The sequence below is a fragment of the Tardiphaga sp. 37S4 genome (genome assembly GCF_021044645.1).
GTDB lineage: Bacteria > Pseudomonadota > Alphaproteobacteria > Rhizobiales > Xanthobacteraceae > Tardiphaga > Tardiphaga robiniae.
Genome location: NZ_CP088008.1, coordinates 5,924,684 through 5,982,354, shown reverse-complemented (window position 1 = coordinate 5,982,354; position 57,671 = coordinate 5,924,684). Strand labels below are relative to the sequence as shown.

Annotated in this window: 51 protein-coding genes and 1 tRNA gene (1 of these 52 cut by a window edge); 14 read left to right on the top strand and 38 right to left on the bottom strand. The window is 60.9% G+C overall.

Annotation, left to right across the window (positions count from 1 at the left end; genetic code table 11):
• Window positions 1-27 precede the first annotated feature (27 nt).
• Complete coding sequence (locus LPB73_RS28390) at window positions 28-1,620, top strand: class I adenylate-forming enzyme family protein (RefSeq protein ID WP_231078966.1); 1,593 nt, start codon at window positions 28-30, stop codon at window positions 1,618-1,620.
• Here the strand turns inward: LPB73_RS28390 and LPB73_RS28385 are convergent, their stop codons facing one another.
• From LPB73_RS28385 to LPB73_RS28375, 3 genes are all read right to left on the bottom strand, one after another.
• Window positions 1,621-3,210 carry a gamma-glutamyltransferase family protein gene (locus tag LPB73_RS28385; protein WP_231078965.1) on the bottom strand — a complete coding sequence of 530 codons (1,590 nt, stop codon included), beginning with the start codon at window positions 3,208-3,210 and terminating at the stop codon, window positions 1,621-1,623.
• A 68-nt stretch (window positions 3,211-3,278) separates the two neighbouring features.
• Window positions 3,279-4,487: an amidohydrolase family protein gene (locus LPB73_RS28380; protein WP_231078963.1), complete on the bottom strand. Its 1,209-nt coding sequence runs from the start codon at window positions 4,485-4,487 to the stop codon at window positions 3,279-3,281.
• A gap of 93 nt (window positions 4,488-4,580) precedes the next feature.
• Window positions 4,581-5,051 (bottom strand): MarR family winged helix-turn-helix transcriptional regulator, encoded by a 471-nt coding sequence (locus LPB73_RS28375; RefSeq protein WP_231078961.1) that lies wholly within the window; start codon window positions 5,049-5,051, stop codon window positions 4,581-4,583.
• Between the two features lie 150 nt (window positions 5,052-5,201).
• On the opposite strand from LPB73_RS28375, the gene LPB73_RS28370 reads away from it, so the two are divergent.
• Complete coding sequence (locus LPB73_RS28370; protein WP_231078959.1) at window positions 5,202-5,624, top strand: organic hydroperoxide resistance protein; 423 nt, start codon at window positions 5,202-5,204, stop codon at window positions 5,622-5,624.
• A gap of 95 nt (window positions 5,625-5,719) precedes the next feature.
• Window positions 5,720-7,462: a cytochrome c biogenesis protein DipZ gene (locus LPB73_RS28365; RefSeq protein WP_231078958.1), complete on the top strand. Its 1,743-nt coding sequence runs from the start codon at window positions 5,720-5,722 to the stop codon at window positions 7,460-7,462.
• Window positions 7,463-7,471: 9 nt separating this feature from the next.
• Here the strand turns inward: LPB73_RS28365 and LPB73_RS28360 are convergent, their stop codons facing one another.
• The 6 genes from LPB73_RS28360 to LPB73_RS28320 all read right to left on the bottom strand — a co-directional run bounded on the left by LPB73_RS28360 (window position 7,472) and on the right by LPB73_RS28320 (window position 19,054).
• Window positions 7,472-8,851 (bottom strand): VWA domain-containing protein, encoded by a 1,380-nt coding sequence (locus tag LPB73_RS28360; RefSeq protein ID WP_231078957.1) that lies wholly within the window; start codon window positions 8,849-8,851, stop codon window positions 7,472-7,474.
• 2 nt (window positions 8,852-8,853) lie between these two features.
• On the bottom strand, window positions 8,854-9,801 hold the full coding sequence (locus LPB73_RS28355; protein ID WP_231078956.1) for an AAA family ATPase: 948 nt from the start codon (window positions 9,799-9,801) through the stop codon (window positions 8,854-8,856).
• Between the two features lie 133 nt (window positions 9,802-9,934).
• Window positions 9,935-10,696 carry a thermonuclease family protein gene (locus tag LPB73_RS28350; protein WP_231078955.1) on the bottom strand — a complete coding sequence of 254 codons (762 nt, stop codon included), beginning with the start codon at window positions 10,694-10,696 and terminating at the stop codon, window positions 9,935-9,937.
• 92 nt (window positions 10,697-10,788) lie between these two features.
• Window positions 10,789-11,688 carry an EamA family transporter gene (locus LPB73_RS28345; protein ID WP_231078954.1) on the bottom strand — a complete coding sequence of 300 codons (900 nt, stop codon included), beginning with the start codon at window positions 11,686-11,688 and terminating at the stop codon, window positions 10,789-10,791.
• Between the two features lie 110 nt (window positions 11,689-11,798).
• Window positions 11,799-17,831: an autotransporter-associated beta strand repeat-containing protein gene (locus LPB73_RS29165; RefSeq protein ID WP_305801588.1), complete on the bottom strand. Its 6,033-nt coding sequence runs from the start codon at window positions 17,829-17,831 to the stop codon at window positions 11,799-11,801.
• Window positions 17,832-18,220: 389 nt separating this feature from the next.
• Window positions 18,221-19,054, bottom strand: coding sequence for a LytTR family transcriptional regulator DNA-binding domain-containing protein (locus tag LPB73_RS28320; RefSeq protein ID WP_231078953.1), 834 nt, complete (start codon window positions 19,052-19,054; stop codon window positions 18,221-18,223).
• A gap of 309 nt (window positions 19,055-19,363) precedes the next feature.
• On the opposite strand from LPB73_RS28320, the gene LPB73_RS28315 reads away from it, so the two are divergent.
• Window positions 19,364-20,197: an MBL fold metallo-hydrolase gene (locus LPB73_RS28315; protein ID WP_414716834.1), complete on the top strand. Its 834-nt coding sequence runs from the start codon at window positions 19,364-19,366 to the stop codon at window positions 20,195-20,197.
• A 37-nt stretch (window positions 20,198-20,234) separates the two neighbouring features.
• On the opposite strand, the gene ubiG is transcribed toward LPB73_RS28315, so the two are convergent.
• Both ubiG and LPB73_RS28305 read right to left on the bottom strand, forming a co-directional pair.
• A complete protein-coding gene (gene ubiG, locus LPB73_RS28310; protein ID WP_175368066.1) occupies window positions 20,235-20,993 on the bottom strand; it encodes a bifunctional 2-polyprenyl-6-hydroxyphenol methylase/3-demethylubiquinol 3-O-methyltransferase UbiG in 759 nt (252 codons plus the stop codon).
• Window positions 20,994-21,008: 15 nt separating this feature from the next.
• Entirely contained in the window at window positions 21,009-21,476 is a 468-nt protein-coding gene (locus LPB73_RS28305) for a PH domain-containing protein (RefSeq protein ID WP_120287359.1), read from the bottom strand.
• A gap of 155 nt (window positions 21,477-21,631) precedes the next feature.
• Here LPB73_RS28305 and LPB73_RS28300 point away from each other — a divergent pair, with 155 nt between their 5' ends.
• From LPB73_RS28300 to LPB73_RS28280, 5 genes are all read left to right on the top strand, one after another.
• Entirely contained in the window at window positions 21,632-22,885 is a 1,254-nt protein-coding gene (locus LPB73_RS28300) for an aspartate kinase (protein WP_089267720.1), read from the top strand.
• Window positions 22,886-23,151: 266 nt separating this feature from the next.
• Window positions 23,152-25,419, top strand: coding sequence for a phosphoenolpyruvate--protein phosphotransferase (ptsP, locus tag LPB73_RS28295; protein ID WP_089267721.1), 2,268 nt, complete (start codon window positions 23,152-23,154; stop codon window positions 25,417-25,419).
• A 55-nt stretch (window positions 25,420-25,474) separates the two neighbouring features.
• Window positions 25,475-26,560 carry a peptide chain release factor 1 gene (prfA, locus tag LPB73_RS28290; RefSeq protein WP_068729404.1) on the top strand — a complete coding sequence of 362 codons (1,086 nt, stop codon included), beginning with the start codon at window positions 25,475-25,477 and terminating at the stop codon, window positions 26,558-26,560.
• Window positions 26,561-26,571: 11 nt separating this feature from the next.
• Window positions 26,572-27,447 (top strand): peptide chain release factor N(5)-glutamine methyltransferase, encoded by an 876-nt coding sequence (prmC, locus tag LPB73_RS28285; RefSeq protein ID WP_231081275.1) that lies wholly within the window; start codon window positions 26,572-26,574, stop codon window positions 27,445-27,447.
• A 478-nt stretch (window positions 27,448-27,925) separates the two neighbouring features.
• Window positions 27,926-28,714, top strand: a complete 789-nt coding sequence (locus LPB73_RS28280; RefSeq protein ID WP_231078949.1) for a DUF4167 domain-containing protein — start codon at window positions 27,926-27,928, stop codon at window positions 28,712-28,714.
• 56 nt (window positions 28,715-28,770) lie between these two features.
• Here LPB73_RS28280 and LPB73_RS28275 read toward each other — a convergent pair whose 3' ends face one another.
• From LPB73_RS28275 to LPB73_RS28170, 22 genes are all read right to left on the bottom strand, one after another.
• The gene (locus LPB73_RS28275) at window positions 28,771-29,907 is read right to left on the bottom strand and encodes a D-(-)-3-hydroxybutyrate oligomer hydrolase (protein WP_231081274.1); all 1,137 of its coding nucleotides are present in this window, start codon (window positions 29,905-29,907) and stop codon (window positions 28,771-28,773) included.
• A 242-nt stretch (window positions 29,908-30,149) separates the two neighbouring features.
• A complete protein-coding gene (locus LPB73_RS28270) occupies window positions 30,150-30,779 on the bottom strand; it encodes an NUDIX hydrolase (RefSeq protein ID WP_231078948.1) in 630 nt (209 codons plus the stop codon).
• Between the two features lie 56 nt (window positions 30,780-30,835).
• Window positions 30,836-32,503, bottom strand: a complete 1,668-nt coding sequence (locus tag LPB73_RS28265; protein ID WP_231078947.1) for a methyl-accepting chemotaxis protein — start codon at window positions 32,501-32,503, stop codon at window positions 30,836-30,838.
• Between the two features lie 114 nt (window positions 32,504-32,617).
• Entirely contained in the window at window positions 32,618-33,001 is a 384-nt protein-coding gene (locus tag LPB73_RS28260) for a ribbon-helix-helix domain-containing protein (RefSeq protein ID WP_231078946.1), read from the bottom strand.
• 52 nt (window positions 33,002-33,053) lie between these two features.
• Complete coding sequence (locus LPB73_RS28255) at window positions 33,054-34,712, bottom strand: TadG family pilus assembly protein (protein ID WP_184512189.1); 1,659 nt, start codon at window positions 34,710-34,712, stop codon at window positions 33,054-33,056.
• Between the two features lie 12 nt (window positions 34,713-34,724).
• On the bottom strand, window positions 34,725-35,138 hold the full coding sequence (locus LPB73_RS28250) for a TadE/TadG family type IV pilus assembly protein (RefSeq protein WP_231078945.1): 414 nt from the start codon (window positions 35,136-35,138) through the stop codon (window positions 34,725-34,727).
• Window positions 35,139-35,313: 175 nt separating this feature from the next.
• Window positions 35,314-36,216, bottom strand: coding sequence for a LysR family transcriptional regulator (locus LPB73_RS28245; RefSeq protein ID WP_231078944.1), 903 nt, complete (start codon window positions 36,214-36,216; stop codon window positions 35,314-35,316).
• Window positions 36,217-36,564: 348 nt separating this feature from the next.
• On the bottom strand, window positions 36,565-36,915 hold the full coding sequence (locus LPB73_RS28240; protein ID WP_231078942.1) for a VanZ family protein: 351 nt from the start codon (window positions 36,913-36,915) through the stop codon (window positions 36,565-36,567).
• Between the two features lie 115 nt (window positions 36,916-37,030).
• Window positions 37,031-37,705 carry a flavin reductase family protein gene (locus LPB73_RS28235; protein ID WP_231078939.1) on the bottom strand — a complete coding sequence of 225 codons (675 nt, stop codon included), beginning with the start codon at window positions 37,703-37,705 and terminating at the stop codon, window positions 37,031-37,033.
• Window positions 37,706-37,717: 12 nt separating this feature from the next.
• Window positions 37,718-38,707: an amidohydrolase family protein gene (locus tag LPB73_RS28230; protein WP_231078938.1), complete on the bottom strand. Its 990-nt coding sequence runs from the start codon at window positions 38,705-38,707 to the stop codon at window positions 37,718-37,720.
• 16 nt (window positions 38,708-38,723) lie between these two features.
• Window positions 38,724-40,109 carry an amidase gene (locus LPB73_RS28225; RefSeq protein ID WP_231078937.1) on the bottom strand — a complete coding sequence of 462 codons (1,386 nt, stop codon included), beginning with the start codon at window positions 40,107-40,109 and terminating at the stop codon, window positions 38,724-38,726.
• Window positions 40,109-40,303, bottom strand: a complete 195-nt coding sequence (locus LPB73_RS28220; protein WP_231078936.1) for a hypothetical protein — start codon at window positions 40,301-40,303, stop codon at window positions 40,109-40,111. The genes LPB73_RS28225 and LPB73_RS28220 overlap by 1 nt, the downstream gene beginning before the upstream one ends.
• A gap of 7 nt (window positions 40,304-40,310) precedes the next feature.
• The gene (locus LPB73_RS28215) at window positions 40,311-41,015 is read right to left on the bottom strand and encodes an ABC transporter ATP-binding protein (protein ID WP_231078935.1); all 705 of its coding nucleotides are present in this window, start codon (window positions 41,013-41,015) and stop codon (window positions 40,311-40,313) included.
• Complete coding sequence (locus tag LPB73_RS28210) at window positions 41,008-41,763, bottom strand: ABC transporter ATP-binding protein (protein ID WP_231078934.1); 756 nt, start codon at window positions 41,761-41,763, stop codon at window positions 41,008-41,010. The genes LPB73_RS28215 and LPB73_RS28210 overlap by 8 nt, the downstream gene beginning before the upstream one ends.
• A gap of 62 nt (window positions 41,764-41,825) precedes the next feature.
• A complete protein-coding gene (locus LPB73_RS28205) occupies window positions 41,826-43,085 on the bottom strand; it encodes an ABC transporter substrate-binding protein (protein WP_089267737.1) in 1,260 nt (419 codons plus the stop codon).
• Window positions 43,086-43,130: 45 nt separating this feature from the next.
• Complete coding sequence (locus LPB73_RS28200) at window positions 43,131-44,093, bottom strand: branched-chain amino acid ABC transporter permease (RefSeq protein ID WP_231078933.1); 963 nt, start codon at window positions 44,091-44,093, stop codon at window positions 43,131-43,133.
• Window positions 44,090-44,941 carry a branched-chain amino acid ABC transporter permease gene (locus LPB73_RS28195; RefSeq protein WP_149530020.1) on the bottom strand — a complete coding sequence of 284 codons (852 nt, stop codon included), beginning with the start codon at window positions 44,939-44,941 and terminating at the stop codon, window positions 44,090-44,092. The genes LPB73_RS28200 and LPB73_RS28195 overlap by 4 nt, the downstream gene beginning before the upstream one ends.
• A 19-nt stretch (window positions 44,942-44,960) precedes the next feature.
• Entirely contained in the window at window positions 44,961-45,845 is an 885-nt protein-coding gene (locus LPB73_RS28190; protein ID WP_231078931.1) for a polysaccharide deacetylase family protein, read from the bottom strand.
• A 2-nt stretch (window positions 45,846-45,847) separates the two neighbouring features.
• On the bottom strand, window positions 45,848-46,555 hold the full coding sequence (locus tag LPB73_RS28185) for a fumarylacetoacetate hydrolase family protein (RefSeq protein ID WP_309942401.1): 708 nt from the start codon (window positions 46,553-46,555) through the stop codon (window positions 45,848-45,850).
• Entirely contained in the window at window positions 46,552-47,436 is an 885-nt protein-coding gene (locus LPB73_RS28180) for a polysaccharide deacetylase family protein (RefSeq protein ID WP_231078929.1), read from the bottom strand. The genes LPB73_RS28185 and LPB73_RS28180 overlap by 4 nt, the downstream gene beginning before the upstream one ends.
• A 37-nt stretch (window positions 47,437-47,473) precedes the next feature.
• On the bottom strand, window positions 47,474-48,121 hold the full coding sequence (locus tag LPB73_RS28175; RefSeq protein ID WP_231078928.1) for a cysteine hydrolase: 648 nt from the start codon (window positions 48,119-48,121) through the stop codon (window positions 47,474-47,476).
• 2 nt (window positions 48,122-48,123) lie between these two features.
• Window positions 48,124-49,365 (bottom strand): alpha/beta hydrolase family protein, encoded by a 1,242-nt coding sequence (locus tag LPB73_RS28170; RefSeq protein WP_231078927.1) that lies wholly within the window; start codon window positions 49,363-49,365, stop codon window positions 48,124-48,126.
• Window positions 49,366-49,592: 227 nt separating this feature from the next.
• Between LPB73_RS28170 and LPB73_RS28165 the strand changes: the two genes are divergently transcribed.
• Window positions 49,593-50,342 carry a GntR family transcriptional regulator gene (locus LPB73_RS28165; protein WP_231078926.1) on the top strand — a complete coding sequence of 250 codons (750 nt, stop codon included), beginning with the start codon at window positions 49,593-49,595 and terminating at the stop codon, window positions 50,340-50,342.
• Between the two features lie 106 nt (window positions 50,343-50,448).
• On the top strand, window positions 50,449-53,178 hold the full coding sequence (locus tag LPB73_RS28160; RefSeq protein WP_231078925.1) for a bifunctional diguanylate cyclase/phosphodiesterase: 2,730 nt from the start codon (window positions 50,449-50,451) through the stop codon (window positions 53,176-53,178).
• A gap of 60 nt (window positions 53,179-53,238) precedes the next feature.
• Here LPB73_RS28160 and LPB73_RS28155 read toward each other — a convergent pair.
• Window positions 53,239-53,315 (bottom strand) — tRNA-Arg (locus tag LPB73_RS28155).
• 195 nt (window positions 53,316-53,510) lie between these two features.
• On the opposite strand from LPB73_RS28155, the gene LPB73_RS28150 reads away from it, so the two are divergent.
• Window positions 53,511-53,891, top strand: coding sequence for a hypothetical protein (locus tag LPB73_RS28150; protein ID WP_231078924.1), 381 nt, complete (start codon window positions 53,511-53,513; stop codon window positions 53,889-53,891).
• A 337-nt stretch (window positions 53,892-54,228) separates the two neighbouring features.
• Entirely contained in the window at window positions 54,229-54,954 is a 726-nt protein-coding gene (locus LPB73_RS28145) for a hypothetical protein (protein ID WP_231078923.1), read from the top strand.
• A 21-nt stretch (window positions 54,955-54,975) separates the two neighbouring features.
• Here LPB73_RS28145 and LPB73_RS28140 read toward each other — a convergent pair whose 3' ends face one another.
• The 4 genes from LPB73_RS28140 to LPB73_RS28125 all read right to left on the bottom strand — a co-directional run bounded on the left by LPB73_RS28140 (window position 54,976) and on the right by LPB73_RS28125 (window position 57,500).
• Window positions 54,976-55,440 carry a CAP domain-containing protein gene (locus tag LPB73_RS28140; RefSeq protein WP_231078921.1) on the bottom strand — a complete coding sequence of 155 codons (465 nt, stop codon included), beginning with the start codon at window positions 55,438-55,440 and terminating at the stop codon, window positions 54,976-54,978.
• A 3-nt stretch (window positions 55,441-55,443) separates the two neighbouring features.
• On the bottom strand, window positions 55,444-55,680 hold the full coding sequence (locus LPB73_RS28135; RefSeq protein WP_231078920.1) for a hypothetical protein: 237 nt from the start codon (window positions 55,678-55,680) through the stop codon (window positions 55,444-55,446).
• Window positions 55,681-55,751: 71 nt separating this feature from the next.
• Window positions 55,752-56,009 (bottom strand): hypothetical protein, encoded by a 258-nt coding sequence (locus LPB73_RS28130; RefSeq protein ID WP_231078919.1) that lies wholly within the window; start codon window positions 56,007-56,009, stop codon window positions 55,752-55,754.
• A gap of 474 nt (window positions 56,010-56,483) precedes the next feature.
• The gene (locus LPB73_RS28125) at window positions 56,484-57,500 is read right to left on the bottom strand and encodes a 2-dehydropantoate 2-reductase (RefSeq protein WP_231078918.1); all 1,017 of its coding nucleotides are present in this window, start codon (window positions 57,498-57,500) and stop codon (window positions 56,484-56,486) included.
• 133 nt (window positions 57,501-57,633) lie between these two features.
• On the opposite strand from LPB73_RS28125, the gene LPB73_RS28120 reads away from it, so the two are divergent.
• Window positions 57,634-57,671: the 5' portion of a YidB family protein gene (locus tag LPB73_RS28120; protein ID WP_231078917.1), read on the top strand. The gene runs 592 nt beyond the window's last position; the window shows 38 of its 630 coding nt (coding positions 1-38); the start codon lies at window positions 57,634-57,636; the stop codon falls past the right edge of the window.

The window sequence follows — 57,671 nt, the reverse complement described above, 5'->3', positions numbered from 1 at the left end:
GGCGCGCAAAAAACGTCTGGGACGGACATGCAAGGACAGATCCCGCCGGGAACCTCAACGCCGGCCACCCGCCATGAAGTTCTCTACAGCGACCGCGTCGTCACCTGTTTCTCCGATCGTCCGCCGACCCTCGACGCCATGCTGCGCGCTGCTGTCGCGCGAAAGCCGGAGGGCGTCGCGCTGGTGCTCGGCGAGGAACGAGTCGCCTATGCGGAGCTCGACCGCGTCGCGGAGAATGTCGCCCACAATCTGATCGCCTGCGGCTTCAAGAGGGGCGAGCGCATCGCGGTGCTGCTCGGCAACTGCCTGGAGTTCATCTTCTGCGCGCTCGGCGCCGTCCGCGCGGGGATGATCGTCGTGCCGCTCAACACCCGGCAACGCATGCCGGAGATCGACTATGTGCTGCAGCAGTGCCGGGCCTCGGCGCTGGTCTATGACAGCGACTGCGAGGTGAACCTGCCCGAGCAACGCACCGAATTACGCAAGCTCTGGGTGGTCGGCAGCGGGCGTGCGCCATCCTTTGCGGAGCTGACGAAAGATGCGCCTGCCGCTGCGCTTCCCGAACTCCATCAGGAAGACACCGCGTTTCTGCTCTATACGTCGGGCACCACTGGCAACCCGAAAGGCGCGATGCTTACCCATGCAAGCATCATCCATTCGCTGCTGAACTTCCAGCACGGCTATGGCCTGCACGACGGTGACGTCACCATGCTGGCGGTGCCAGCATCGCATGTCACCGGGCTTGTGGCATTGATCCTTGCGACCATCAATGTCGCCGGAACGACGGTCATCCTGCCGACCTTCAAGGCACCGGAGTTTCTCGCTGTCGCGGCACGCGAGCGCATGACCTACACACTAATGGTGCCCGCGATGTATAATCTCTGCCTGCTGCAGCCGGATTTCGATCGTCACGATCTGTCTTCATGGCGCATCGCCGGCTTCGGCGGCGCGCCGATGCCCGAAGCGACCATCACGCGCCTCGCCGAGGTGCTGCCGAAGCTTAATCTCTGTAATGCCTATGGTTCGACTGAGACTTCATCACCCGCGACGATGTTTCCGCCCGGCTCGCCCGTCAGCAAGATCAATTCGGTCGGACGCCCGGTAACCGGCGCGCATATCGTGGTTGCTGATGATGACGGCCGCGAGGTGCCGGCCGGCCAGGACGGCGAATTGCTGATTGCCGGCGCTATGGTCGTGCCGGGCTATTGGGACAACCCGGATGCGACGCGCACCGGCTTCGTCGGCGGCTATTGGCGCTCCGGCGATATCGGCCGCATGGATGCGGGCGGCTATGTCTATGTGGTCGACCGCAAGAAGGACATGATCAATCGCGCCGGCTTCAAGATCTACTGCACCGAGGTCGAAAACGTGATGTCACATCATCCCGCCATCGTCGAAAGCGCAGTGGTGGGCAAGCCCGATCCAGTGCTGGGCGAACGCGTACACGCCTTCGTCTACAGCCCCGATGGCGGCAATGAGGCCGACATCCGCAAGTACTGCGCGGAGCGACTGTCCGACTACAAGGTGCCGGACACCATCACCTTCCTGAAGGAGCCGCTGCCACGCAACGCCAACGGCAAGATCCTCAAGACCGAGCTACGCAAGATGATGGGGGGTTGATCACCAAGCGGCGACAGCACCATCCGAGCGCGGGTCCGTCGCGCCTTCTAGCACGCCATTGGCGTGCAGCACGATGGCGCCGGCATGGCCCATGGTGCCGGTATAGCTGCCGAGCACCTCGACCACGTGACCGGCATCCCGAAGCTGCTGGATCAATCCGGGATCGAAGCGATCCTCGACCTTCAGCGTGACGCTCTCGTCGCCCCAGGTCTTGCCGAGCAGCCAGCGCGGCGCCGTCACCGCCTGCTGCAGCGGCATGCCGAACATGCCGTAGCGCGAGAACACTGCAGACTGCGTCTGCGGCTGACCTTCGCCGCCCATGTTTCCATAGACCATACGACGGCCGTCATCGAAGATCGCCATCGCGGGATTGAGCGTGTGGAACGGCTTGCGGCCCGGCTTCAGCGCATTCCAGCCGCTCTCGGCAAGCCGGAACGAGGCGCCGCGATTCTGCCAGCAGATGCCGGTTTCCGGCAGCACGACGCCGGAGCCGAATTCGAAATAGACCGACTGGATGAACGACACCGAACGGCCCTGTTCGTCGATGACGCCGAGCCAGATGGTATCGCCGGGCTTGCGCACATGCGGCCATGGCAGCGCAATCTTGCGATCGATATGGCGCGCCAATTCATCAAGCTTCGCGTCCTCAAGGAACGTCGCGGGATCCACCGTCATGTGATCGGGATCGCCGACATGCTCGTCGCGGACGATGAAGGCCTGCTTGGTGGCCTCAACCAGACCGTGAATGTGATCGAAACCTTCGGCCTGGGTGACGCCGAGCCGATCGAACATCGCGAGGATCATCAGCGACGATAGACCCTGCGTCGGCGGCGCCATGTTGAACAGCTGCGCGCCGCGCACCGTGGTCGACAGCGGCGGACGCTCGGTGGCTTGATGGTTCTGCAGATCGGCCCCGGTGATGGGCGATGCGACCCTGGCGAGGTCAGCGGCGATCGTGTCGGCCAGCTTGCCGTTGTAGAAACTCTCGAAGCCCTCGGCGGCCAGACGCTTCAGCGTCGCGCCGAGCGCCGGCAGCTTCATGATATCGCCTTCGGCCGGCGCCTGCCCGTTCGGCATGAAAGTCCCGGCGAAATTCGGCTGGTCCTTCAGCTCCGCGAATTTCTCAGACGTCAGTTCGGATTGGCTGCGCGTAACGACGATGCCATTTTCGGCATAATAGATCGCACTTTCCAGCAGCCGCTCGCGCGCCATCGGCTTCTGCCAATGCTGCGAGATATCCAGCGCTTTCTGCCAGCCGGACACGGTCCCGGCGACGGTGTTCGCAGCGAGCGGTCCGCGGAACGGAATCGCCGAAGCGCCCTTCGACGCATAGTAAGCAAGGTCCACCGCTGCGCCGGCGCGGCCGCAGGCATCCACCGTGATCGGCGCCTTGCCGGGCTCGGCGATCAGCCAGAAGCCGTCGCCGCCGATGCCGGTCATGTGCGGATAGACCACTGCGAGCGCCGCCGCTACGGCGATCGCCGCTTCCACAGCGGTCCCGCCGTCCTTGAGCACATCGAGACCGGCCTGCGACGCCAAGTGATGCGGCGAGGTCACCATGCCCCGTCGCGCGCGCGGTGTTTCAAGCATTCGTCGTCTCCAGAACTCGTGGCATGCCAGCTTTGTTTGGCGCAGTCGTAACGGGTCTGGCCGATGATTCAAGCCTTTCGGACGACCTTGCCGTCCCGCGCGACCAGCCGGCCGTTCTTGTAGACCGCGCGGCGCTTTGGCAGATCGACCACGGCCTGCGGCACGTGCGGTGCATCGATGGCGACGAAGTCGGCCTTGGCGCCGACGCGGAGACCGTGATCTTCCAGCCGCAGCGCTTTCGCACCACCGGCCGTGACGATGTCGAAGGCCAGCATCAGATCTTCGTCGGTGTTGAAGCCCGAGCGATAGCCGATCATCATGGCGCGGCCGAGCATGTCGCCATCGCCATAGGGCCACCACGAGTCTCGGATGTTATCGCAACCGCCGAACACGGTGACGCCGGCCTTGCGCAGCAGCTTCACCGGCGGAAACGGCCGCGCGCCGGGCGCATTGGTCATGATGGCCACGCCGCTCGAAGCCAGTGCCTCCGCCGTGCGCTGAACCACGTCAGCCGCGACATCGCCAAGCGAATAAGCGTGGCTGATGGCGACATGGCCCTGCATGCCCAATGCCCGCGTGCGCGCGCAGATCTGTTCGATCTCGAAAATGCCGAGCATCGAGGGATCATGCAGATGGATGTCGACATCGACGCCGCGGCGCTCGGCGATGCCGAACACCACGTCGAGATGCTTCTCGACATCGCGATCGAATCCGCCGGGGTCGAGGCCACCGATCACGCTCGCGCCGAGATCGAAAGCAGCATCGAGCAGATCCGGCGTGCCCAGGCTGCGCAGGATGCCGCTTTGCGGGAAGGCGACAAGCTGGATGTCGATGAGGTCGCGATGCGCCTCGCGCACGGCGAGGATGGTCTCCAGCGATGTCAGGCCGACCGAACCGTCGACCATCACATGGCTGCGCATGCGCGTGCTGCCGTGGCCGAGGCAAAGCTCAAGCTGGCTCCGCGCGCGCTCGGCCATCGGCGCGGCCTTGGCCATGTTGTCGGCCTGGATGGCGACGCGCTCCTGCACGTTGAAGCCGTTCGAATAGGGCACATGCGGCCGCCAGACGTCGCCGTAGAAACTGGTGTCGAGATGGATGTGACCTTCGACGAAGGACGGGATCACAAGCGTGCCGCCGAGATCGACGGTCTCTGCGGTTGTCGGTGCTGGATCGCTGCCGGATATGATCTCGGTGATCAGACCGCCACTGACGGCAATCGTGTTGAGGCTGCCGTCGGCGAATTTCGCCCGCGTAAAAATTTTGTCGATGTCGCTCACGCCAACCTCTCGGACTGATCTGCTGCCGCGAGGTTACAGGAGGACGACACAGCATGCACCCGCATGCCGGCCACTGCATGGCCGATACGCGGGTCAGCTCTCGCGCGCAGCCTTGATGAGATTGTCGCGCAGCGTGGCGACGCCCTGCTGCATTTTCTTGAACTCGTCCGGCTCGAGACCGGATGCCTTGACGAGATTCATGGTCAGCCCCTTCTCGCGCAACCGCCGTCCTTCGTCGGTCAGGCTGATCACCACCTGCCGCTCGTCCCCGGGATCGCGCTGCCGGCGCAGATAGCCCATCGCTTCGAGCTTCTTCAGGATCGGCGTCAGCGTGTTGGACTCCAGAAACAGCTTTTCGCCGAGGCTGCCCACGGTCTGCCCGTCCTCCTCCCACAGCGCCACGATGGCGATGTACTGGGTGTAAGTCAGACCGAGCTTTTCGAGGATCGGCTTGTAGGCCCGGCCATAGGCCAGATTGGCTGAATAGATCGAAAAGCAAAGGAAATCCGACAGTTTCGGCCCGGCCTGCTCGGATTTGACCGATTTTAGCTTGCTTGATGACATGTCCGCACTCCCGTCAGGACACGAGAACGTGACCTATCGCATCCATATATATCGGATGCGATTAAATCGGAAGAGTTGACAGATGGATCGGAGCCGTTATTTGTATCGCACTCGATTACATCGCGTACGATACAAATAGGAGCTACGACCATGACCTCGACCACCATCGAAAAGGTTCTCTATACCGCCCAGACCCACACCACCGGTGGCCGCGATGGCGCCTCGCGCAGCTCTGACGGCCGGCTCGAGGTCAAGCTGTCGCCTCCCGGCTCGGCCGGCGCCGGCACCAATCCCGAGCAAATGTTCGCGGCCGGCTGGTCCGCCTGCTTCATCGGCGCCATGGGGCGCGCCGCCGGCAATCTGAAGGTCAAGCTGCCGGCCGACGTTGCCGTCGACACCGAAGTCGACCTTGGCACCACCGGCGGCGACTTCTTCCTGCAGGCTCGCCTCAATGTCAGCCTGCCCGGCCTCGCGCCGGACATCGCGCGCCAGGTGGTCGATGCCGCGCATCAGATCTGCCCTTACTCGAAGGCAACGCGCGGCAACATCAATGTCGCGATCAACCTGATCTGACCCTCACCTTCTTCCGCGGACCGTCAACCGGTCCGCGGATCGCGGCGCTCCCCCGAATGGTCGCCGGCTTCACTCGTGTATTTCTGGAGATCACCGTGACGCTCTTCATCCTCGCTTATGCAGCCGGCCTGCTCACCATCGCATCGCCCTGCATCTTCCCGATCCTGCCGATCATTCTCGCCCGCGCGGACCAGCCGTTTCGCCGCAGCGGATTGCCCTTGCTGATCGGCCTCACACTGACTTTCGCGGTGGCCGCCAGTCTCGCCTCTGTCGCCGGCAACTGGGCGATCGAGGCAAATCGCTATGGCAGAACCATCGCCCTCATCGCAATGACGCTATTCGGCCTGGCACTGCTGTTGCCGACTCTGGCCACGCGGCTGATGGCGCCGCTGGTGCTACTCGGTGTGAAGCTGTCCGGCTGGGCCGGCCAGAATGATACAAACGCCAAACGCACACCGGTCGCTTCGCTGCTACTCGGCATAGCGACGGGCCTCGTCTGGGCACCCTGTGCCGGACCGGTGCTGGGCCTGATCCTCACCGGCGCGGCACTGCACGGGCCGGGAATCGATACCGTGTTGCTGTTGCTCGCCTATGGTCTTGGTGCGGCAACGTCACTCGCCGCCGGCATGCTACTGGGCGGACGCTTGCTCGCCAAAGCGCGCGAGCTGATGCCATGGAGCGACGGCGTGCGTCGCGCGCTGGGTGGCGCAGTGGTGCTCGGCGCTATCGCGATCTGGGCCGGACTGGATACGCGCCTGCTGACGCAACTATCTCTGCCGTCGACGACGGCGTTTGAAAGCAAGCTGATCGACACGCTGCAGCCCGCGCCATCCGCGCAGGCCGGAACGTCCATCGGCAATGCCACACCCCATGCGTCACTGTCTGGTCCGCTCGCATCGATCGTGGGCAGCAGGCAATGGCTCAACACGTCGCCGCTGAAGGCTGAAGACCTGCAGGGCAAGGTCGTGCTGGTGAATTTCTGGACCTATTCCTGCATCAACTGCCTGCGCGTGCTGCCGCATGTGCGTGCCTGGGCCGAGAAGTATCGCGATCAGGGTCTCGTCGTGATCGGCGTGCACACGCCGGAATTCGCCTTCGAGAAGAACGTTGGCAATGTCAGCACTGCAACAACGAAGCTTGGCGTCGGCTATCCCGTCGCGATCGACAACGACTTCCGGATCTGGCGCGCCTTCAGCAACAATGCTTGGCCTGCCCTCTACTTCGTCGGTGCCGATGGCCACATTCGTCATCAGGCGATCGGCGAAGGCAATTACGCGCTGTCAGAAAAGCTGATCCAGCAATTGCTCGCCGAGGCCGGCCACGAGCCAACCAACAACGCCGCAACCGTGACAGCCGAAGGCACGCAGGTTGCGGCGGACGAAGTCCAACTCCGGTCGTCGGAAACCTATCTCGGCTATGGACAGGCTACCGGCTTCACCTCACCGGGCGGCGCACGTGAAGACGTGCCGAACCTCTATCGCGGCATCGACATGCTGCCGCTAAACCGCTGGACGCTGGGCGGCACATGGACCATCGGCCGCGAATATGCGCAGCTCGATGAGGCGTCCGGCCGTATCGCCTATCGTTTCCACGCCCGCGACCTGCATCTGGTTCTCGGCCCATCACGGGACGGCAAGCCGGTGCGCTTCCGCGTCACCATCAATGGCGCAGCACCCGGCGCCAGCCATGGCACCGATACCGATGCCGAGGGATATGGCACCGTGACGGATGCGAAGCTGTATCAGCTGGTGCGGCAGGCTGGCGACGTCACCGACCGTACATTCGGAATCGAATTCCTCGATCCGGGCGTGCGGGCCTATGCCTTCACCTTCGGCTGATGACGACGGCTATTGATAGGTCGCCACGATATCCGCGACGGCGCGCTCGAGTTGCTGCGCCGTCGCGCATTGGCGCACGACATTGCAGAAGGTCGCATAGCGCGGCATTTCGGAATCGCCGAAGCCCCAGCCCATCCGTCCTTCCGGATTGAGCCAGACCAGCCGCTTCGAACGCTCGCCGATGCGGCGCAAGATGTCGGCGCGCGGATCGAGATTGTTGCTGCGGGCATCGCCGAGCACAATGACCGTGGTCTGCGCCGTGATCGCGCTCATGAAACCCTTCTCGAAATCGACGAAGGAGCGACCATAGTCGGACGAGCCGTAGCCAACCGACGACATGATCTGCTTCATCGCCTCTTCAGGTTTGTTTTTCTCCAGGACTTCGCTGACTTCGATCAGGTTGCCGGAAAAAGCGAAGGAGCGCACATCGGACACAACTTCATGCAGGCTGTGGATCAGCAGCAGGAAGAAGTCGGAGACCTGCGCAACCGAGCCCGAGACATCGCAAATAGCGACGATCTTCGGTTTGTCACGATGACGGCGCTTCCATGCCGTCATGAACGGCACGCCGCCCCAAGCAGCATTGCGGCGGATGGTGCGGCGGACGTCGAGATGGCCACGGCGCTGCCGTTTGCGCGGCTTGCTGAAGCGTTCGCGCAGCCGCCGCGCGATCTGCCGGATCAGAACGCGCATCTGCGCGATCTGCCGCTGTTCCAGCCGCGCCATCGGCGCATTGCGCAGGATCTCATTGCGCAACGCCTCTTTCTCCTCGCGGCCATAGAGCAGCAGCGCCTGCGCGACCATTTCGCTGACGGTCTCGCGCAGGCTGCGGAGCGCCGTTGCAAGCCGTTCTGCATCTGCTGGATTGCGGGTCGTGAGCGCATCGATGTCGTCGCGCAGTTGCGCGATCCCGAGCTGCTCGAGCACCCGGCTGGCAAACAGCCCCCGCTGGGTGAAGACACGGATGTCGGTCAGGCCGGCGGCATTCGATGCGTTTGAAAGCGCCGCGGCAATGGCGGCGCGGTCCTGCGCCAGCAGCATCTGCGCGAGCGAACCGAGTTCGGCAGGAGCCTGACCGGACGCCGTGCCTTCCGCAGTTTCGGTGCCGCTCTCGCTCGCACCCTCGTCCGCATCCTTCGCGTCGTCGTCATTTGCCGCTGGAGGCTGCTCGAACTCGGGGTGGGTGAAGAAGGTATCAAAACAGGCGCCGAGCGCGGCCTTGTCGTCGCCGGATTTCGCCAGCGTCAGCAGCAGCGCATCGCGCAGGATGCCGCGATCGGAGGGACCGACCTCGGCGACCGCGCGCATCGCATCGATACTTTCGGCGGGCGAGATTTTCACCCCGGCGCCGCGCGCCGCCCGAAAGAAGCGATGCAGCGTGTCGCGCATGGCTAACCGAACACGCCCTGCCGGTCGGCCTTGGCAACGAAGCCCGAGACCTGCGGCAGTGTCGCTTCAATATCGCCTTCGTATTTCAGCAGCACGTTGAGCGTGTCTTTCACCATCTCGTGGCCGAGTTCGGATGCGCCGAGCAGCACCAGCACCTTGGCCCAGTCGATGGTCTCGCTGACCGACGGCAGCTTCTTCAGGTCCAGCGTGCGGACCTGATTGACGAAACCGACAAGCTGCTTGCGCAGTGTCGCGGAAACACCGGGCACGCGAGTCTCGACGATGCGCTCTTCGAGCTTGGGCTCGGGAAAGCCGATATGCAGATGCAGGCAGCGGCGCTTCAGTGCGTCGCCAAGATCGCGCTCGCCGTTCGAGGTCAGGATCACGGTCGGCGGTACGATGGCTACGACGGTGCCGAGCTCGGGGATCGTGACCTGGAAGTCGGACAGGATTTCGAGCAGCAGTGATTCGAATTCGGCGTCGGACTTGTCGATCTCGTCGATCAGAAGCACGCAGCCCATCGGCTGTTCCAGAGCGCGCAGCAACGGACGCGGCTCGACGAACTCCTTGGAGAAGAACACGTCGCCGAAATCGTGCAACTGGTCGAGCGCCTTGTCGAGCGTATCGGCCCCGCCCAGCACTTCGCCGAGCTTGTCTTTCAATATCTGGGTGTAGAGCAGCTGCTTGGCGTATTTCCACTCATACAGCGCTTTGGCCTCGTCGAGGCCCTCATAGCACTGCATGCGGATCATCTCGAGGCCGCGCGAGGCAGCGATCGCCTTGGCAAGTTCGGTCTTGCCCACACCGGCCGGGCCTTCGACCAGAATCGGCTTCTCGATTTTCTCGGCGAGATAGACAGCGGTGGCGATCTGCCGGCTGGCGATATAGCCGGCAGAAGCCAGGCTGCGCTCAACGGCTTCGATCGATGCTGAACTGGTGTTCTCGGCCACGCGCTTCACTCCGGATTTCGCATACTGGAATAAGCCCCTTAAACAGGTTTTGGGCGCACGCGCCCGGCTCATTTCGGCGTCCTGATTTGCTACGTGGTTCAGCCGGCGGCGTCCAGCGCCACCGACTCATCGCTCAGTTGCGCCGACTGGGGGCCTGACAGTTGAGCGCCTTGCGGTAACCCGCGGCGCGGGCGTCGTCCTCGCTGCAGAACCAGCGATCCGGCTTCGGCTGGGTCGCGTAGTTCTGACACTGGGGAATAAGATAAACGCCGACATGGCCGGTAAACTTGGCGCGGCGGACCTGTTTCGCCCGGATATTGCAGCCCGCCGGCATCGCGAGATCGGTGGGAAATAGCGCCGCGCGCAGCTCCTTGTCCTTGTCGCTCCGACAGGCCGAGCCGAGCAATGGGCTGTCACTCGCCTTGCGGCGGAACTCCGCGGGCGTCACGAAGCACCCGCGCCACAGCCCTTGGCGCTTGTCCTTGGCCGCCGTCTCATCGGGCTTGAAGCTGGTCTTGGCGCTTACCTTGTCCGACGGTTCGATACTCACCGCATAGCCCGATTGGATCACCGCCTGATTGAGGCTACCCGTCTCGCCAACGACGCTGCAGAGACCGGCGCGACGGTTCTTGTAGATCTTGTCCTCGCCAAGGTCCTCACAGCGAACCTCGCGCTTGCCGATCAGCTTCACCAGCTGGTCCCTTGCTTCGACGCCGCAGGCCCAGTTGTCGGCGTGTTCGTCGACACAGGGCTGATCCACCTCCGGCGCGTCCAGGCCGGCAAGCTTGTAGGCGACATTGCCGATCTGGATGGTGTCGCCGTCCTTGACGATGGCTTCGACCGCCGAGGCCGGGTTGGCGACAAGCAGCAGGAAGAGCAAGGACAGGATGCGCATCAATCTGGTCTCGGGATCGGCACGGGGAGGGCTGCGATCAGTCCTATCGCAGCAGACGCGCCCACGAAAGAGACATCACGCGCACTGCGCCGTCACACCGCAACCAGCATCGCCACACCGACGACAATCAGCGCGATCCCCGACAATTCGCGCGCCGAAAGGGGCTGCTTGAACGAATAATAGGCGACAGCCTGCGCGAACAGCACCTCGACCAGCGCCAGCGTCCGGACATTGGCGGCGGCCGTAAGTGCAAATGCCAGGAACCAGAATTGCGAGGCGGCTGCGCCCATGAAGCCGGCCAGCATCGATGGCTTCCACAGGCCGAGGATGTCGCTCAGCACCTTGGGTGCACGGGCCAGCAGATAAATGGTCAGGATCAAGGTCTGCACGAACAGTGCCCAGACCAGCGCATAGGATGCCGCCGTGACGAAGCTGACACCGGGCACCGTGATGATGGCACCGCGAAAACCGACGGCCGACAGTGCGAAAGCCGCAGCCGCGACCAGTCCGAGGACGGTCGGCCGGATGCTGGCGATGTTGCGCGTGGCACTGGGCCGCAGCGCCGTGACAACGACTCCGATGGTGGCAATCAGGATTGCCGTGACCTTCAGCACCGTCAGATGATCGCCGAGAAAGACGAAACCGAAAATCGCGGTCTGGATCGCCTCGGTCTTGAGATAGGCCGTGGTGACCACAAAGGAGCGATCATTCATCGCTGCCAGCATGAGCCCTGTGGCAAAGATCTGGCTCAGCGCGCCGAGTAGCAGCCACGGCCAGAATTCGGCTGATGGCCACGGCACCTTGTCGCCCGTCGCCAGGATGATCACCACGAAAAAGACGATCGAAAACGGGAAGCCGAACAGAAAACGGATGTTGGTGGCGCCCCAGGTCCCGAGCGGTCCGGTGAGCGAGCGCTGCATGGCATTGCGCGCCACCTGCCCCAGCGAGGCGATGATAGTGAAGGGGATCCAGAGCGAGGCGATGGTGAACATGAGGCAGGATGGTCCGCGAGCGATGGCGCGGAACCTGACTGCGTCACGCCGCAGGGTCAAGCGGCCTGCGCCCATGCCTGCGATGCGATCGCGACCGCCTCGGACGTGGCTTACCAGACGAAGCGCACGACGCCCTTGCCAGCATGGCTGCGGATGAGGTTGGAGAACTCGCCCTCATACGTCGCTGCGACCGACAGCCCGCTGCCGAGCATGACCTCCGCACTCGCGCTGGTCAGTGCCGCATCGGGCGCCATCGCCGCGCCGTTGACGACGAAGCTCGCGCCAGGCAGCGACTGGAACGAGGCCTGCACGACGCGATCGCGATTGAAGTCATGCGCCCATGCGGCGCGCCCACGCAGCGTGAGCAATGCAGCGTCGAGAGCGAAGGATTTATCGGTGCGGAGGCCAAGTTCGCTACGCGTCGCAGTGACGTTACGTCCGGTGTAACTGAGCGCAAAATCATTGCCGCCGGAGACAAGCGCCTCTGCATAGGCCGGCAGGTCGATATTCGTGACCTGCCCCGCGGCATAGGGCGTCAAACCCACGCCGCCAAGCCACGGCAGCACGCTCCGATGGCCAGCTTCGGCGCGCGCCGAGAAAGCGTGCGCGGTGAAGTTCGCGCGCAGCCGGTCGGCATCGACGATGGTCACCAGCCGTTCCGTAGTGACGTTCTGCCATCCGTAGGCGAGCGCAGCTGTGATATAAGCGGGGCCTTGGTGATGGCGGATGAAACCACCTATCTGGAACAGGTCCGAATGTCCTGAACCGAGATTATCCGACAAGCCGAAGCTGGTGCCGCCGCCAGCCACGGCGAAGCCGGCAAGCGTCTGTGGCGACAGCCAGGTATCGGCACCGACGGCAATGCCGCCGATCCGGCTACTGCTATTGTGCGAACCAACGACCGTATTGCCGTCGGTCGCCTGACCACCACCGAAGCCCGCAGCCCAGACGTTCCAGCGCGCTTCGAAGCTCACCGCCACAGGTGGCGCTTTGGTGATCGCACCGTAGGCGTCGCGCCAGGGCGTCGGTGAACGATCGGCCGCAGCGAAGGCATTCGAAGCTGTGTTCACGGTTGCGAGGCCGCGATTGGCAGCGAAGGGATCGGTCAGCACGCCCATGAACTGCGTCATGGCCTGCACGGTGTTCTGTTGCACGCCGGTCGAGAGTTCGCCCGACGATTGCGTCAGATCTTCCGGCGCCATCGCGCCGAGCGCATAGGGGATGCCCCCATGGCTGCCGAAATAGGCATTCAGCGACGAAGCGATATTGTTCTGATTGATGTTGAGACCGGTCAGCTTCAGATCAACATTGAGATAGACGTTTTGAGCATCGTAGCTCAGCGTCGTGATGAACGAGGGTGGCTCGTCACTGACGATATTTGGGCTGAACCTGCCTGCGATGCCGCCGCCTGGGGCATTCAAAATGGTGTAGCGTTCACGTACATAGGCCGCCGGATCGAAGCTGACGCGAACGCCTGCATTGTTGAGCGACGCGGTGCCTGTGACGTTGGTCCGGTCCGCCGCCGAGCCAGATACCTCGACCATGTAGCTCGAAGCAGCGGCAAACGTCAGATTGCCTTGTACGGACATCAGCCCGACCGAATTTCCGGGCGACAGCATGCCGCCATCCTGGATCTGTGTGGTGCTGACGATGCCGTTGCCGCCGAGCGTCGCGCCGCGTTCGACGCTCACCAGCGACGACGCGGCGATCGAGCCGTTGACGCTGAGCGTTCCTGCCTTGACGTCGGTGGCGCCCGTATAGCTATTGAGTCCGTCGAGGCGCGTGATACCCAAACCGCTCTGCGTGAATGAACCACTGCCCGAGATGGCACCCGCCAATGTCAGCAGCCCGTCGCGCTTCGCGACAAGTTCGCCATTGTTGATGACATTGCCGATGATCGATCCTGTGAAACCACCATCACCGATCTGCAGAATGCCCTGCGTGATCTCCGTGCCACCGCTGTAAGTATTGTCTGCCGTCAGGACCGTCGTGCCGGTGCCGACATGCCGGAACATGCCGATCCCCGTGATCGTGCCACCGAATGTGTAAACATCGGAACGGAAAATCTGGAACGTGCCATTATTGATGACATCGCCAATGATAGAGCCCGCTGTGCTGCCAGTGCCGAGCTGCAGCGTACCGGCAGAGATCAACGTGCCGCCGCTGTAGGTGTTGTCATTGCTAAACGCCGTAAGGCCTGCGCCGACCTGGATGAAAGCGCCAGGACCGGAGATGACGTCATTATAGGAGAAATTATCGGATCGGTTGAATGCCAGAATACCATTATTCGTGACGTTACCGGCCAGTGTGCCGGTGGTGCCGCCATTGCCGATCTGCAGCGTACCGGCATTGATCGTCGTGCCGCCGCTAAAAGAGTTGACGTCTGCCAGGACCAACGTGCCCCAGCCATCCTTGGTCAATGCGCCGGCGCCCGAGACACTTCCTGTGGTCGTGAATGTCGTTCCGAACAGCGTCTCGATTATGCCGTTGCCGGAAAGCACGATACTTCGCGCGGACGTGATATCCGCGAGCGTCAGCAGCGTGCCGCCCGAGAGCGTCAGCGTGCCCGTGCCGAGATTGGCGTCCGCGAGAACAGCAACAGCGCCGCCGGAAACTGTCGTGCCGCCCGTATATGTATTCGTGCCGGATAGCAGCAACGTGCCGTTGCCGGATTTCACGAGGCTGCCGCCCACGCCCGTGATTGTACTTGCGATGACCGTATCGCTCGCCTGATCGAGCGTCAGTTGCGCACTGGCGAGCGCAATCTCGCCACCGAAGCCGATCAGCGAATGCGTCGTGGTGTTGTAACCGTTGAGATCGAGCTTGCCGCTATAGACGATCACGTCACTGCCGTTGGGCAGTGCACCGGAAGCGCCAAGCTGCAGCGTGCCAGCTTCGAGTAGCATGCCGCCAGTCCAGCTGTTGGTATTGGCCAACAACAGAGTGCCGTCGCCGGCCTTGATCAAGCTGCCGGTGCCGGACACCGTACCGGTGAGCACCAGCGCCGTTGCGGCGTCGGCATCGATCTCGCCGATCCCGAGCAGCGAGACGTTCCGTGCTGAGGCAATGTTTGCAGTCGTATGCAAGATGCCGTTGTCGAAGGTGAGACCGCCGGTTGCAGCGCCGAGATTCGCATTCGACGAAATCTGCAGCGTGCCTCCGCTGATGATCGTGCCGCCAGTATAGGTGCTGGTGCCGGCGAGCACGAGCGTGCCGCCACCCGTCTTGTTCACACCACCGGCGCCTACAATCGGAGCCGAAATCGTCGCCGTCTCGCCCGACAGAACACGCAGTTCACCAATGCCGTCCGAACCGGACAACGCGGTTGGCCGCAGTTCGCCAGTGCCTTGAACAAGGTTGTAGAGGCCACCAACAAATTGCAGCCCATAGAATTTCTGCGATCCATCTATCGTGACCGTGCCGCCCGGGCCGTTGAAGACGCCATAAATGGATCCCCACTGGGTATTGGCAACACCGCCCAAATCAAACCAGTTGTTATTAAGCGCATTCCAGGTTCCGCTGCCACCAGCAGTACCGCTCGACGCATCATCCCAACGTTGGAGGATGTCGGTGCCATTGGGCGAAGCAATGAGATCGACCACATGGAGCCGCGAGCTGTCGATCGAATAGGTGACGGGAAACAGTCCCGAGATCGGGGGCGTCGTGCCAATGGTCAATCCGGAGATTGACGAGCCGCCGGTGTAGTTGATCATACGATAGTAACCGACCGCAGGCTCGCCCGTACCACTGATATTGAACGTCACGTCGTGGAGCGAAACATCGCCATTTGCAAAGACGCTCGCTGACGTTGTCGAGGCTGCTCCACTCGAAAAATGGCCGAGATTGAAATCAAAGGCGCTGCCGGTGAGCATCGACAGGTTGCCGTTCACCGTCAGACGACCCGTGCCATCAGGCGCGAGAGTGCCACCATTGAGCACCGTGGTGGCTCCGACGTAGCCATTGCCGGTGAGGCGTCCGCCCGCATCGACATTAACCGTGCCGCCGAGTTGTCCGGTCACGCCAAGCGTTGCGCTCAGGATTTCCGTGGTGCCCGTGAAAGCAGCACTGCGGCCGGACAGGATCGTGGTGCCTGACAGCACATTGATCGCGCCATTGCCGCTGATGAGATTATTGAAGAGATAGTCGCCGCTCGTATGGTTGAAATTGAGCGTGCCGCTTTGTGCGAGTTCAACCGGGCCTGTCACAACACCAGGCGCCAGAGCCGCTGCCCCGGGCTCGGATCCGATACTCAACGCACCACTGACACCAGAGGCGCCTACCTGAATCGTGCGCGCTTTCGCGACGCCCCCATTGCTCACCGTCAGCGCGCCGACGGACGCTGCGCCGATCCTCAGGGTCTGGGCATCGAGCACCGACCCGGTGCCATCGATCCTCACTGTGCCATGCGTGACATAGGACGCATCGTTGCCAATTGAAACGGTAGCTGCAGTTACATGCATGCCATCGGCAATCAGGAGCGAGCCGTTGCCGCGATATCCGACGAACAGATTGGTATTCAGCCAGGATGCGCCTGGGCCAGAGACGGTGACATTGGCATCGGTACCGCTGTCATAGCCAACATAACCATTGGCCGTCGTCAGTCTGGCGCCGCCGGCAAAGGCCAGGCTGCCCGCATTGGCGCGCAAATCGCCGGTGAAGGATGCCGATATCCCCGAAAGCGTCCAGACGGCGTCGCCATTTTTTTCCAGCACCGAGAAGCCCCGATACTTCGTGCCCAATCCGGAGAGATCAAAAGTCGCGTCCTGATTGCCACCCAACGCAAAGATATTGGGATTGCTCGCATCCGGGCCGACGACGACATCGCCTGTAATGTTCGAGCCGGACCATAACTCCAGCCTGTTGCCGCCGCCGGTGAACAGAATCGCCGCAGCGCGCGATCCGTCGACGTTTCGCCCGCCCTCGATCGTTCCGGCCGCAACGACCGTTACGCCAGCACTCTGCCCAAGGATGGCGGCTCCCGCCGCTCCATTCGCGCCGGCGTGACCACTGCTTCCATTGCCGAGCTCCCAGCCGCCGCCGCCCGGGCCGGCTGTCCCGCCCGCTCCGGCATCGCCGCCCTGCACCAGTCCACCATTGTCAACGCGCACAGTGCCGGGGCTCGCCAGCACGACGCCGGTGCCGCCAGCACCGCCGGCGCCGCCATTGCCACCATTGCCGCCGGAAACGCCTTGGCCGCCCGATCCACCCGCCCCGCCGGCGCCGCCGGTCCCGCCGAACACCGAGGCGCCACTTCCAATGACGATCATGCGCGCCTTCTCGACGACAATACCGGCACCGCCATTGCCACCATTGCCCCCACTGCCGCCATCGCCGCCGACGCCGCCGTCGGTCGCGGTGGTGATGCAGGGCGGCTGTCCGCCCGGGCAATAGTTACCGATACTATCCGGCGCGCCCGTGCCTCCATTGCCGCCGGCGCCACCCCAACCGCCCGAACCGCCTTTGATAGCGGGCGCGAGCGTTTCCAGGGTTTGTCCGGATGCGTAGAGTCCTATTCCACCGCCGCCTCCTCCTCCTCCTCCGCCACCGCCTCCGCCGTAGCCGGGGGCCATGAAGGTTCCGTAGTACGCCACAACACCATCGCCACCATCGGCGGCGGCGGCGCCACTGCCACCTGCACCGCCCGCAATGAACTGGTTGCCCGGAACGAACGACCCGCTGAATATCGCGCCGGTGCCGCCACCGCCGCCACCACCGCCGCTGCCACCGTCATGGCCCATTCCGTGAAACCAGTTGCTGCCATCTCCACCTTTGAGCCGCTGGGGACGCTTCCCGGGCGATCCCGCGCCTCCCTGGATTTGGCCGCCCGGGAGTTGCGAGCCGTTGAAGCCCAGGTTTCCACCCTGGCCGCCGTCTCCCCCTCCACTGGCATGTGCACCACTGCCACCCTTGCCGCCATTGCCGATATAAGCGTTCTTCAGCGACTCGTTCTTGGCATTCCTGCCGCCACCGCCGCCGCCTCCGCCTCCATTGGCGGGGTCGATCACACCGCCTATTCCGCCCGCTTTCGGATTGCTGGATGCATGCGCTCCACCATTTCCGCCGACGCCCGAAGCCTGCGCATGAACCGGTTGCGACGAGGCAATCGCCGCAACCACCAGCGCCAGACCGGCAAGCGACAGCATTATGGCTGTCGACGACATCAATGTGTTAGCACGGCGCGCGCCGGTGCCGCTGCTCGTACTTGAGCCGCTGCGGCACGCTGCGCTGACGACTGAAAATACCGGGAGCTTCACGATCCAACTCCAGCTCGCAGATCCACGCGAGCGAAGTTCCATGAGACACGCGATCGCATGACGAGTCGCAATCAAAGATCGACGAATCGACCTATAGGTTCGACGAACGCCCTGCAGTTTTTTCGCGTGTTGAAATGCAGCAACACACAACGCGGAAAATACTCAACACACTGACGTCGCTAACGATTTGTTAAGTCGTGATCAGCAGGCGATTGATAGCAATCGGCACGTGGAATGTGAGTCGCTAACGTGCTCGCATTCATCTCGCTTGGTGTCATTCAAACGCCAAGGTGCGCACGTAGCTCAGCTCGGCCGGCGCGCGACACCGGCCAATGGTCTTCATAATCATGCAAGCGCAATTGCCATGCCCCGCTCGACCGGCGCACGACCTCGCGCACGAACTGATGATTGACGACGGCCGTGCGATGAATACGAACGAACCAGCCCGGCGGGATCAGGCCCAGCCACTGTGTCAGCGGCCTTGGATCGAGCACCATCGCGCCATCTACCAGCCACACCTCGGTATAGTCTTTGGACGAGCGCAGGCCGACGATTTCGGTTAATGGCGTGCCGAGAATGCCATGCGCACGACGTAGGTAGATCAGTGCGGGATACGCAGCCTGCGAATCTTCCACACCAGAGGTGATCGGCGACCGGCCATAGCGCGCCGCCGCGATGAGATCGGCGCAACGAAACAGATCAGCGATTTCATCCGACCACCGGCGCGGCGCCTCGACGGCATCGAAACCGATGCAGGCGACGAGCCTACCGTTATGAAACACCGGCACGCTGAGTACGCTTTTGTTGTTCTGCCTGATAAACTCAGCGCGCAACGCACCGGCGCTGCGCGGCAGTGCCTCGATGTCATTGACCATCACAGCCTGCCCCAGGATTAGCCGTTGATGCAGCCAGCCGATTATTGTGACCGGCACATGCTGCAGATCCTGCACAAAGGATCCGACTCCGCCGCGACTCCACTCATGGGTGTTACGAAAACGCAGATGGTCGGCATCGTATTCGAACATCCATGCGCGATCTGCTTCGGCCTCCACGCCTATGACTTGGAGTATCTCGGCAATCGCCGCATCAAGTGGCCGCGTCAGCAGCAGCATCGCAGTGTCAAACACCCAGCCCGATTGCGACGCCGCAACACGATCATCGCGGCTGACGAACTCCCAGGACTGCGCTGAATTGGATGACAACTGCAATGCTCACGGTAGTGATCACAAGATCTACCCAACCATATTACCTTAGACAACGTGTCAATCCCTGCAGCGTGGCGACTATTCCATCGCGGCACCCGGGCATCCACATCGTGCGATGCGCCGCGATCTTGGGCAGTCTCCGGCGCCACAACCAGCATTGCAGCGTCCGCTTTTGGCGATACATTGAAGCAAAGCGCATTCGGAGACTGCCGGATCATGCTGCGATTTCTGCCTGTTGTCCTCGGCACCCTGACTTGTTGGACAATGAGTTGGGTTGTTACCCCAGCACTCGCGCAAAATGCCCCGCGCGGCAGTGAGTGTCTGGCAATGGCCACACGGCCACCACTCGCAATTCCAGTCAGTTTGCGTCGGACTGCTGCGAAGGCCGATGAAGTCTCCATCACCTATGCCGGGCACTCCACCTATTACATCGACACACCCGGCGGCGTGACCATCGCCACCGACTATAACGGCATCTACAAGCTCGATCGCATCCCGGATGTGGTGACGATGAACCGGGCCCACAGCACCCATTACACGCTGTATCCCGACCCGCGCATCAAGACGGTATTGCATGGGTGGGGCGAGAGTGGACAGCCGGCGCAGATCCATGAGCGCATCGGCGACGTGCTGATCCGCAACGTCACGACGGACATCCGCCGCTACTATGGCGATGACGCCGGCGGCGAGATGGTGAAGGACGGCAATTCGATCTTCATCTTCGAGGTTGCCGGCCTGTGCATCGGCCATCTCGGCCATCTGCATCACAAGCTCGACGAGAGCCACTTCGCCGCGATCGGCCGGCTCGACATCGTGATGGTGCCGATCGATGGCAGCTACACAATGTCCCTCGACGGCGTATCCGAGATCACCAAGCGGTTGCGCGCCTCGGTGGTGCTGCCCATGCATCGCTTCATGACACCGCTCAGCGACTTCATGACAAAGATCGGAAAAGATTTCGAAATCGACCAGCGCAGCGCCCAAACGCTGACAATATCACTCAATGCGCTGCCCAAAGCACCGACGGTGATTATTCTCAACGGGGTTTGACGACCTGTCGAAGCGGGGGTCAGGCAGAACAGAAACGCTAGACCTCTTCCGCGACCACCATATAGTTCACGTCCATATCGGACGACAGCGTCCAGCGGTCACCGAGTGGGTTGTAGACTACGCCTGACTGTTCGGTGATTTCCAGCTTGTTGCGCGACAGGTGATGCGCGAGTTCGTCCGGGGTGACGAACTTGTCCCACTGATGGGTGCCACGGGGCAGCCAGCGCAGCACGTATTCGGCGGCGACGATGCCGAGCGCAAAGCTCTTCCAGTTTCGATTTAGCGTCGAGACCACCATCAGGCCACCGGGCTTCAGCATCGACGCGCAGCGATCGAGGAAAGCACCAACATCGACTACATGCTCGATCACTTCCATCGCCAGCACGATGTCGAAGCGCTCACGCACGTCCATCTCCTCGACGGTGGTGCAACGATAATCGATCGACAGATGCCCTTTGTCGGCGTGCAACTTGGCCGCGGCGATATTGGTGGCGGAGGGATCGATGCCGATCACCTGTGCGCCGAGCCGCGTGAACGGCTCACACAGCAAACCAGCCCCGCAACCGATATCGAGCATGCGCAATCCGCTCAGGCAATTCAGGCTGCGAACATTGCGATCGAACTTGCGGCAGGCGGCATCGCGAATATAGGTCAGGCGCAGCGGGTTGATCTTGTGCAGCGGCGCCATCTTGCCGCGCGGATCCCACCACTCCTCTGACAGCTTCGAGAATTTCGCGACTTCGCTGGCATCGACGGAGGATGCGGAAGCATCGGAATAGCTGGATTGCATGGCCATTGTGGAGCCGTTGTCCTATCGCGCTGTGATGTGGCTGCGAAATGCGAGTGGCGACGCGATCATCTTGATGACTTCTTCATCATCACCCATGTTCTCGATGGCGATGTCACCATAATTCAAGATGCGTCCCAGAATGCTCTGATTGACGCTGACGCTCGCGACCTTGTCGATACTGATCTCGAAAGTCTTGCGCGTGATGAAGCCTTCCTTGTGCACGACCCGCAGCGTGGTGACATCCGTCTCGGTCGTCCAGCGCTGGAACCAGCCCTTCATCGACCAGTACAGCGCCGCGAAGGCCACTACGGCCGAAGATGCCAGGCAGAGCAGAACAAGGGTTTCGTTGATCGCGTAACGCGTCAGGACCAGCAAAGCCGCGGAGACAATCCAGGCCGCGATGGCCGGGACATAGACCACCCAGTGCAAGTTGCTGGAATACAGCACCTTCTCGCCCGGCTGCAGGATATCGTCGATATAGCGCCCCATAAACCGTCCAAAATGCCCTGTCTCGGTGCGTTCTAAGGGACCAGGAGCCCGGGTTGCTTGCCCCCACCCTGGCCGCTATGTATACGCGCGTTTTCGCCCGCGTGCGTAGTGCGCGGTATCTTTACCCACTGTCGTCAGGGAATGCACCACTCGTCATGGGCCGGCTCGTAATGAAATTCGGCGGTACGTCCGTCGCCAACATCGACCGCATCCGCAACGTCGCGCAGCACGTCAAACGCGAGGTCGATGCCGGTCATGAGGTCGCGGTCGTGGTGTCGGCGATGTCGGGCAAAACCAACGAACTGGTGGCCTGGTGCACCGAAGTGTCGCCGATGCATGACGCCCGGGAATACGACGCCATCGTCGCGTCCGGTGAGCTCGTGACCGCCGGCCTGCTGGCGATCGCGCTGCAAACCATCGGCATCCAGGCGCGCTCCTGGCAGGGCTGGCAAATCCCGATCAAGACGTCGGACGCCCATGCCTCGGCCCGAATCGACGAGATCGATGGCGACAAGCTCATCAAGCGCTTCAAGGAGCGCAAGGAAGTGGCCGTCATCGCCGGATTCCAGGGCATCCATGCCGAGACCGGCCGCGTCACCACACTCGGCCGCGGCGGGTCCGATACCTCGGCAGTGGCAATTGCTGCCGCCGTCAAGGCTGACCGCTGCGACATCTATACCGACGTGGACGGCGTCTACACCACCGATCCGCGCGTCGTGCCGAAGGCACAACGCATGAACAAGGTGGCGTTTGAGGAAATGCTGGAACTGGCGTCGCAGGGCGCCAAGGTCCTGCAGGTCCGCTCCGTGGAACTCGGCATGACCCACAATATGCCGATTTTCGTGCGCTCAAGTTTCGACAAACCCGAAGACATCGACCCGCACGGCACCCCGCCGGGCACGCTGATCTGCAGCGAGGAGGAAATCATGGAAAGCCACGTCGTTACCGGAATCGCCTTTTCCAAGGACGAGGCCCAGATTTCCGTCCGCCAGATCGAGGACAAGCCGGGCGTCGCCGCCTCGATCTTCGTGCCGCTGGCCGAAGCCAACATCAATGTGGACATGATCGTCCAGAACGTCTCCGAAGACGGTAAGACCACGGACCTGACCTTCACCGTCCCGGCCACCGACTATGCCCGTGCCAAAGAGACCATCACGGCGGCCAAGGCCAAAATCGGCTATGCCCGCATCGACAGCGCGACCGATGTCGCCAAGGTCTCGGTGATTGGATCGGGCATGCGCAGCCATGCCGGCGTCGCCGCGCAAGCCTTTGCCGCCCTTTCCGAGCGCCAGATCAATATCCGGGCAATCACCACGTCCGAGATCAAGTTCTCCGTCCTGATCGATACAGCCTATACGGAACTGGCGGTTCGCACCCTGCACACGCTGTATGGTCTCGACAAAGCGTAGAAAATTTTTCCTGAAACATCCGTTATTTTGATGTGAACGGTGTGTTTCTTGTCTGGCAGGTGTTTTGCTTGGCAAAACAAGCCTCAATTCGCTATACGGCCTGCATGGGCAGCCGTTGCGGCTGAGGGCGCCGTTTCGGACAATCTGATACGGTTCTGTCGCTGCGCCTCTTGTTGCGCGGCGGTGCAAATTCTATTGTTTTCTGAGGCTTAGCGTCGGCGCACGGCTTTTGTCAGGTGTCGGCCTCGTGGGGAGGGTGTCGGCACATGCGGAGCGCGTCGGGTGGCCCCCGAGTCTTGCTGAGACGGCTCCGCGAAGTGATGGCGGAGCAGGTCAGCGCTCAGGAACGCCTCGACAAGATCGTGGTGCTGATCGCCGCCAATATGGTGGCGGAAGTCTGCTCGACATACGTGCTGCGCGTCGACAATACACTCGAGCTCTACGCCACCGAAGGCCTCAACCGCGACGCCGTCCACCAGACCGTGCTGAGCTCCCATGAAGGCCTGGTCGGTCTGGTCGCCTCCGAAGCCACGCCGCTTAATCTCAACGACGCGCAGAGCCATCCGGCGTTCTCGTTCCGCCCGGAGACCGGCGAAGAGATCTATCACTCGTTCCTCGGCGTGCCGATCCTGCGCGCCGGCAATACGCTCGGCGTGCTGGTGGTGCAGAACCGCGCCAAGCGCACTTATGTCGAGGAAGAAGTCGAGGCACTACAGACAACGGCGATGGTGCTGGCCGAGATGATCGCCTCCGGCGAGCTATCGGCGCTGGCGCAGCCGGGCGCCGAGCCCGCTGCGCGGCATTCCCTGCACAAGACCGGTGCCATCCTCTCCGATGGCATCGCGCTCGGCCATGTGGTTCTGCATGAGCCGCGCGTCGTCATCACCAATTACATTGCCGAAGACCTGCCGAAAGAAATCAAACGGCTGGACACGGCGCTGACCAAGCTGCGGTCGGACCTCGACCGCATGCTGGAACGCGGTGACGTCGCCGACGGCGGCGAGCACCGCGATGTGCTTGAAGCCTATCGCATGTTCGCCAATGACCACGGCTGGTCGCACAAGCTGCACGAAGCGGTCGCCACTGGCCTCACTGCGGAAGCCGCCGTCGAACGCGTGCAGTCGGATACCCGTGCGCGCATGCTGCGTTCCACCGATCCCTATCTGCGCGACCGGTTGCACGATCTTGAAGATCTCGGCCATCGCCTGATGCGGCAGCTGGTCGGCCAAGATCACGCGCCCTCGCGCGAGCAGATGCCGGACAATGCGATCCTGATCGCACGCGCGATGGGCCCAGCCGCCCTCCTCGACTATGATCGCAAGAAGCTGCGTGGCCTGGTGCTGGAGGAAGGTACAGCTAATTCGCATGTCTCGATCGTGGCGCGCGCGCTCGGCATTCCAGCGATCGGCGAAGTCGCAAATGCGCCGGGCATTGCTGATCCAGGCGACGCCGTCATCGTCGATGGCACCTCGGGCTCGATCTATATTCGGCCCTCCGCCGAGATCGAATCCGCTTATGCCGAACGCGTGCGGTTCCGCGCGCGGAGACAGGCGCAGTATTCAGCGTTGCGCGACCTTCCCTGCGTAACCAAGGACGGCCAGAAGGTTGACCTGCTGATCAATGCCGGTCTGATCATCGACCTGCCGCATATCGACGATACCGGCTCGGCGGGCATCGGCCTGTTCCGCACCGAACTGCAATTCATGGTCGGGGAAAGCCTGCCCCGCTCCAGCGATCAGCTGGCGCTGTATCGTGCGGTGCTCGATGCTGCCGGCCCGAAACCGGTGACATTCCGCACCCTCGATATCGGCGGCGACAAGGCGCTCCCTTACATGGAGACCATCGTCGAGGAGAACCCGGCTCTGGGCTGGCGCGCGATCCGTCTTGGCCTCGATCGGCCTGGCCTGCTGCGCGGCCAGATCCGCGCATTGCTGCGCGCCGGCGGCGGGCGTGCGCTGCGCATCATGTTCCCGATGATTTCGGAAGTCGCCGAATTCGATCAGGCCAAGGCGATTATCGAGCGTGAACTGACCTATCTGCGCCAGCATGGCCATGCGCTGCCAGAGCGGATCGATGTTGGCACCATGATCGAGGTGCCTGCGCTGGTCTATCAGCTCGACGAACTCCTGAAAAAGGTCGACTTCGTCTCGGTCGGCTCCAACGACCTGTTCCAGTTCCTGTTCGCTGTCGACCGCGGCAATGCCAAGGTGTCGGAACGCTTCGATACGCTGTCGGCGCCGATCCTGCGCGTACTGCGTGAGATCGTGCAAAAGGGCGACGCCGCCAAACGTCACGTCTCGCTGTGCGGCGAGATGGCCTCGCAGCCGATCGGCGCGCTGGCGCTGATTGGCATGGGCTATCGCTCGCTGTCGCTGTCGGCCACCGCACACGGTCCCGTGAAGGCAATGATTCTCGACCTCGATGCCAAAAAAGCCGAGGCGCTGATGACACAACTGCTCGACGCTCCCTCGGGCAGCGTTTCGATTCGGCAGAAGCTCACCGAATTCGCTGAGGCCGAGGGACTGTCGTTGTAGCGAGGCTCTGCCCGTACGACGCGCTTCCCCTTTCCGCGATCTCCGAGATTCCACGATGTCCCTGCTGCCCGAAACCAAACTCGACGTACTCCTCGCACATCACGCCTCGCTCGAGGCACAACTGATGGGTCAGGTCAGCGCCGAGAATTATGTGAAGATGACGCGCGAGCTGTCCGAGCTCAATCCGCTGATCGACGCGGTGAAGACCTATCGCGGTGCGCTTGCAGAGATCAAAGATATCGATGCGATGATCGCCGATACTTCGACCGATGCGGAGATGCGCGAGATGGCGCAGGCCGAGCGCCCGGCGCTGGAAGAACGCATCGAGGCGCTGGCGCAGGAAATCCGCGTGGCGCTGCTGCCGAAGGATGCGATGGACGAGCGCAACGTGGTGCTGGAAATCCGTGCCGGCACCGGCGGCGACGAGGCTTCACTCTTCGCCGGCGACCTGTATCGGATGTATGAGCGCTTCGCGGCACTGGCCGGCTGGAAGGTCGAGGTGATTTCGGCGTCCGAAGGCACCATGGGCGGCTATAAGGAAATCATCGCCGAGGTGAAGGGCCGCGGTGCTTTCGCCAAGTTGAAATTCGAATCCGGTGTACACCGCGTGCAGCGCGTGCCCGATACAGAGACTCAGGGGCGCATTCACACGTCGGCGGCAACGGTCGCTGTCATGCCCGAAGTCGAAGAAGTGGATATCGACATCAAGCAGGACGACCTGCGCATCGACACGATGCGCGCCCAGGGCGCCGGCGGCCAGCACGTCAACAAGACCGAATCAGCGATCCGCATCACGCATATCCCGACCGGCATCGTGGTGATGATGCAGGACAGCCGCTCGCAACATAAGAACCGCGCTTCGGCGATGAACATCCTGCGCTCGCGCATCTATGACGCCGAGCAGCAGCGTATCGATTCCGCCCGCTCGGCCGAGCGCAAGGAGAAGGTCGGCTCCGGCGACCGCTCGGAGCGCATCCGCACCTATAACTTCCCGCAGGGCCGCGTCACCGACCACCGCATCAATCTCACGCTCTACAAGCTGCCGCAGGTGATTGCCGGCGAAGCACTGGGCGAACTGGTCGATGCGCTGACGACAGAGCATCAGGCTGCACAACTCGCTGCCCAGGGCGACGCGGCGTGAGCGCCGGCGACATGTTCGCCGGACAGAGCGTCGAGAACGCACGACGCTCATTGACCAATCTGCTCCGCACCCACAGCATCGATTCCGCGGAACTCGACGCGCGCTTGCTGACAGGCGACGCGCTCGGACTCGATCTGACCGGGTTGATCTCGGCTGCGAATCGCATCTTGACGTCCAATGAAGCGGCCCAACTTGCCCGCTTCGCACGACGCCGCATCGATGGCGAACCCGTGGCCCGTGTCCTAGGCATGAAAGAATTCTGGGGTCTGCCGCTGCAGCTATCGCCCGACACGCTGGTGCCCCGTCCCGATACCGAAACACTCGTCGAGGCGGCGCTCGAACTTCTCGATGCGACAGGTCCGCGTGACCGTCCGCTTGTGATCGCCGATCTCGGCACAGGCTCCGGCGCAATCCTGCTGGCGCTGCTTTCGGAGTTAACCAACGCCACCGGCATTGCGACCGATATCAATCTCGACGCCCTGCGAACGGCTCGCTCCAACGCTGCGCAACTCGGCTTGATCGAGCGCGCCCATTTCGCTGTCTGCGACTATGCCTCAGCCCTGGCCGGCGGCTTCGACCTGATCGTCTCCAATCCGCCCTATATTCCCTCGGCCGACATTGCCGACCTCGACATCGAGGTGCGCGACCACGACCCGCTCCGCGCCTTGGATGGTGGAAAAGACGGACTAAATGCCTATCGAACCCTCACCCCCGAAGCCGCCCGGTTGCTGGTGCCCGGCGGCCTCCTGGTGGTCGAGGTGGGCCACGACCAAAGCGACGATGTCGCCGGTCTGATGACGGTGTCCGGGTTAACCCTGCCGGGGCCGGCCAAAGCCGATCTAGGCGGCATTCGCAGGGCGGTATCGGGACAAAAAAAGCCCCGATAAAGCCTTCTTGCGACAGAAAAAACCACTTGGAATATCCCCGGGGAGCGACTACCTTCCTGTCACAACATCGGTTCAGGGTTGGCTCGCCCCGTAGATTTGCGGCAGGAAGCCAGAATTCTCGCTAGAGAGCCCGTCCGGGTGAAAGGTTCCAACAGGCAGGTTTGGTTGAGCGCGATGGCTGAGAGAGCTGCGCTGCTCGCGACCGCAAAGCGAACGAAAGCCTGATATTGCGCTTTAAACTTCACGCACAGAAGCCTGACCTTGTTTCGGCAGGTGGGTGATTTGGTCCGGCTGGCATGGTCAGCGGGCGGTTGGGGAACGCGTCTTTGTTGAACGCGAATGACGGCAAGATCGATGCAGCAAAGGTCTGCACGACGATTCGGGCGCTTCACGCGTCCGCATCCCGCAATGTGCTGCGGCAATCATCTCTTTGAAACATAGCTCTGTGACACTCTGGATCGATAACTGAAGGCGACACATGCGAAACGGTCAGAACAACAACAACAAGCGGATGCGGAACAACAACAACCGCAACAACAATAATAATAATAACAATAACAATCGGCGCGGCCAGAACCCGATGACCCGGGTCTTCGAATCGAATGGCCCCGACATCAAGATCCGCGGTACCGCCTCCCACGTCGCAGAGAAGTATGTCCAGCTCGCCCGCGATGCACGCAGCTCCGGCGATCCCGTTGCTGCCGAGAACTACTATCAGCACGCCGAGCACTATTTCCGCCTGATCGCCGCAGCGCAGGAGCAGTTCCGGCAGAATCAGCCGCAACCGCGCACCGAAAACGAGATGCCGCCTGAGGACAACGATGACGAGAGCGAGAGCTACTCGAACTTCGGTGCCGAGCCCGGTTTCGTGCCGGTACAACAGCAGCCCTTTGCGCAGCGCGAGCAGCCTCCGCAGCGTGAGGGTGGTCAGCCCTATCAGCAGCGCGGCGAACAGCCCTATCAGCCCCGCGAGAACAATAATCGCGAACACCGTCAGCAGAATCAGCCGCAGAGCCAGCCGCAATATCAGCCGCAACCGCAGCCGATGATGCCGGTCGGCGATGGTGTCGATCGTCTGCCTTCTTTCATCACGGGTGGTGCGCAGCCTCAGCCGGGTGCTGCTCCAGGCGGCTTCGAACAGAATGCTGGTGGAGAGCGCTTCCCGCCGCGTCGTCGCCGCCGTCCGCACGGTCCTCGCCCCGACGTTGCTGCAGCTGGCGCGCCGGCAGAAGCACCAAGCGACGATTTCAATCCAGGCAACTCATAAGCCCAGCCGCTCTCCGGCGAGAGAGCGCACATCACGAGGCTTAGATTGGCCGTGGCTCAAAAAGCCGCGGCCAATTCTTTTGCGCCTGGCAGATTGCTGTTGCTGTCCATTCGCGCATTGGTAACTGCGAGTAGCTTGGCCACGGTATTGTGGCGGATCGCCACCGGATTGCGCTCATACCCGCCACGCTGGAAGAAGTTCGCCGTCGGCACCTGTTCACGCATCGCCAGCGGCATGGTCACCATATCGAAGCCGTTGCCATCGCCAGTGAGATTCATCATCTCAAGCTCGGCTGCGCTGAGCGGGCGATCAAACCCGCGGGCGCGGGCAAAATTCACTGACGTCAGTAGTTTGTGGACCTGCAATTGCGGGCCGACATCCATGTCCAGCACCAGCGCGTGCATGGCCCAGCCCTGCGGGGTCGTGCCAAGCTTCTCAAGAGCGATCCAGTTTTGCGGAACAGTGCGCACAGTCGCCTGCATGCGCTTGAAGACCGCAATCTTGTGATCCATCGCCTTACGCTGCGGGCCCGAGAGCGCCGATGCCTTCTCGGTCAGAACTTTCAAAATCTGAGGCCCCTGTTCGGCAACGAGCGTCGTCGTATTGGCTGTGAGCAGCTGATTGTAGCCGATAGCGGTGGAGATCGCGCGAGACCCCGGACGTGACGGGTTCAGGCCCGACTGCATGTCATGGCCGCCATTGCCACCGGTCTCGAAGGAATAGACGCGTACCGCAATGTCGCGTGTCAGCCCGGCCTGCAGGGCGGCACGAGCATAAGCGCGCTTGAACTCCATCTCATTGGCAGGCCGCTGCGGCACGAACTGAAATTGCTCCCTTGCCGCCGCGAGGAAATCCGCCACCACCGGAAGATCCTTGCGGACGCGCGGATCGCTATCCTCGGGCTCCGGATTCACCGGACGTTTTGGTCCTTCATAAAGCGGCGCCTGTTCCAGCACGTAGTCATTCAGCGTGATCTGCTGGCGGTCGCGGCGCTTGGCATTGCGGATTTTTCGCTTCTCAGAGATTGCATCCCAATAGGCACCGGCCTCCTGATCGAAGGCCGCGCGCGCTTCCTGATATTCCGCAAGCTTGCGTCGGTATTCTGCGACGGCCTGCGGCGAGGCGCCCTGCGCCATCGCATTGGCAACGCCTGCCGGTAATTGGGCGGAATCCAGCGCATAACCGACCGGCATGAACAAAAATACCGCGAGCGGGACAGTGGCAGTAAAGGTGCGAATCAAATGAGACATGAGACCTGTCGAGATGTCAGCCGGCATAGCCGGCCATGCAGAGGAATGAGGCGGGACGCCGCCCCGCGCCCGTCCCAGGCGGGTCAAACATACCCCGCTTAAAATGACGTTGGATGAGTTTGGTGAACAATGTCTTTCCAAGGCCGGACGCTGCCTGCGCTGACACGTCGCGCCGGGGAGCAGAATCACTTCCAGGCGAAGACCGGCTGCTCCAGCTCGGCCACACGGGTGGTGCGCCCCGCAAGAACTTCGCTGAACTGATAGATCAGCGCGGCGGTTGGCGCGTGAATAAAGTGGCCGAAATGGCTGTAGCGGATCAGGCGCCGGTCGCTCTCGGGAATGGCAACGAAATCGAACGCCTGCGGCCGCGCGATCTGCGACAGCGCAATGCGATGAACCGAGGCGACCTCATCGGGGTTCGGCATCAATTGAACTCTGTCGTGCGCCCACATGACGACAGGCGTGATCAGATAGCCGGAGCGGGTCGGGTAATCGTCGAGGACGCCGATGACATCATCCTGCGTGAGCTGCAGACCGAGCTCCTCACGCAACTCGCGGATTGCCGCCTGCACGGGTGTCTCACCAGGATCGCAGCGACCGCCAGGAGGCGCCCATTGATTACTGTGAGCGCGCAGACCGGACGCGCGTAACGTCAGCAACAGCGAGGTCTCCAATTCGGTCGCCGCTTTAACCATCACAAGGGCCACCGCCGCATGCTTCAGCCCCGAAGCGTACTGGCCCTTGTCGATCCGCGTGAATGCGGCCAGGCGCGTCTCGATCATTGTTCGGGTGGCGGCATTGAACGGCAGGATCATCCGCAATTGATAGCACAATCGCGGATGATCCAACAAAGCCGTACAAATTCAGCGCATCAGGCCAGTTCAGATGCCGCGCGCTGCATGTTGTCCGACATATCACTGGTCACAGTGCTCTGCTCTTCGACGGCCGCCGCCGTCGAGGTCACGAACTCGTTAACATGTTCGATCGCCTGCTTGATCGAGACCAGTGCGCCAACCACGTCACCGGAGATACCGTTCAGGGCCTCGATTTCGCTGCTTATCTTGTCGGTCGCCTGCTTGGCCTGGTTGGCCAAATTCTTGACCTCCGCGGCCACCACCGCAAAGCCCCGCCCCGCCTCACCGGCGCGAGCCGATTCGATGGTCGCATTGAGGGCGAGCAGATTGATCTGGCCGGTGATGTCGCCGATGAGCCCAACGATGCCTCCCATGGCGTGTGCAGCCGAGGTAAGCCGCTGCGCCTGGATGTCCGCCGTCTCCACCTGTTGCACCGCGGATTCTGCCGTCTGCCGGGACTTCACCATCGTCTCGGAGATTTCGCGGATCGATGCATTCATCTCTTCGCTGCCAGCAGCGACTGACTCGATCAAGGAACGAGCGCGCTCCGCTTTCAAGCGTGCCATGGCCTGCGCCGTAATATCGGCAGCGTATTTGACCACCTTAAACGGCTTGCCATTCAGATCGAAAATCGGATTGTAGGATGCCTGGATCCAGATCTCCCGCCCCCCCTTTCCGATGCGCCTGTATTCTGCGGCCTGATAGGTCCCGCGATTGAGGCTCGCCCAGAATTCCACATAGGCCGCGCCAGATCGCTCTATCGGATCGACAAACATGCTGTGATGCCGGTCCCGGATTTCGTCGATCGTGTAACCGACCGTATCAAGGAAATTCTGGTTTGCCGTCAGGATGGTGCCATCCATGCGAAACTCGATGACCGCCTGCGACTTGCGAATAGCCGCCATCTGGCCGTTGCTATCAGCGGCCAGCAACTTTTGTTGGGTCACGTCGGTCGCGAATTTCACAACCTTGAACGGCTTGCCGGCATCATTGAGAATCGGATTATAGGTCGCGAGAATCCAGATTTCCTTGCCACCCTTGCCGACGCGCTTGTATTCGGCTGCCTGATACTCACCCCGGCCGAGCCGCGCCCAGAAGTCCCGGTAGGCTGCGCCATCGCGTTCACCGGCTTCCACGAACATGCTGTGATGCCGCCCCTGTATTTCGGACAGCGCGTAACCAAGCGTGTTCAGGAAATTCTCGTTTGCGGTAATGATAGTTCCGTCAAGATTGAATTCGATGACCGCCTGCGCACGGCTGATCGCAATCACTTTTCCGGAGGCTTCGAGGCTTTCGAGTTTCCGCGCTGTGATATCTGTAGCGAATTTGATGACTTTGAACGGCTTACCACTCTTGTCCATGATCGGGTTATAGGAGGCCTCGATCCAGATCTCCCTGCCGCCTTTGGCGACCCGCTTGAACTGCCCTGCCTGAAATTCGCCCCTGTTAAGGTTACCCCAGAACTCCCGATAAGCGACACTCTCGTGTACGGCAGGCTCCACAAATATACTGTGGTGCTTGCCCTTGATCTCATCGAGCGTGTAGCCGAGCGCCTTGAGAAAATTCTCATTCGCTTTGATGATCGTGCCATCGAGATTGAATTCTATGATGGCCTGGGAGCGACTGATGGCGGTCGCTTGCGCCGACGCATTCTGCAAATCGGTCTTGCTCTGTCGGTTAAACATCTGTCGCTCCGTGGCCAAAACGGCCGTTGTCGTAAAATAGTCGACGAACGACGTCGCGCGGCACTGCGCGTCGTTTTCTCAAATCAAATAAACTGGAAGGTTCGAGCAGCTGACCTAGTCGACCAGCTGCTGATTCTGTGATCCCTCACGCCCCCAATAGGCCGCTACCTTTTCAGCCAGCTGGTTGTGGTTGTCATGCAGCTTGGCATTGCTGCTAGCCGTCGGTTGATCGGCCGTACCGGCTGTCAAGCTGCGTGCAGCAATCTGCTGAAAATACTCGAGCACAGCGATACGCAGGTTGGATGATAGATTTGGTGTTTCGCGCTTGCGCTCAATCTTCTCGATATAGTGCTCGATAGTGGTATTCTCCATGCGAACGATCGCTTGCAGGCTGGCCCAGAAGCTGTCTTCCAGGCTGACGCTAGTGCGTTTTTTCGAGACGACAACCGAGCGCTTGCGATTAACGTTGGGGCGGTTCATTGCGGCTTCGTATCCCATTTTATCAGTCCTCTTCTGTTAAAGCTGGCATTGAAGTTCACGCGTTACTGATTCAGTTCACTAACACTGCGCCGTCACAGCGAATGCCGGATACCCACACATCGGCCTGTCCAATTCCGACGCCGAGACTTGCCAACGTTGCCGCCAGCAATTGATCGATTGAACTGGTTGCCCCGCTGATGATGCTGGTGACGAGTCCACCAAGACCCGGGATCGCCAAACCCAGTCCAAGAACACTGATGTTGAGGTCGCCAAGCAGACTGCCCGTCAGGGACGACGTGAAGTTTGTCGTGTTTACGGTCTTCTTCGTCTGCGACGTGATATCCGAATAGCTGAAATTGACGATGACCGGCGTGGTGTTGCCCATGCCCGCATGGGCCTTTGCCGTCACAATTGGAATACCCAGGAGATTCACAAGCGGTGCCGGCCCTGGATTCGGCTTGGTCGCAACATTGTTGAGGTCGGCTATAGTGACGTTACCTATCCATGCATCGACAATGCCCGGCGTAACGCCAAGCGTGACGCTCGATGTATTGACGTTGGGATAGCCGCAACTGACCTTGTTCAGCGTCGCTGTGCCCGACGCGACCTCTACATAAACCGGTAGATTGACCAATGACGCCGAACCACTTCCGATCAACTGGATGGATAGCAGCACACGTGTCTGAGCTGTATGAACACTGACGCCCTGCGTGCCCACGGCAATCCAGCCGGATCCCTGTGGCCGTGCGCCAATGGTCGCCGTCAGTGACGCGCTGGCAATGCCCGGCAGACCTAAATTGACGGATGTGGCGATCTGGTTGGTGCCGTTAGCGATTCCAGCTGTTGCCTGTAGCAAATCGTAAAGCGAGATGCTCACACCGTCTTTCGGCTTGACGCCCACGATCAGGTTTGCGTAGGGGCCCGCATCGATCAGCTTGCCAGGCGCAATCTTGGTCGTCACGGATGCCGAAGCCTGCGATATCGTCGAGAGTGCGGTGGTCGCGGTGCCGCTGCCATTGGTAGCCTGCTGCGCGCTCAGCGCTGCGGCAAGAACGTCCCCGATCTTGATGTTCGAATTCAGCAGCGTGTCATAAGTGACACCGGTCAGACCGACGCGCGTCGCCAGCGCCGAGAGGAAGGTGAAAGCATCAATGCGCGCGCCAAGAAGCGCATTGTAGTCCATGACTGACAGCGACAGGGTCGTGCCCAGCATTGATCCGAGAACACTATTCAACAAGCCGCCATTTAACGATGCCAATCGCGAACCGATCGAGAACGACGCGATGGCCGTCGTTGTTGCGGTCGCCGTTGTCTTGATGGTGAAATTGTTGCTGCCGGTAAAGAAATGGCTGAAGTAGAGGGGCGTCGCCGTCTGAAGACTGACCCGCGCCGCATTGGCTGTTCCAGTCGCTGGCGTGACAAAGCGGCTTTGCGCAGCGACGGCGGAATTGGTTGTGTAAGTTCCGAGTTCTACACCGACCAGAGCGCTGGCTGGATAGTTATTGCTGGTGACCGCCGCCTTTGCTGCGTTTGTCGCATTGCTTAAGTTGCTGGCCGCAACGATCGCGGCGAGATCCGTGGCAGCCTGCGTCTTGCGACGATCGGCGGCAATGGTCCCGATATCGACACCCAGTGCAGCACAACAAACGGCCAGGATCATGCCGCCCGCAGACATGATGGCAATATTTCCGCGCTGGTCGGTGCGAAACATCTTGAGAAGTGCGCGCATCGGTTCCATCGCTCAAAACCCTCCGTAGGGAATGGCGGCAGATCGCGAGACTTGCGATGGAGGCATCGGCACGAAAGGAAGTGAATAGATGAACATGGTCGACGCGTCGTAGTTGACCGTGACCACGAAGACGTTTGCGTTCGACGACGATGTCGCCGCATTGACGCTCAGCTTTGACGCATTGATCAGCGGATAAGTCGCGGCATTCGACGTGACATAGGTCGATGCGATCGAGCCACGTTCGGTCTCGGTCAGTCCGGCGACAGAGGAACGTGCCGCCTCGGCGGCAAGCTGCTGAACACCGTGAACGACCGCAAAATATGATCCGAAGACGACGATGCCGAAAACGATCGACAGGAAGACGGGAAGCAGCATCGCGAATTCGACTGCGGAAGAACCGCGTCGACACGATAGGAGTTTTTTCATAATGGCATCGAATCTCAACATGCGCTGAGTTTCGCAAGACCGCGTGAAAACTACCTATACAACTTCTGCTACCACTTGGTGGGATCGATCATCTCCAATGCCTGCATTGTGTTGGATGATGGCATTGGATTTGATGAGGTGATCATGTTTTCTGATACGCGCGCTGATGAGAGAACTATATACCGAAGAATTTAACGTGTAGTTCCTCTATTAGAATGCTGTGTTTCTTGCGAATACCCTCGCGCGCGCATAGCACGAGTTTGGGTATCGCCAGCTTTGGAAGATAATACTCATTGGCCGCCAAGAGCGACGCCGGGATCAGTGCCGTTGGCAGCAGGGTCAAACCGATGCCCGCCTTCGCAGCCTCGATCCGTGCATGATAGTCCGGGCTGGAAAATGCGATACGATAGATCATTCCCTTGCGCTCAAGCGCCTGAATCATGACGTTATGCACGATCTGCCCCGGCCAGGTCAGCAACGGAATGGGCGCGCCAGGGCTTAACGTAAAATCCCTGGATCGAACCCAAGTCAATTCATCGTCGCGTTGCGCGATGACATCGATGGCCGCATCCCCGGGCATATCGGAGATACTGAGGAACACGCCGACATCGACGTAGCCGTCGAGCATGCTTTTCGCGATCTCGGCCGAATTATCTGAATAGATGCAGACATTGCTCATCGCCGCCTTGCTCATCCCTTCCATTGCGCGTTGCGAATAGAAATTGGTCAGACCAAGCCGGATGGTCTGATCGTCGGGCGAAGCGCCACGCAGCAAGAGCAACTGGTCGTTCGCCTCCAAAATCTTCCTGGCCTGGATCAGAACGAGCTTTCCGAGTTCTGTCGTCGATGAGCCGTTGGCAGACTTCTGGAAGATACTGCCGCCGACCGCGTGCTCAATGCGCTTGATCTGCGAGCTGATGGCAGGCTGGCTCAGGCCGAGCAGCTTCGCGGCCTTGGTGATACTGCCGGCTTCGGAAATACCGACAACCGATCGCATGATTTCGGTTGGGATGCTCGAATGCTGGTACCGCCGATGCATAATACGTTGTCCTTTGAGATCGACGTCTTCTCCACGCAACGGAATTGTCCGCTTCGAGACCTCGCACCAAAGTCATCGGCCATCTACATCAATCTGGCCGAAACGTTTCTTAGGCTCGTCCAAATTGTAGACGCCACGGCATACACCATCCTTCAAGTTGTATCGGTGTCTTTTTACACATGCCAAGTACTTTCATGTGGAGACATGTGTGATTTCTGCCATTAGCAGTCTCAAGAGGGGGCGCGGGTAGAGCGCTACCGTGATTACACGTATTTTTTTTAAAGCCGCGAGATGTAAAGCATCGGGAGAGCGCTTCACAGGCTGGAACTCACCAAACGCGATTCGCGGAAAAAACTGACGTACCTCAGTGAGTAGTTCAGCTGATTGTCAACCTAAGGTGATAAATCGCTTTAAGGTCTGATGGAGCGCGAGCGATATCCCGATGCCGGTGACGCCACCTGCAAATTTGACCAGCGCATCCCGCGCCTCGCCGTGCCGGTCCGGCGTCAGATGTTGCAGCACCTCCAGCCCGACTGCCGCCCCCCCAACGAGCGTCAGAACAAGCCAGAGATGGCGGGGATAAGCGAGACCGAACAAAAGGCCCACGACTGCGAATGCGCCGAAGCGCTCAAGGCTGACGCCGCCAAAATGCGGCCGCAGCCCGATCGGTGACAGAGTCGCAAAAGCAATCAATGCAAGTGTAGTCCACGCGACAACAATGACGGTTTTCCGATACATCCAGCAGTCATATCCCATGCAAGCGCAGGAGCGACGATTTCTCACCTCTGACGGTTAATCGAACGCGCAGAGAACTACCACCGGCATTCCGACGCACTCCCCGAACAAAACTCCCTCAGCGGGAGCTGCGGAGTTGCCAGGTGTCGAAACTGTCGGGTTTGATCTCGAACCGATCTTGCATCCGTGCATACATGGTTCCCGCGATGCGTGCGACCGGAAGATAGTGATCGTAGTCCGTACGCAAGGTGACGGGGTCGACAACACCATCGCGAACCTGAATGCCCAGGACCTCTCCGACCAGTAGGTCGCGTTCTGCGCCAAAGTTCATCATTGTCACTTTTCGGCATTCCAGTGCCGCAGGCGCCTTCGCCAAATGCGGCACCGGCACATTGATGCCAGCCGTCATTGGAAGCTTCAAAGCGTCCAGTTCGCCGATGTCCGATGGAAAGCTGATCGAACAATCGACCATATCGTTGGCAAGGGCCTCATCCACCATATTGATAACAAACAACCCATTGGCGCGCACATTGCGGGTCGTGTCCTTGACCGACAGATCGGGCCTGGCCTGCAGGCCGACCACCACCAGCGGCGGCTTTTCGGAGAACACATTGAAGAAAGAGAACGGCGCTGCATTGACCACGCCAGCCTCGGAAATGGTTGTGATCAACGCAATCGGTCGCGGGACAACAAGACCACAAAGCAACTTGTAGCGCTCCGGCGCGCTAAGCTTGGCGAAATCAAAGTGGATCGTCATCGCAGGTTTTGCCTCTTGTGCCGCACCTTGCCGCAACGAGGCAGGAGCTTATCCGATCTTGAACAGCCGGCTCGCATTGCCGAACAGGACTTTCTGACGATCAGTGTCCGATAGCTTGGCCTTGTTGACCAGCCCCACCGGGTCGGGGTCCCCCATGTCAAACGGGTAGTCCGAGCCCATCATGACGCGATCCACGCCCACCGTCTTGACGAGATTGTCGATCAGCTCCCCAGAGAACACGCAGGTGTCAAACCAGAGCCGCTTGAGATAGGTCGACGGCGCATCTGCCGTGAGCCGGCGTACTTCCGGACGCACCTTCCAGGCGTGATCCAGTCGGGCTGCGTAGAATGGGTAGAAACCACCGCCATGAGCGATAACCACATCGAGATCCGGATGCCGGTCTAAAATGCCGCCCATGATGAAGTGGGCGATCGCAATGGTCTCCTCGATGGGCTGGCCGACGCTGTTGACCATGAAGAAATCGCCGAGCCGCTGGCCATGGGAGAAACCCAGGGGATGCACAAACAGCGGTATGCGCAGATTGGCAAGCCGCGCATAGAGTGGATCGAAGGCGGCATGGGACAGTTCGAGGTTTTCGACGCGGGTATCGATCTGGAATCCGCGCAGGCCGAGCTGCTCGACTGCATGAACCGCCTCCTCCACCGCACGCCCGGGAAACCGCATCGGCAGCGTACCCATCCCCGCGAAATGTGCAGGATCCTGCGCCACGAGCGCGGCAATGTCTTCGTTCTGCACGCGCGACAGCGCACATTGCAAATCCTCGTCGGCCCAGTAGTTCTGTTGCGCCGGTGCCGGCGCGATCACCTGAAAGTCGACGCCCATCTTCGCCATCATTTCGCGGCGCTTGGCGATGTCGAGCATCAGGCCCGGCAGCAGCTTGCCCTGCTCTGCATCAGTTTCGCGGCTCGCCGGCGACATGTCGCGCCGATAGGGATTGTCCATCGGGTCGTAATGTCCGGCCACCAACGGTTCGACGCGCTTGCTGAGTGCATGGGTGTGCATGTCAATGATGGGCATTCGAAATCTCTTCTTCTTAGTTCAGTTCGGCACTGGCGGGGACACGCTGATGCCAGTCGGTCGCGCCCTGATAGGCGTCAGCGGCGCGCAGGATATCGGCCTCGGCATAGGGGCGGCCGACCAGCTGGAACGCGATCGGCAGACCTGCCGCATCGAAGCCGCACGGCACTGACGCTCCGGGGAGACCGAGATAATTGATGCCGCGGGTGCAATGTGTGAGCTGGCCGATCACAGCAGCGACGTCGGCGGGATTGCCTTCGGTGGTCGCCGCGATGGTCGGTACCGGAATCGAGATCGCCGGCAGCAGCGCGAGATCGGCGGATCCGATGCAGGACGCGATCCATTGCTGGGTGATCTGCGTACGCAGCGACAGCGCTTCCACATAACGGGTCGCCGGATAGAGCAGGCCAGGCTCGATGCGCGAACGCACCTGATCGGCATAATCCTGCGGGCGGTCGATTAGCCAGCGGCGATGGATCGTCGCGGCCTCGACGCTCATGACGATCTGCATCAGCGCGTTGATCAAGGCCATATCCGGCGGTGAGGTCTCGACGACGGTGACGCCGAGCAACCGCAACGTCTTCACGGCTTCGTCGAGCGCAGTCGCCACATCCGGATGCAGGAGCTCGCGGTAGTACCCACCGGGAATTGCGATGCGCATCCCGGTCACACCCCTGTCGAGCGTCGCTTCATAGTCGCGATCCGCGATCACCGACAGCAGTCGCGCGGCATCCCGTGCGGTACGAGCCAGAGGTCCCGTGCAATCCAGTGAGGCAGATAGCGGCATCACACCATCGGTCGGAACCAGTCCCCAGGTCGGCTTCAGCCCGATCAGGCCGCACATCGCGCCGGGATGACGTAGTGAACCGCCGGTATCCGTCCCGAGCGAGCCGGTCACGAGGCGCGCGGCGACGGCGACGCCGGAACCGGAGGACGAGCCGCCCGGCACATGCCCCGGATTCCATGGGTTGCGTGCATGTCCCAGCGATTCATTATAGCCCGTCGGACTCATGGCGAATTCAGCCAGCTGCAGCCGGCCGAGATCGAGCGCGCCGGCGGCATCGAGCCGAGCGATCACCGTGGCTGTCACGTCGGCGCGAAAGTCCGCCCGGATTTTTGAGCCGCCACCGGACAGATCACCGGCGCGATAGAAGAGGTCTTTATGTGCAAGGGGCACGCCATGCAGTACTGGTAATGCCGCCCCCGATACGCGCAACTTGTCGGCGGCTTCGGCGGCGTCCAGCGCCCGTTCGTCGTCAAGCCGCACCACGGCATGCAATTTGCGGCCGATCAGATCGAGCCGTTCCAGCGCCACCGTTGTCGCCTTCACGGACGTGACTTCGCCTTTGGCGACAGCATCCGCGAGAGCGCAGAGATCAAGGGCTGCGATTGCGCTCTGCATCAGCGCTTGTCCATGCCAACGAGCCACGCCTGATAGGCGTAGGGCGTCGAATCGAACGCCATGTCTTGAATAGACGCATTCGCGACCCGCGTGTTGTTTTCCACGACCGGCTCCGTCATGCGCGGTGTGCGTTCAGCGGCGCTAGGCGCCTTGTTCAATTCGGCGGCTACTTGATGCAACAGGTCTTCGCTCATGATCACCTCAATGCACGCCGAGGCGCTGGAACAGCACATCAGTCTGCTGGTTCAGTTCCTGCGACGTGCCGTGATGCACGATCTGCCCGGTTTCCATAATGTAGACGCGATCGGCGACCGCCAGCGCGCTGTAGAGATTCTGCTCGACCAGCAGGATCGACAACCCTTCCTTTTTAAGATCGAGAATGATGCTCTCGAGGTGCTGCACCATCACCGGCGCGAGACCTTCGGACGGCTCGTCCATCAGGATCAATTCGGGATCGATCATCAGCGCACGGCCCACAGCCAGCATGCCGCGCTCACCGCCAGACAACTGGCCGCCGCGGTGGTGGCGGCGCTCGGCGAGCCGCGGAAAAATGCTGAATACGCGATCGAGCGTCCAGCCATCCTTGGCGCGCGCGCTCTTTAGCATGGTCAGATGTTCGGTCACCGTCAGCGACGGAAACAGCCGCCGCCCCTGCGGCACGATCGCAATCTTGCGATTGGCGATATCATGGGGACGCAGACCAATAAGGCTATCGCTGCGCCAGGTAATGGTGCCCGAGCGCACCTGCGGCGGCGTCAGGCCCATGATCGAGCGAATGAAGGTGGTCTTGCCCATACCATTGCGACCGAGCAGCGCCACGATCTCGCCAGGACGCACCTCAAGCGAGGCGCCGCGCACCACGACCGCGTCGCCGTAACCGCTGTGCAGATCCTTGACCTCAAGCATGACGCGGCTTCCCGAGATAGACTTCCTGGACCTTGGCGTTGCGGCGAATGCCTTCCGGCGGCTCCTCCACCAGCACACGGCCCTCAAACATGCAGGTGACGTAGTCAACCAGACCGAGCGCCAGATCCATGTCATGTTCGATCAGGATCACCGTAATTGCCGGGTCGAGCGAGCGGATCACGTCGGCAATCATCGAGCGCTCCGACGGCGACAGGCCGGCCGCGGGCTCATCCAGCAGCAACATGGTCGGCGTCGTCACCAGCGCAATCGCGATTTCGAGCTGACGCTGCTCGCCATAGGACATTTCCTTGACGATGATGTCCGCGCGTTCGGCGATCCGTGCGGCATTCAGCGCGGCCGCGATACGTGTAGCCTCGCTATCGTCCGGATCGGGCGAACCGAACAGCGAAAACTTCTTCGGCTTCAATCCGCGCAGCGCCAGCATCATGTTGTCTTGCACGCTCAGCGTGGGGAACAGATTGGTGATCTGGAAGGTGCGCGAGATGCCGAGCTGCGCACGCCGGTGTGGCGGCAGTCTGGACACATCATGCCCGTTGAATTTGATCTTGCCGGAGGTCGGCGGATGCGCGCCGGCGATGGCATTGAACAATGTGGTCTTGCCGGCGCCATTGGGGCCGATGATGGCGCGGCGCTGGCCCCGCGGCACAATCAGGCTGACGCCATCGACCGCCCGCAAGGCATCGAAGGCCACGACCACATCTGTCAGCGTCAGGATCGGTTCGGACACGAATAATTCCCAGTGAACGAGACGCGGCGATACGGCCGCGCCTCGATGTCAGCAATATTGAATCAGGTCTTCTTGATGCCCTGGAAGGTCCGCGAGTAAGGCGGCTGCTTCAGATAGGTCGCCGGATCGTACTTCCAGAATTGCGAGACATTCGGATAGGTCTCGATCGGCACGTTCCAGTATTTGCCATCGGCGCGCTTGACGACCTTGCGAATGTAGACGTCGTAGATCGGGTTGCCGTAGTCGTCGAACTTCACGGTCTTGCCGAGCGGCGAATTGTCGAGCTCGGTCTTCAGTACCGTATCGATAAAGGTTTCGCGGTCCTCGACCTTGCCGCCCATCTTCTTCAGCGCGGCATCGATCCACATCATGCCGGAATACATCGAGAAACCGTAGAGCGACGGGATCTTGCCGTACTTCGCCTCATAATCCTTCTCGAACTTTGCCGTGGTCGGGACGTCCGAACCTTCGGCGAAATGTGCCGCTGCGATGATGCCTTCGCATTCGGGGCCCATGGTGCGGATCACCGACTGGTCGGTGCCGTTCATCGCCATCAACAGCGGCGTCTTTTCCTTCAGGCCGAAGGACGCGTATTGCTGGATCAGACGAGTCGAGTCCGCGCCGGTCTCCATCGCGAAGATCGCGTCGACCTTGAGATCGGCGAGCTGGCCGAGATAGGGGCTGAAGTCGGCGGTGTTCAGCGGATGCCAGAACTGCTGCACGATCTGCCCGCCACCTTCAGTGAAGACCTGGGCGAGACCGCCGCACTGTTCGTGGCCGAAGGTGTAATCCTGGCTGATGGTGGCGATCTTCTTGTAACCCTGCTTCAGGGCCCAATCGCCGAACGGATGGGTGAAGGCGCTGGCTGAATAGCCGGCGACGCGGATTACGTTCTTGATGCGGGCGCGCTGGGTGAGATCGTCAGCCGCGATAATCGGAATGAAGTAGGGCGTTCCGGTGCCCTTGACGTAGTTGGCGACAGCAAGGCCGGTATTGGCGAGCAGGTTGCCGATCAGCATATGGCAATTGCCCTGCTCGACCAGGCGGCGCGCTTTCTGCAGAGCAGTGTCGGGATTCGACGCATCGTCCTCGATCACCAGCTCGACCTTGCGGCCGCCCATCTCGTTCTTTACCTGATCGAGATAGAACTGCACGCCCTCGACCATTTCCTTGCCGCCCGACGCGACAACGCCGGTCAGCGGCGCCAACAGACCGATCTTGATCGGGCCGGCCTGGGCCTGTGCGGAGCGCCACGGAGCGACGCCGACGCCCGCGGCAGCGACGGCCGCCGTCGTGTTCTTGAGAAATTGCCTGCGATCCATCTCGAAGTCCTTTCGTGAGCAACCCGATTGAAACGTGAAACCGACTTATCGCACCTTGCGCGAGGTGATCGCGCGCAGCTTGCCTATGATGCCCTCGGGGGCGAAGATCATGATGAGAACGAATGTGATGCCGAGAACCATCAGCCAGCGTTCGGTGTAAGAGCTGACGATGTTTTCCAGCACGATGATCGCCGCTGCCCCGACAAAGGCGCCGAACAACGTGCCGACACCGCCGGCGATCATCATCAACACGCCTTCCACCGATTGCGCGAGCGCGACGGTCGAAGGGCTGACGAAATTGTTGAACATCGCGTAGAGGCCCCCGGCGATACCGGCGAAGATGCCGGACACCGTAAAGCCGATGAACAGATGCAGCGGCACATTGTAACCGAGGCTGCGCATGCGACTTTCGCTATCGCGGATACCGCGCAGCGTCAGGCCGAACGGCGATCGCACGAACCGCCACATGGCAAAAGATACAATGACGGCGCCGGCGAGCACCGCCCAATAGAACGCGCTGTGGTTCATCAGGGCCGCCGGCCGCACATCGGCGCGCATGCCATTCTCGCCGCCGGTGACCTGCGTCCAGCGCAGGCAGACGCCCCACACGATCATGCCGAGCGCCAGCGTCAGCAGCAGGAAATAGACGCCAGAGGTGCGCACGGCGAGCAGCGCAAATATCGAGGCCACCGCGGTCGCCGCCAGCACACCGAGCGCGAAGCCCGTCCAGGGCGACAGACCGGCCTGGCCGGTCGCATAAACGACGACATAGGTCGAGACACCGAAGATGGCACCATGCCCGAGGGAAGTCCGGCCGGCAAAACCGGCGAGAATGTCGATCGACATGGCAAGGACTCCGAAGATCAACACTTCGGTGGCGAGGCCGACCTGATAGCTCGACAGCACCATCGGCAGGCAGGCTGCGACGATCACCACCAGCGCGGCGATGACGAGCGCACGGCTAGTCATGCCGGCGAGAACGGACGTTTTGGATACGGGCTGTGTCATGTGGCACGTCCGAACAGGCCGAGCGGACGGAATGCGAGCAACACCGCCATCGGGCCGAAGATCACGAAATAAGCGAGCTCGGGGAACATCACCTGACCGAGCGTATTCAGGAGCCCGACCAGCAAGCTACCGACACCGACGCCGACGAGGCTGCCACGCCCGCCAATGATGACGACGGCGAGACTGAAGGTGAGGATTTCCGCGTCCGCCGAGGGATAGAGCGACAGGAACGCGCCTCCCATCAGGCCGCCAAGGCCGGCCAGTGCCGAGCCGAACAGGAAGGTGAAGAGGAAGACACGGCGGATATTCACGCCGGACGCTTCGACCATCTCGGCATCGTCCACGCCGGCGCGGATCAGCGCGCCGAGCCTTGTATGATTGAGCAGCACCCATAGGCCGATGAAGACGAAGATGCCCATCCCCAGCACAAACAACCGGTAGATCGGATAGAAGGTGCCGAACACCCGCGTGCCGCCGCGCAACATCTCCGGGATCGGCACCGTGAAGCTGTCGCCGCCCCAGATCACCAGCGCGAGATCGTTGAGGAAAAAGGCGACGCCGAGCGTCAGCAGCACCTGCCGCAGCTCATTGCCGCGCACGAAGCGCAGCAATCCCTGATCGAGCACGAAGCCGATGGCCGCAATCGCCGCCATGGCGCCGATACCACCGACGACAAAGCTGCCGGTCTTCACCGCAACGCTATAACCGATATAGCCGCCGAACAGATACAGCGCGCCATGCGCGAGATTGACGATACGCAGCAGACCGAAGATCAGCGTGAAGCCGCTCGCCACCACGAACAGCAGCGCGGCGAAAGTCAGGCCGTTGAGGAGTTGAAAGAGACTCATGCCCTGCTGCTTGCCTGATCTATGCTTCTGGCGCTTTCGGTCCGACCGAAAGATACCAATCGAGAATCTGTTCGCCGGTCATGAAGGCCACGTCGGATTTCTTCTGGATGGTCTCGAAGATTCGGCGGAAATACTTCAGGCGATGCGGCGCGCCCATGATGTAGGGATGCACAACCAATGCCATGACACGGGCCGAATTCTCGGAATCCTCGTAAATCTGCTCGAACTGGTCGATGGCCCGGTCGTAATATTCCGACGCCTTGTGATGCTGGATCAGCATCATCGCCACGTCATTGCATTCCTGCGTATAGGGCACATTCACGATGGGCGTAGTCGTCGTCTTGAGCCACACCGGCTGATCGTCCAGCACCCAGTCGGCCACATAATCGTAGCCTTCCTGCTTCAGCAGGTCCGGTGTTTCCCAGGTCTCGGTCAGACCCGGCCCGAGCCAACCGCGCGGCCGCTTGCCTGTGACCTTCTCGATCACGTCGGCAGTCTTGCGGATATCCTCGCGTTCGTTCTCAACCTTCTGCATATTGCGCTGGGTGAAACCATGACCCATGAATTCCCAGTTGCGCGCCTTGGCTGCCTCGACGATGGGCGGGTAAGCAGCGATCGCCGAACCATTGATCGCCAGCGCGGCTGGGAGCTTGTAGTCGTCGAACACTTTCAGCATGCGCCAGAAGCCGACCCGATTGCCGTATTCGTGCCAGGCCCAGTTCGGAACGTCTGGCGACGGCGAGCCGCCGGCCGGCGGTGTCAGCACCGTACGCGGCATCGGCTGCTTGGCGTCCCATTCCTCGACATTGACGATGATCCACACTGCCATGCGCTTGCCATTCGGCAGCTTCAGCGGTGGACGAGCGTCAATCGGCGAGTAGGAAATGCGTTCGGTCGGCAACATGATCAGGTCTCCGGCTCAACGATGGTAATGCCGAGCGACGGCAGGCCTTCGATCCGCGCGTCGATAACGTCGCCCGGAACGACGGGACCCACGCCGGCAGGCGTGCCCGTATAGATGAGATCGCCCGGCTCGAGCTTCATCTGCTTCGAGAGCTGCGCCACGATCTCCGGCACGCTCCAGATCATCTGGCCGATATCGCCGCGCTGCTTCTCGACGCCGTTCACCGACAGCGTGATCGCGCAATTGTTGAAATGCCGGGCATCGCGTGCCGGCGCAATTTCGCCGCAAGGCGCCGACGCGTCGAAGCTTTTGCCCATTTCCCAAGGCAGTCGCATATCGCGGGCATCGCGCTGGCGGTCGCGACGGGTGAGGTCGATGCCAACGGCATAACCCCAGATGTGATCGAGCGCATCCTCCACCGCGATATCGCGGCCGCCGCGTCCGATGGCCAGCACCAGCTCAACCTCGAACTGGAAGTCCTCGGTGAACGCCGGATAAGGCACGCGCGCGCCGTCCGGCACCACGCTGTCGCGCGGCTTCTGGAAGAAGAACGGCGGATCGCGCTCGTCGGCTTCCTTCATCTCGCGGATGTGGTCGAGATAGTTGCGCCCCACGCAATAGACGCGGCGTACAGGGAAAAAGCCGCCACCTACGACCGGCACGCCGGTGACGGGAATTGCGGGCAGCATCTGCTGGGACGTCACGCTCACTTCGTCACCTGGGTATTGTACCAGTCGAGGATCTGGGCGCCATTCCAATGCACCACGCCTTCGAACTGGTTGACGTAATCATAGATCGCTTCGAGATACTTGATGCGGAACGGCTGACCTGAAATATACGGGTGGATCGCGATCGACATGATCTTCGGCCGCTCGGCGCTTTCAGCATAGAGGCGATCAAACTGATCCTTGGCGCGGTTCAGGAGCTGCGTGCTCTCGTGATGTTGCACCATCATCATCGGGATGTCGTTCATCTCTACCGTGTAAGGCAGCGTTGTGAGCGGCCCCTTCTCGGTACGGATCACGGTCGGTTCGTCGTCATAGACCCAGTCACCGATATATTTCACGCCGGCTTCGGCGAGGAATTCCGGAGTCTCCAGCGTCTGCGTAAGACCCGGCCCGAGCCAGCCCACCGGGCGCTTGCCGGTGAAGTTCTCAATCACATCCATCGAGCGGTTGATCATCGCTTTCTGGTCGGCCTCCTTGTGGATGGGCCCCTGCTCATAGGCATGGCCCATGAACTCCCAGCCGGCGTCCTTCGCCTGCTGGGCTACGCGTGGATAGTCCTCGCAGACACGCGCATTAATCGACAGCGTGGGCTTGATGCCGAGCTTCTTGTAGAGATCGAAGAAACGCCAGACACCGACACGCATCCCGTATTCGTGCCAGCCCCAATTGGCGACATCGGGCAGCAGCGGAACGCCGGTCGGCGCCGGCAGCACCTGACGCGCCATCGGCTTGGCAATATCCCAGACCTCAAGATTGACGATGGTCCAGACGATCATGCGGGCATTGCCCGGCAGCTTCAGTTTGGGACGATCGACGATGGCGGAATAATCGCAACGCTCGCGCGGCTGCATGGGACCGGTCATGGCTGGATACCCTTCGAAAGTGGGGGATTGTAGGAGATCATGCGGCGCGTCCTGCGCCCTTGAGGCCATCGAGCTGCATCACCGCATCGGTATCCATCACGAAACCGAAGGCGGTGCGGATACAGGCGAGGCCTGCGGCATGCAACTCTGGCCCGTCCATGCTGTCGACGCAGTCCTCGACGACGATCACCGAATAATCCCGCACATTGGCAGCCGTCGTCGTCGCCAATACGCAGGAGTTAGTGTTCACGCCGGTGATGAGCAGTGTATTGACGCTGTGCGAACGCAACACGAAATCGAGATCGGTGCCCAAGAAGCAATCGTAGCGCTTCTTGGTGTTGACGATGAAGTCGCTGGGGTCCAGCAGCTCCGGCATCACGGTGCAGCCGGGGCCGCCCATGATATTGTGCCGCATCACATTCTTGCGCGTTGCTTTTGGATCCTCGGCGCGGGTCCGCCAGAACGGGTTGGCGCGGATTTCTTCTTCGTCGCGATAGGACGTGACCTGATGGATCACGGGGATGCCGACACTACGGCACCAGTCAAACAACCGCTTGTTGGAGGCAATGACCTGTTTCGCCACATCCGGCGTCGTCGGCATGGTTGCCACCGACATGTCGAGATGACCGCGATGCAGATCGATCGCAACGACGGCTGCCTTGATTTGATTGACGCCGAGATTCATGATCACACCAGCGGGTTGAATGAGGTCTTCAGCAGAGTGCGCTGATCGATCTTGAATTTGTCGGCGAGCCAGTCGGCCAGCACTTCCTGACCAATGGTCGGATTGTCGTGCTGGCAATGTTCAGCGCCAGTCTCATCCGGCTCAAGCACGCGCAACGTCGCATCGACACCATTGGCAATGGCGTGGTCATAGGTCGAGCGCGCCGCGGTCACCGTGAGCACGTCGTGGCCGCCATGCAGCACGAGATACGGACACTTCATGTGCTCGAGATGACCCTTCAGCGTAAAGGGCTTCATCAGCTCATGAGCTTCCTTCATGGTCTTGGCGCCAAATACCCAGCGGATATGCATCGCCAGACCGAAGTCGTCGCCCTTCTGGCCCCACATGTCATGCACCGACCAGACAGCCCCGTGCGAGATCACCGCCGCGAGGCGATGCTCGTAACAGCCGGCGCGCGCGGCGTAGTAACCGCCCATGCTGGAGCCGCAGACCGCGATGCGCGAGCTATCGACATCGGCGCGCTTTTCGAGCCAGTCGATACATTTGCCGACCGGCACTTCCGTATCGGCGCGGGTTGCAAGTCCGTGGCGGCGCAAGGTACCGCCCTGCCCGGGCAGATCGACCATCAGCACCGAGATGCCGCGCTGCAGGCAACCATGGGCCTGCATGAACCACATCTCGTCCTTGATGGAGTCGAGACCGCCCATGCAGATCAGCACCGGCAGCTTGTCTCCCGGAAATGGCGCACGGATGAAGTAGCCGCAGATCGGCTTGCCCGGCTCATAAGGGATTTCGACCACTTCGCCGGGCGGATTGAGATAGGAAATGAACTTATGCGAGCAGGCTTCCATCTTCTCGAAGGTCGGCAGCCGTCGCGGATCGGTCGGCTCGAGATGAAATTCGGCTTGGCGGTAATAATCGGCAGCCCGCAGGAAACAGTTCATCGCCGTGCGGATGTGGCCGAGCCTCTCTTCGGCCAAGCCGCGCTGCCAGTTGGCATCCGCGATCACCATCCACTCTTTATGCCAGCTTTCGAGATCGCCCGGGATCATCCGCGAACCGGCCAGCATCACCTCGGACACGCTGCCCCCGCCTTCCTGGGTCTCACCGAGACCGCGGCGGAATTGATAGGCAAGCCAGGGATGCTCCGGCCAGTGATGCCAGCCAAACGGCTCATAGTGCGGGGTGCGATCCGCCGTGATCTCCTCGATGGCGTTTTCGCCGATCGACTTCCCTGCCGCCATGAGACGCGTACCGCCTGCTTCTTGTGAACGTGACCGCATCATTGCGGGTTCGGGTCACGAGTCAATCATAATTACATACACTTTTCCCTATGCTCATCATTTCCGCGAATTGCCTCCCCTTTATGCGCGATATTTATGCAGCAAAATTGCGCTTTCCTGTATGCTGAGTAGCAAAGACGGATCACACTCGGATTTAATTGTATTCACTTTGCTGCGGAGCACCACCGATGCCCGACTCATCCCTCTTGCCGCCGCCTGAAGCTGGCGGCCCCGGCCGCGCCGCTAACCGGTCGCTATCGGTGACGGATCAGATCCGCGACGCCATTCTGGATGGCACGGTCAGCGCAGGCGAACGGATCAACGAGGTCCGCTTCAGCAAGACGCTGGAGGTCTCGCGGACCCCCGTCCGGGCTGCCTTGCAGGCACTGGCCGGCGAAGGGCTGCTCGACTACGCCCCCAATCGCGGCTTCACCGTCCGTGAATTCCCGCTCTCGGCCATCGTCGATGCTTATGAAATTCGCGCATCGCTGGAAGGCGTGGCCGCACGCTTCGCCGCCGAACGTGGACTGAGCGCCGAGGAGCGCGCCATCATCGAGGAAAGCCTTGTCGCCGGCGATAAACTGCTGGCGCGCGGTGAGTTCGCGGAAGGCGATCTTACCATCTATCGCGGCATCAATGGCGACTTCCACGACACCCTGCTGGGCGCCGCCCGTAACCGCATGCTGGCGGAGATGATCCGGATCTGCCACCACGTGCCGATGTCATCGAGCCGCAACATCGTCGCCTTCGAGCATCGCGACGTGCGCCGGCGCCATGATGATCACCACCGGATCTACGACGCCATTATGGCCCGCGAGCCCTGGCGCGCGGAGGTACTGATGCGCGAACACGTCTCCGGCGTGAAATCCTCGCTGGTCAAATCGCTGATCGAGCGCGGCGAGCAGGCCGATATCGTCAATGGTTCGGCGGCGGGATAGGCCACCGGCGGCGTATCGACATCGTCGCGATGGCGCAGCGTCTTAACCTATCATTCACCGAAGTTCGTAACGGCGCGTTGGCGGCCCCCCCGGTACAAAACTACGCATGGGGCAAAACGACGCAAAGTCGGGGGAACGGTCTGATGGCGCTGGCGGCCTTGCTGGCTTCGCCGCGCTGCGCCGTTTCCGATTTCAAGGCGGGCCGATCCAAGGCCTCATCCTGTGCGGCTGCCTGCTGATTACCGCCATCGCCATCGGCACGGCCTACATCACCGTCCATTTCAGAGACCGCGCCATCGAGAGCAAGAAGCGCGAACTGGAGAACACGGTTCTGCTGGTCGCGCGACACTTCGACCAGCAGTTCGGAGACCTGCAGGGCATCCAGAACGACGTCATCACCTATATGAAGTCGGCCAACATCCAGAACAGCGCCGCCTATCAGCATCTGATGTCGGGGATCGACGTCCACCGCATGCTACGCACCAAGCTCAGCAGCCTGCCCTATGTCGGCGGCATCAACCTGTTCGATTCCGAAGGCAAGCTGCTCAACTCGTCGGAAACCTGGCCGGTGCCTGCCATCGACATTGCCGACCGTCAGCATTTCCAGACGCTGCAGGCCGACAACGGGCCCGCGGTCGTATTGGCCGAACCCGTCATCAGCAGGGTGACTGGTGCATGGACCGCCGTGTTTTCGCGCAAGCTGATCGGACGCCATGGCGAATTCATGGGCATCATCAGCCGCGGCGTCGAGCCGGTTCACTTCGAGAGCTTCTTCGCATCCCTCGCGCTCGAAAAAGACGCCAAGATCTTGATGATCCACCGCAACGGCACCGTGCTTGCTCGCTATCCGCAGAACGAGACCGTTATCGGCCAGAACCTCAGCAACAGCTCAGTCTTCAAGGACCTCTGGTCGACGGGCGGAACCTCGACGGGGCACTATATCAGCCCGATCGACGGGGAAGACGAATTGGGCTCCGCAAGGCGCCTCGCGGCGGCTCCCGTGATGATCGTCGCGACCACCAGCATGCCCGCGGCCCTGCATGACTGGCGCGAGCAGACCAAATATCAAATCATCGGTGCGACACTTACCGCATTGGTGATCCTGGCGACGCTGTTCCTGATCGTCCGGCAGCTGAACCGCCAGCACCGCTCGGCCGAACGGATGCTGGCGCAAAAATCGACACATCTCGATACTGCAATCAACAATATGACGCAGGGCCTGCTGTTGTTCGATGCCTATGGCCGGCTGGTCGTCTGCAATCAGCGCTTCATCGACATGTTCGGACTATCCGACAAGATCGTGAAGCCAGGCTGCTATTTCCGCGACCTCATCCAGCATCGCAAGGACAACGGAACCTTCATCGGCGATGTCGACGAATACTGCACGTCGTTCTTGCGAAGCGTTGCTGAAGGCCCTGTCCACGATACGCTACTGACCACGCCGGATGGTCGTTCGATCCAGATCCTCGTTCAGAGATCGGGGGACGGCGGCTGGGCCTCGACGCTCGAGGACATCACCGATCGCAAACGTTCGGAAGAGCGCATTGCCCATCTTGCGCATTACGACGCTCTGACAGATCTTCCCAATCGGGTGATGTTCCGTGAGCGCCTCGAAGCGGAAATCGCAACGCTCCACGACGGCGCGCGATTTGCGATTCTCTATATCGATATCGATGAGTTCAAGAGCGTCAATGACACGCTCGGTCATGCGATCGGCGACGAACTGCTAAAAATCGTGGCCACGCGGCTGCGCAGCTGTGTCGGTAATGCGGGCTTTGTCGCACGACTTGGCGGCGACGAATTCGCCATCGTGCATACGGGAATTGCTCGCCGCAGCGATGTCACCCATCTAGTGGTGCCGCTCTATGACGCCATCCGGCAGCCCTATGAATGCCTTGGTCACCAGATCACGACCGATGCCAGCATCGGAATCGCTGTAGCCCCCGATGACGGCTCCGATCTCGACGAATTGCTGAGACATGCCGACCTTGCAATGTATAGCGCCAAGGCCGCCGGACGGCGCACCTTTCGCTTCTTCGAGCCTGCCATGGATGAAGGCGCAAGGGCGCGGCGCGCGCTGGAGCAGGATCTGCGGAAGGCGCTCGCGGAAGACGGACTTGAGGTTCACTATCAACCCGTCGTCGATATCGCCAGCAACGAGATTACTGGTTGCGAAGCGTTGCTCCGCTGGCGGCATCCGGTTCGCGGCATGGTTTCACCGGCAGAGTTCATTCCGATCGCCGAAGAAACCGGCCTGATTACCGAACTCGGCAATTGGGTATTGCGAACGGCATGCGCTGAGGCGGCCTCCTGGCCGGCGCCGATCAAGCTCGCTGTCAATGTATCGCCGATTCAATTCACGACGCAGACCCTGGCCTTGAATGTCACTCGAGCCCTCGTGGCAGCCAACTTGCCAGCTCACCGACTCGAGCTTGAGGTCACCGAAACAGTGCTGATCCGCGATGATGAGATGGCGCTCGCGATCCTCCATCAGCTCCGCGGCATTGGTGTCGGGATTGCGCTGGACGATTTCGGGACCGGCTATTCGTCGCTCAGCTATCTGCAGCGATTCCCGTTCGACAAGGTCAAGATCGACCGCAGTTTCATCCGGGACATCGTGGCGCCCGGCGGATCGTCATCGATCGTACAGGCGGTTGTAACCATCGCTGCCGCCCGCAACATGATCACCACGGCGGAGGGCGTTGAGACAGCCGATCAACTCGACGCACTGCGTATGCTCGGTTGTACCCAGATGCAGGGTTTTCTTTTCAGTGCCGCCAAGCCGTCACGAGAGATTCGCGCCATGCTCCAGAAGCGCGAGATCGCCGTCGCCTGACATTAGCAGGCCCGAAATCGTCGCGAAAATGGCCTGTTTTGGATTAAACAGAAGGAAAGCTGGCGATCCCGGCATGACTCGAACATGCGACCTACGGTTTAGGAAACCGTCGCTCTATCCGGCTGAGCTACGGGACCGCGATCCCGGTCAGGAACACCGGGCATGGACAGTTCCATACCAGAGCCGTTCGATCATCGCTACCCGTTGGCAGTTCAAATAGGACGGGGCCGGAACCGGCGTCACATGCCCTTAAAAGATCGGGACATCTATCGCGGAACGTCTCGGACCGCCCATCGTTGGCTGGTTGTCATAATAACGATGGAGAATCCCGCATGACAAAGATGAAACTTCTTGCTGCTGCTGCCGTGGTCTCTGGCTTGATCGCTACGCCAGTGATGGCAAAGGACCCGATGAATCGCCGGGCGCAGGCCACGCAGGAATATCGCGCCAGTACGGTCGATAGCGGCTATCGTGATTCGGGCTTCTGGCCGGGTGACGTTGCAGCAGGCGTGGTTGGCGGCGCGGTCGGTGTAGCGGGTGCGGCTGTGGGCACCGCCGGGGCCATCGCAACTGCGCCGTTCCGGAACAGCTACAATTCCTATGATGGCTACAATGGCGTCCCGCGCGATTCCTACGCACAGCGCATGGGCTTCGTGTGTCAGCCGGGAACTTGGTTCCGCGGCGAGGACGGCCGACGACACATCTGCCAGTAATACAACTGACATCTGAGAAAAAGGGCGGCCCCAAGGACCGCCCTTTTTCGTGTCTGTTATCCGATAGAGTTCCAGGCGCAAGAAACGAAACGACAACACCGCTCCATCGGACGTGAGCCCGTCGCTTCGCAAACTACGTGTGGTCCCGTGTAGGTGATTGCGCGTCGAGTAGCAGCGCGATCCGAAAACTACTGTCAAGAATGACTCAAAACTCTGAAGTCATCAATTTCAGTGATATGAGAGCAGCAACAGATCTCTCCCTGAAAACACTTCTACATCAGCGTTGTATCGCGAAATAACGCCGGTCTGCCTACCACATGACCGCACTGATGCAGTCATGCTGCACTTGCTCCAAAAGCGGGGAGAAGTAACACATCCGAGGTTGAAAAATGGCCCACAAATGGCGAGAATTGGGTTTGTTATCTACATCGGAACCTACGTGGCTCATTTGTCCGCATACAAGTCACTCATATTTGCGCTACTGACGACCGCATCACTCTCCAGTCTTGCGTTGATGTCTTCGCCTGCTCGTGCGCAATGGTGGACTGCCGCGCCTGCGGACTATGAAGATTGCGCCGAGCGCATCGAAAAATCGACGGCTTCGAAAGACGCCAAGGCTACGGCGCTGTCGGATTGCGAAAGCAAGTTCGCGGGACGGCGCAAGCGCGGTGGCGGCTATACGTATCACGACTTCATGCAGAACCGCAGCTTTGATATCGCTGGCCCGAACCCAACCACGGCTGAACAGAAGGCGATCGACGAGCAGTACAAGATCTATCTGGACAATCAGCGTCGCAGCGTCATCGTCGCGGCCTTCGCTGAAAAGCAGCGCGAAGCGCAAACCCAGGCTGCGCTCGAAACGGACTTTCGGCAGACCGCGGAAACCCCAAGCGACGCGAAGCCTGTCGTGCTACCTAGGCCTCGGCCCAAAGTGCGCGCCAAGGAGCCGGACTGCGCGATCGAGCCGCTTACCTGCGGGTGGTCCAAATTGTCATCGGGGCTGAAAGACATCAAGGACGCGCTGTTCGGCACGCCCGCGCCGGCCAAGACCAAGCGCACTTGAGCCATAGCAACCCGTCAAGTATCAATCCGTGATCACCATCGCCCAGAACATCCGGTAGGGCGACTTGGGATTGGCGACGTAAGCGACACCGACCTTGCGTGCGCCGGACATGAGCAGGTTCTCGCGATGACCTGGGCTCTCTTCCCATTGCTTCAACGTTTCGGGAAATGTCAGGAAGCCCGCTGCGATGTTCTCTGCTGCTTTGGATTTGCGGAGCTTCCCCACACGTGCGGAGAAAACACCGCCAACCTCGTGGCTGACCTTGCCGGTGGATGACATCGCCTGCGCCTGAGCAAGCGCGACCGCATTCAGTTTACTGTCCAGCGTGACAGAGGAGAGCTTGTGCGCTCGGCGAAAGGCACTGATCTGGCTCGCATAATCCGCCGCTCTGCTTTCGACAATGGTTGCCACGATCAACGCACCACAGAGCACAAACAACCTCAGGGGGCGGTAGGTCATGACAATCGCTTCACGGATCAGATTCAATGACTATACCGACGACGTTGCGCAGACGATCGCGGCAGCGGGCTTGCGAGCATGCGCAGGCGCCTGCACTTCAGTCGCGCGTCGTTGCTCGGCAAGCCGGGCATCATAACCCGGCGACGGGGTGACCGTCGGAGGAACCACAAATGCAGGTGCGATGGCACCAATGCTTAGTATCACCGCAACCACAGCGATAGCGGCCCAGGATTTCCGCTTCAAGACCTTCAAAAACAGGGTTCGCATCGATCGCTCCACCCAAGAAAACGGCCTGAAGCGCTAACGAACTTCAGGCCGGCTTCGTTCAGTACGAAAGCTTACTTCTTGGCCTTCTTGGCCTTTGCAGTCTTAGTCACCTTGGTAGCCTTCGTGGCAACCTTCTTCGCCTTGCGGCGACGATGACCGAGCGGAATGCCAAGCTTGATGGCTTTCTGACGCAGCGAACCACCGGTGCGCTTCATCTCCTTGGAAATCTTCTCGAGCGGGGTCTGGGCCTTCGAATGCGCCTTCAGGATCTTCACGTCTTCCTTGGTGTACTCGCGACGGACGAGTTTCTTTTTCGCTTTCTTGGCCATTGTAGCTCCGATTGTTAGTTGAATAATTCGACCGGCACACGCTTTGCCGATGATATGAAAGGATCAAACGCCCAGCCCGGCGCGCGAAGCGCGAACCACCGTCAAATCACGCGGCCTTCTATACTAAAGATGTCGCGAATGACATAGCCCCTGATGTCACATCATGATGTCTAGTATTGAACCAGCCGTACTCCTGCGAGCCTTCTTCACGACGCGAACTGCTACTCGTCTGCGAATAACGGGCTAAAAGACGCTTTACATCTCATTTACTGAGAATTCACCGACGCGTATCCGCAATTGATATTTAACGGATAATCATCGGCTTGATGCGAATGCAACGGATAATGGTACCATCGCATTGACCGGCAGACGCAATTGGAGCATTCGGATAGTTGAGTCCGCCGATAGTAGCCGAAATGATTAGTAACATTCTCGTAATGATAGCGCCGAAGCCGGTCCAACACTCCCTTCAGCTCAATCAATTTCACGTTCACTGCGAATCTGATCTGGCGTGAGTGCGGGCGATCCCCTGCCTAACGTCTCTGCGTGCTTGATCAGTGTCATCACGCGCAGCGATAGCGGAGCCGTGATCTGATATTTCGCCGCCAGCTCAACGACGACACCCTGCAAATAGTCAATCTCGGTGCGTCGATCGCGCTGCAGATCCTCCCACATGGACGAGCGCGCATTTGCGTCGATCTTCATCGTCCGCCCGAGCAGCATATTGAACAGGCCGTCAGGTAGCCGTAGCAAATGCGGCGTTAGTAGCGCAGGGATCGGCGTCGCCGAGATGGGCTTGATACCGGCGACTTTCAGAACGGCCAGGCCTTCCGCCATTTGATCGGCGAATAACGAGCGCCACGCGCGCTGTGCAAGCTGCGACCGCAGCGGTATATCCGACAGCGCATTGAGCGCGTTGTTCAAATTGACCAGCAGCTTACCCCACTGGACACCGACGATATCGTCGCTCGCAAGGACGGCAAGATGCGGCACGGATAGCTCCGAAGCGGTATCGGCCCCATCGCGTTCGACGACGATGTTTCCGGACGTTGCGCGGTGAACATGACCATCGTCCTTTGCGATGACATTAAATGGCACCATTCCGCCGAGGATGCGGCGCCCGGGCAGAGCTGCGCGCAGGACTCCGACATTGCCGACGCCGTTCTGCAGGCTGACGACGATCGCGTCTTTCGCTGCATGATCCCCGATCAGCCTCGCCATCTCCGCCGTATCGCCGCTCTTGACCGCGACCAGAATGATCTTCGCCTCGCTCATGATGGCGGGGTCATCCGACAGCCGCAGCTGGCCGGGAGCGAGACGTTGATCAAGTCCCTCGAAGCTCGTCAGCCTCAGACCGTGCCCCTCGATGCTGTCCACGATGCGCCGCCGCGCCAGTATGGCGACGTCGCGGCCGGCTGCCGCCAGGATGCCACCCACGAAACAGCCGATACTGCCGGCACCGGCGATACAAATGGGCCGCGTTTCGATCACGTCATCTCCCGTTCATCCAGCATCCGTTACTAGCAAAATGCCGCAGCGCTGCCTATCGGCGGAACCGACGCGCCTTGTAGGCGTCATACCGCGCAGCTATGCTTTCGCCGGGCTGGCAGAACAGGAGATGATCATGGGTTTGCTCGACATTCTGAATGGCATGGCCAACGG

What these genes read in the sequence shown, in the direction of transcription:
- LPB73_RS28390 (WP_231078966.1), top strand. Translation starts at nt 28, where the DNA reads ATGCAAGGACAGATCCCGCCGGGAACCTCAACGCCGGCCACCCGCCAT.
- LPB73_RS28385 (WP_231078965.1), bottom strand. Translation starts at nt 3,210, where the DNA reads ATGCTTGAAACACCGCGCGCGCGACGGGGCATGGTGACCTCGCCGCAT.
- LPB73_RS28375 (WP_231078961.1), bottom strand. Translation starts at nt 5,051, where the DNA reads ATGTCATCAAGCAAGCTAAAATCGGTCAAATCCGAGCAGGCCGGGCCG.
- LPB73_RS28370 (WP_231078959.1), top strand. Translation starts at nt 5,202, where the DNA reads ATGACCTCGACCACCATCGAAAAGGTTCTCTATACCGCCCAGACCCAC.
- LPB73_RS28360 (WP_231078957.1), bottom strand. Translation starts at nt 8,851, where the DNA reads ATGCGCGACACGCTGCATCGCTTCTTTCGGGCGGCGCGCGGCGCCGGG.
- LPB73_RS28350 (WP_231078955.1), bottom strand. Translation starts at nt 10,696, where the DNA reads ATGCGCATCCTGTCCTTGCTCTTCCTGCTGCTTGTCGCCAACCCGGCC.
- LPB73_RS28345 (WP_231078954.1), bottom strand. Translation starts at nt 11,688, where the DNA reads ATGTTCACCATCGCCTCGCTCTGGATCCCCTTCACTATCATCGCCTCG.
- LPB73_RS29165 (WP_305801588.1), bottom strand. Translation starts at nt 17,831, where the DNA reads ATGCTGTCGCTTGCCGGTCTGGCGCTGGTGGTTGCGGCGATTGCCTCG.
- LPB73_RS28320 (WP_231078953.1), bottom strand. Translation starts at nt 19,054, where the DNA reads ATGCTGCTGCTGACGCGGCCACTTGATGCGGCGATTGCCGAGATACTC.
- LPB73_RS28315 (WP_414716834.1), top strand. Translation starts at nt 19,364, where the DNA reads ATGCTGCGATTTCTGCCTGTTGTCCTCGGCACCCTGACTTGTTGGACA.
- ubiG (WP_175368066.1), bottom strand. Translation starts at nt 20,993, where the DNA reads ATGGCCATGCAATCCAGCTATTCCGATGCTTCCGCATCCTCCGTCGAT.
- LPB73_RS28305 (WP_120287359.1), bottom strand. Translation starts at nt 21,476, where the DNA reads ATGGGGCGCTATATCGACGATATCCTGCAGCCGGGCGAGAAGGTGCTG.
- LPB73_RS28300 (WP_089267720.1), top strand. Translation starts at nt 21,632, where the DNA reads ATGGGCCGGCTCGTAATGAAATTCGGCGGTACGTCCGTCGCCAACATC.
- ptsP (WP_089267721.1), top strand. Translation starts at nt 23,152, where the DNA reads ATGCGGAGCGCGTCGGGTGGCCCCCGAGTCTTGCTGAGACGGCTCCGC.
- prfA (WP_068729404.1), top strand. Translation starts at nt 25,475, where the DNA reads ATGTCCCTGCTGCCCGAAACCAAACTCGACGTACTCCTCGCACATCAC.
- prmC (WP_231081275.1), top strand. Translation starts at nt 26,572, where the DNA reads ATGTTCGCCGGACAGAGCGTCGAGAACGCACGACGCTCATTGACCAAT.
- LPB73_RS28280 (WP_231078949.1), top strand. Translation starts at nt 27,926, where the DNA reads ATGCGAAACGGTCAGAACAACAACAACAAGCGGATGCGGAACAACAAC.
- LPB73_RS28275 (WP_231081274.1), bottom strand. Translation starts at nt 29,907, where the DNA reads ATGCCGGTCGGTTATGCGCTGGATTCCGCCCAATTACCGGCAGGCGTT.
- LPB73_RS28270 (WP_231078948.1), bottom strand. Translation starts at nt 30,779, where the DNA reads ATGATCCTGCCGTTCAATGCCGCCACCCGAACAATGATCGAGACGCGC.
- LPB73_RS28265 (WP_231078947.1), bottom strand. Translation starts at nt 32,503, where the DNA reads ATGTTTAACCGACAGAGCAAGACCGATTTGCAGAATGCGTCGGCGCAA.
- LPB73_RS28260 (WP_231078946.1), bottom strand. Translation starts at nt 33,001, where the DNA reads ATGGGATACGAAGCCGCAATGAACCGCCCCAACGTTAATCGCAAGCGC.
- LPB73_RS28255 (WP_184512189.1), bottom strand. Translation starts at nt 34,712, where the DNA reads ATGCGCGCACTTCTCAAGATGTTTCGCACCGACCAGCGCGGAAATATT.
- LPB73_RS28250 (WP_231078945.1), bottom strand. Translation starts at nt 35,138, where the DNA reads ATGAAAAAACTCCTATCGTGTCGACGCGGTTCTTCCGCAGTCGAATTC.
- LPB73_RS28240 (WP_231078942.1), bottom strand. Translation starts at nt 36,915, where the DNA reads ATGTATCGGAAAACCGTCATTGTTGTCGCGTGGACTACACTTGCATTG.
- LPB73_RS28230 (WP_231078938.1), bottom strand. Translation starts at nt 38,707, where the DNA reads ATGCCCATCATTGACATGCACACCCATGCACTCAGCAAGCGCGTCGAA.
- LPB73_RS28225 (WP_231078937.1), bottom strand. Translation starts at nt 40,109, where the DNA reads ATGCAGAGCGCAATCGCAGCCCTTGATCTCTGCGCTCTCGCGGATGCT.
- LPB73_RS28220 (WP_231078936.1), bottom strand. Translation starts at nt 40,303, where the DNA reads ATGAGCGAAGACCTGTTGCATCAAGTAGCCGCCGAATTGAACAAGGCG.
- LPB73_RS28215 (WP_231078935.1), bottom strand. Translation starts at nt 41,015, where the DNA reads ATGCTTGAGGTCAAGGATCTGCACAGCGGTTACGGCGACGCGGTCGTG.
- LPB73_RS28205 (WP_089267737.1), bottom strand. Translation starts at nt 43,085, where the DNA reads ATGGATCGCAGGCAATTTCTCAAGAACACGACGGCGGCCGTCGCTGCC.
- LPB73_RS28200 (WP_231078933.1), bottom strand. Translation starts at nt 44,093, where the DNA reads ATGACACAGCCCGTATCCAAAACGTCCGTTCTCGCCGGCATGACTAGC.
- LPB73_RS28195 (WP_149530020.1), bottom strand. Translation starts at nt 44,941, where the DNA reads ATGAGTCTCTTTCAACTCCTCAACGGCCTGACTTTCGCCGCGCTGCTG.
- LPB73_RS28190 (WP_231078931.1), bottom strand. Translation starts at nt 45,845, where the DNA reads ATGTTGCCGACCGAACGCATTTCCTACTCGCCGATTGACGCTCGTCCA.
- LPB73_RS28180 (WP_231078929.1), bottom strand. Translation starts at nt 47,436, where the DNA reads ATGACCGGTCCCATGCAGCCGCGCGAGCGTTGCGATTATTCCGCCATC.
- LPB73_RS28175 (WP_231078928.1), bottom strand. Translation starts at nt 48,121, where the DNA reads ATGAATCTCGGCGTCAATCAAATCAAGGCAGCCGTCGTTGCGATCGAT.
- LPB73_RS28170 (WP_231078927.1), bottom strand. Translation starts at nt 49,365, where the DNA reads ATGGCGGCAGGGAAGTCGATCGGCGAAAACGCCATCGAGGAGATCACG.
- LPB73_RS28165 (WP_231078926.1), top strand. Translation starts at nt 49,593, where the DNA reads ATGCCCGACTCATCCCTCTTGCCGCCGCCTGAAGCTGGCGGCCCCGGC.
- LPB73_RS28160 (WP_231078925.1), top strand. Translation starts at nt 50,449, where the DNA reads ATGGGGCAAAACGACGCAAAGTCGGGGGAACGGTCTGATGGCGCTGGC.
- LPB73_RS28150 (WP_231078924.1), top strand. Translation starts at nt 53,511, where the DNA reads ATGACAAAGATGAAACTTCTTGCTGCTGCTGCCGTGGTCTCTGGCTTG.
- LPB73_RS28145 (WP_231078923.1), top strand. Translation starts at nt 54,229, where the DNA reads ATGCTGCACTTGCTCCAAAAGCGGGGAGAAGTAACACATCCGAGGTTG.
- LPB73_RS28135 (WP_231078920.1), bottom strand. Translation starts at nt 55,680, where the DNA reads ATGCGAACCCTGTTTTTGAAGGTCTTGAAGCGGAAATCCTGGGCCGCT.
- LPB73_RS28130 (WP_231078919.1), bottom strand. Translation starts at nt 56,009, where the DNA reads ATGGCCAAGAAAGCGAAAAAGAAACTCGTCCGTCGCGAGTACACCAAG.